Origin of the sequence: Ottowia sp., assembly GCF_047601385.1 — a bacterium.
In the GTDB taxonomy this organism is placed as follows: Bacteria; Pseudomonadota; Gammaproteobacteria; order Burkholderiales; family Burkholderiaceae_C; genus Ottowia.
On the sequence record NZ_JASGJP010000001.1, the window covers coordinates 1066996 to 1121956 of the forward strand.

At 70.8% G+C, this 54961-nt stretch carries 56 protein-coding genes and 1 other RNA gene (2 of these 57 running past the window's edge); 21 read left to right on the top strand and 36 right to left on the bottom strand.

The window, feature by feature from the left end; translation table 11 throughout:
• Nucleotides 1-494, bottom strand: the 5' portion of a protein-coding gene (locus QM772_RS05155) for a DUF937 domain-containing protein (RefSeq protein ID WP_415134380.1). 190 nt of this gene lie to the left of the window's left edge; only the first 494 of its 684 coding nucleotides appear in the window; its start codon is at nucleotides 492-494; its stop codon lies beyond the left edge, outside the window.
• 60 nt (nucleotides 495-554) lie between these two features.
• On the opposite strand from QM772_RS05155, the gene QM772_RS05160 reads away from it, so the two are divergent.
• Nucleotides 555-1316 (top strand): SDR family oxidoreductase, encoded by a 762-nt coding sequence (locus QM772_RS05160; RefSeq protein ID WP_415134381.1) that lies wholly within the window; start codon nucleotides 555-557, stop codon nucleotides 1314-1316.
• Between the two features lie 173 nt (nucleotides 1317-1489).
• On the opposite strand, the gene QM772_RS05165 is transcribed toward QM772_RS05160, so the two are convergent.
• Complete coding sequence (locus tag QM772_RS05165) at nucleotides 1490-2356, bottom strand: EamA family transporter (RefSeq protein ID WP_415134382.1); 867 nt, start codon at nucleotides 2354-2356, stop codon at nucleotides 1490-1492.
• A 75-nt stretch (nucleotides 2357-2431) separates the two neighbouring features.
• On the opposite strand from QM772_RS05165, the gene QM772_RS05170 reads away from it, so the two are divergent.
• The gene (locus QM772_RS05170; RefSeq protein WP_415134383.1) at nucleotides 2432-2956 is read left to right on the top strand and encodes an Lrp/AsnC family transcriptional regulator; all 525 of its coding nucleotides are present in this window, start codon (nucleotides 2432-2434) and stop codon (nucleotides 2954-2956) included.
• Nucleotides 2957-3005: 49 nt separating this feature from the next.
• Here QM772_RS05170 and QM772_RS05175 read toward each other — a convergent pair whose 3' ends face one another.
• From QM772_RS05175 to QM772_RS05195, 5 genes are read right to left on the bottom strand one after another with little or no spacing between them, the layout of a single operon-like run.
• Entirely contained in the window at nucleotides 3006-3914 is a 909-nt protein-coding gene (locus QM772_RS05175; protein ID WP_415134384.1) for a LysR family transcriptional regulator, read from the bottom strand.
• 50 nt (nucleotides 3915-3964) lie between these two features.
• Nucleotides 3965-5194 (bottom strand): CaiB/BaiF CoA transferase family protein, encoded by a 1230-nt coding sequence (locus QM772_RS05180; protein ID WP_415134385.1) that lies wholly within the window; start codon nucleotides 5192-5194, stop codon nucleotides 3965-3967.
• An 11-nt stretch (nucleotides 5195-5205) separates the two neighbouring features.
• A complete protein-coding gene (locus tag QM772_RS05185) occupies nucleotides 5206-6300 on the bottom strand; it encodes an acyl-CoA dehydrogenase family protein (protein WP_415134386.1) in 1095 nt (364 codons plus the stop codon).
• Nucleotides 6297-7439, bottom strand: coding sequence for an acyl-CoA dehydrogenase family protein (locus QM772_RS05190; RefSeq protein ID WP_415134387.1), 1143 nt, complete (start codon nucleotides 7437-7439; stop codon nucleotides 6297-6299). The genes QM772_RS05185 and QM772_RS05190 overlap by 4 nt, the downstream gene beginning before the upstream one ends.
• Nucleotides 7440-7448: 9 nt before the next feature.
• Nucleotides 7449-8249 (bottom strand): crotonase/enoyl-CoA hydratase family protein, encoded by an 801-nt coding sequence (locus tag QM772_RS05195; RefSeq protein WP_415134388.1) that lies wholly within the window; start codon nucleotides 8247-8249, stop codon nucleotides 7449-7451.
• Nucleotides 8250-8450: 201 nt separating this feature from the next.
• Here QM772_RS05195 and QM772_RS05200 point away from each other — a divergent pair, with 201 nt between their 5' ends.
• The 10 genes from QM772_RS05200 to QM772_RS05245 all read left to right on the top strand — a co-directional run bounded on the left by QM772_RS05200 (nucleotide 8451) and on the right by QM772_RS05245 (nucleotide 17610).
• Complete coding sequence (locus tag QM772_RS05200) at nucleotides 8451-9434, top strand: tripartite tricarboxylate transporter substrate binding protein (protein WP_415134389.1); 984 nt, start codon at nucleotides 8451-8453, stop codon at nucleotides 9432-9434.
• Nucleotides 9435-9986: 552 nt separating this feature from the next.
• Entirely contained in the window at nucleotides 9987-11120 is a 1134-nt protein-coding gene (gene moaA / locus QM772_RS05205; RefSeq protein WP_415134390.1) for a GTP 3',8-cyclase MoaA, read from the top strand.
• Between the two features lie 3 nt (nucleotides 11121-11123).
• Entirely contained in the window at nucleotides 11124-11762 is a 639-nt protein-coding gene (gene mobA / locus QM772_RS05210) for a molybdenum cofactor guanylyltransferase MobA (protein ID WP_415134391.1), read from the top strand.
• Nucleotides 11735-12172 carry a GNAT family N-acetyltransferase gene (locus tag QM772_RS05215; protein ID WP_415134392.1) on the top strand — a complete coding sequence of 146 codons (438 nt, stop codon included), beginning with the start codon at nucleotides 11735-11737 and terminating at the stop codon, nucleotides 12170-12172. The genes mobA and QM772_RS05215 overlap by 28 nt, the downstream gene beginning before the upstream one ends.
• Before the next feature lie 39 nt (nucleotides 12173-12211).
• Nucleotides 12212-13543, top strand: a complete 1332-nt coding sequence (gene glp, locus QM772_RS05220; protein ID WP_415134393.1) for a gephyrin-like molybdotransferase Glp — start codon at nucleotides 12212-12214, stop codon at nucleotides 13541-13543.
• Between the two features lie 164 nt (nucleotides 13544-13707).
• Nucleotides 13708-14040 carry a thioredoxin family protein gene (locus QM772_RS05225; protein WP_415134394.1) on the top strand — a complete coding sequence of 111 codons (333 nt, stop codon included), beginning with the start codon at nucleotides 13708-13710 and terminating at the stop codon, nucleotides 14038-14040.
• A 46-nt stretch (nucleotides 14041-14086) separates the two neighbouring features.
• On the top strand, nucleotides 14087-14398 hold the full coding sequence (locus QM772_RS05230; RefSeq protein WP_415134395.1) for a type II toxin-antitoxin system Phd/YefM family antitoxin: 312 nt from the start codon (nucleotides 14087-14089) through the stop codon (nucleotides 14396-14398).
• Nucleotides 14395-14826 (top strand): type II toxin-antitoxin system VapC family toxin, encoded by a 432-nt coding sequence (locus tag QM772_RS05235; RefSeq protein WP_415134396.1) that lies wholly within the window; start codon nucleotides 14395-14397, stop codon nucleotides 14824-14826. Before QM772_RS05230 ends, QM772_RS05235 begins: the two co-directional genes overlap by 4 nt.
• Before the next feature lie 143 nt (nucleotides 14827-14969).
• On the top strand, nucleotides 14970-16184 hold the full coding sequence (locus tag QM772_RS05240) for an MFS transporter (protein ID WP_415134397.1): 1215 nt from the start codon (nucleotides 14970-14972) through the stop codon (nucleotides 16182-16184).
• Nucleotides 16185-16308: 124 nt separating this feature from the next.
• Complete coding sequence (locus QM772_RS05245) at nucleotides 16309-17610, top strand: lipase family protein (protein WP_415134398.1); 1302 nt, start codon at nucleotides 16309-16311, stop codon at nucleotides 17608-17610.
• Between the two features lie 467 nt (nucleotides 17611-18077).
• Here QM772_RS05245 and QM772_RS05250 read toward each other — a convergent pair whose 3' ends face one another.
• The 3 genes from QM772_RS05250 to QM772_RS05260 form a co-directional block, all read right to left on the bottom strand.
• Nucleotides 18078-19478 carry a phenylacetate--CoA ligase family protein gene (locus QM772_RS05250; RefSeq protein ID WP_415134399.1) on the bottom strand — a complete coding sequence of 467 codons (1401 nt, stop codon included), beginning with the start codon at nucleotides 19476-19478 and terminating at the stop codon, nucleotides 18078-18080.
• 309 nt (nucleotides 19479-19787) lie between these two features.
• Nucleotides 19788-22886 (bottom strand): efflux RND transporter permease subunit, encoded by a 3099-nt coding sequence (locus QM772_RS05255; protein WP_415134400.1) that lies wholly within the window; start codon nucleotides 22884-22886, stop codon nucleotides 19788-19790.
• 10 nt (nucleotides 22887-22896) lie between these two features.
• Nucleotides 22897-24153, bottom strand: coding sequence for an efflux RND transporter periplasmic adaptor subunit (locus QM772_RS05260; RefSeq protein WP_415134401.1), 1257 nt, complete (start codon nucleotides 24151-24153; stop codon nucleotides 22897-22899).
• A gap of 264 nt (nucleotides 24154-24417) precedes the next feature.
• Here QM772_RS05260 and QM772_RS05265 point away from each other — a divergent pair, with 264 nt between their 5' ends.
• Nucleotides 24418-24918, top strand: coding sequence for an ASCH domain-containing protein (locus QM772_RS05265; protein WP_415134402.1), 501 nt, complete (start codon nucleotides 24418-24420; stop codon nucleotides 24916-24918).
• A 162-nt stretch (nucleotides 24919-25080) separates the two neighbouring features.
• Here the strand turns inward: QM772_RS05265 and rnhA are convergent, their stop codons facing one another.
• Nucleotides 25081-25503: a ribonuclease HI gene (gene rnhA, locus QM772_RS05270; RefSeq protein ID WP_415139471.1), complete on the bottom strand. Its 423-nt coding sequence runs from the start codon at nucleotides 25501-25503 to the stop codon at nucleotides 25081-25083.
• A 1-nt stretch (nucleotide 25504) separates the two neighbouring features.
• Nucleotides 25505-26305 carry a class I SAM-dependent methyltransferase gene (locus tag QM772_RS05275; protein ID WP_415139473.1) on the bottom strand — a complete coding sequence of 267 codons (801 nt, stop codon included), beginning with the start codon at nucleotides 26303-26305 and terminating at the stop codon, nucleotides 25505-25507.
• A gap of 84 nt (nucleotides 26306-26389) precedes the next feature.
• Between QM772_RS05275 and gloB the strand changes: the two genes are divergently transcribed.
• Together gloB and QM772_RS05285 are read left to right on the top strand one after the other, a co-directional pair.
• The gene (gene gloB / locus QM772_RS05280; RefSeq protein WP_415134403.1) at nucleotides 26390-27160 is read left to right on the top strand and encodes a hydroxyacylglutathione hydrolase; all 771 of its coding nucleotides are present in this window, start codon (nucleotides 26390-26392) and stop codon (nucleotides 27158-27160) included.
• Complete coding sequence (locus QM772_RS05285) at nucleotides 27157-28737, top strand: transglycosylase SLT domain-containing protein (RefSeq protein WP_415134404.1); 1581 nt, start codon at nucleotides 27157-27159, stop codon at nucleotides 28735-28737. The genes gloB and QM772_RS05285 overlap by 4 nt, the downstream gene beginning before the upstream one ends.
• Here QM772_RS05285 and QM772_RS05290 read toward each other — a convergent pair whose 3' ends face one another.
• From QM772_RS05290 to dnaX, 6 genes are all read right to left on the bottom strand, one after another.
• Nucleotides 28738-29802, bottom strand: coding sequence for an ABC transporter substrate-binding protein (locus QM772_RS05290; RefSeq protein ID WP_415134405.1), 1065 nt, complete (start codon nucleotides 29800-29802; stop codon nucleotides 28738-28740).
• A 94-nt stretch (nucleotides 29803-29896) separates the two neighbouring features.
• Nucleotides 29897-30319: an MAPEG family protein gene (locus tag QM772_RS05295; RefSeq protein ID WP_415134406.1), complete on the bottom strand. Its 423-nt coding sequence runs from the start codon at nucleotides 30317-30319 to the stop codon at nucleotides 29897-29899.
• A gap of 81 nt (nucleotides 30320-30400) precedes the next feature.
• Nucleotides 30401-30991 carry a recombination mediator RecR gene (recR, locus tag QM772_RS05300; protein WP_415134407.1) on the bottom strand — a complete coding sequence of 197 codons (591 nt, stop codon included), beginning with the start codon at nucleotides 30989-30991 and terminating at the stop codon, nucleotides 30401-30403.
• Nucleotides 30991-31398: a GNAT family N-acetyltransferase gene (locus tag QM772_RS05305; RefSeq protein WP_415134408.1), complete on the bottom strand. Its 408-nt coding sequence runs from the start codon at nucleotides 31396-31398 to the stop codon at nucleotides 30991-30993. The genes recR and QM772_RS05305 overlap by 1 nt, the downstream gene beginning before the upstream one ends.
• A 12-nt stretch (nucleotides 31399-31410) precedes the next feature.
• Nucleotides 31411-31746: a YbaB/EbfC family nucleoid-associated protein gene (locus tag QM772_RS05310; RefSeq protein ID WP_415134409.1), complete on the bottom strand. Its 336-nt coding sequence runs from the start codon at nucleotides 31744-31746 to the stop codon at nucleotides 31411-31413.
• Between the two features lie 199 nt (nucleotides 31747-31945).
• Nucleotides 31946-33814 carry a DNA polymerase III subunit gamma/tau gene (dnaX, locus tag QM772_RS05315; RefSeq protein ID WP_415134410.1) on the bottom strand — a complete coding sequence of 623 codons (1869 nt, stop codon included), beginning with the start codon at nucleotides 33812-33814 and terminating at the stop codon, nucleotides 31946-31948.
• 139 nt (nucleotides 33815-33953) lie between these two features.
• Here dnaX and QM772_RS05320 point away from each other — a divergent pair, with 139 nt between their 5' ends.
• Together QM772_RS05320 and ffs are read left to right on the top strand one after the other, a co-directional pair.
• Nucleotides 33954-34205: a hypothetical protein gene (locus QM772_RS05320; RefSeq protein WP_415134411.1), complete on the top strand. Its 252-nt coding sequence runs from the start codon at nucleotides 33954-33956 to the stop codon at nucleotides 34203-34205.
• Between the two features lie 5 nt (nucleotides 34206-34210).
• Nucleotides 34211-34307: signal recognition particle sRNA small type (ffs, locus tag QM772_RS05325), an RNA gene on the top strand.
• A gap of 88 nt (nucleotides 34308-34395) precedes the next feature.
• On the opposite strand, the gene QM772_RS05330 is transcribed toward ffs, so the two are convergent.
• The 8 genes from QM772_RS05330 to QM772_RS05365 form a co-directional block, all read right to left on the bottom strand.
• Nucleotides 34396-34674, bottom strand: coding sequence for a nitrogen fixation protein FixH (locus QM772_RS05330; RefSeq protein WP_415134412.1), 279 nt, complete (start codon nucleotides 34672-34674; stop codon nucleotides 34396-34398).
• Between the two features lie 5 nt (nucleotides 34675-34679).
• Complete coding sequence (gene ccoG, locus QM772_RS05335) at nucleotides 34680-36053, bottom strand: cytochrome c oxidase accessory protein CcoG (protein WP_415139475.1); 1374 nt, start codon at nucleotides 36051-36053, stop codon at nucleotides 34680-34682.
• A gap of 178 nt (nucleotides 36054-36231) precedes the next feature.
• Nucleotides 36232-37488, bottom strand: coding sequence for a cytochrome-c oxidase, cbb3-type subunit III (ccoP, locus tag QM772_RS05340; protein WP_415134413.1), 1257 nt, complete (start codon nucleotides 37486-37488; stop codon nucleotides 36232-36234).
• Nucleotides 37489-37504: 16 nt separating this feature from the next.
• Nucleotides 37505-37642, bottom strand: a complete 138-nt coding sequence (locus QM772_RS05345) for a cbb3-type cytochrome oxidase subunit 3 (protein ID WP_415134414.1) — start codon at nucleotides 37640-37642, stop codon at nucleotides 37505-37507.
• Nucleotides 37643-37662: 20 nt separating this feature from the next.
• Complete coding sequence (gene ccoO, locus QM772_RS05350) at nucleotides 37663-38280, bottom strand: cytochrome-c oxidase, cbb3-type subunit II (RefSeq protein WP_415134415.1); 618 nt, start codon at nucleotides 38278-38280, stop codon at nucleotides 37663-37665.
• A 17-nt stretch (nucleotides 38281-38297) separates the two neighbouring features.
• Entirely contained in the window at nucleotides 38298-39734 is a 1437-nt protein-coding gene (gene ccoN / locus QM772_RS05355; protein ID WP_415134416.1) for a cytochrome-c oxidase, cbb3-type subunit I, read from the bottom strand.
• A gap of 65 nt (nucleotides 39735-39799) precedes the next feature.
• Nucleotides 39800-39937: a cbb3-type cytochrome oxidase assembly protein CcoS gene (gene ccoS, locus QM772_RS05360; RefSeq protein WP_415134417.1), complete on the bottom strand. Its 138-nt coding sequence runs from the start codon at nucleotides 39935-39937 to the stop codon at nucleotides 39800-39802.
• 3 nt (nucleotides 39938-39940) lie between these two features.
• Nucleotides 39941-42265 carry a heavy metal translocating P-type ATPase gene (locus QM772_RS05365; protein WP_415134418.1) on the bottom strand — a complete coding sequence of 775 codons (2325 nt, stop codon included), beginning with the start codon at nucleotides 42263-42265 and terminating at the stop codon, nucleotides 39941-39943.
• 147 nt (nucleotides 42266-42412) lie between these two features.
• On the opposite strand from QM772_RS05365, the gene QM772_RS05370 reads away from it, so the two are divergent.
• Nucleotides 42413-42856: a universal stress protein gene (locus QM772_RS05370; protein WP_415134419.1), complete on the top strand. Its 444-nt coding sequence runs from the start codon at nucleotides 42413-42415 to the stop codon at nucleotides 42854-42856.
• Nucleotides 42857-42859: 3 nt separating this feature from the next.
• On the opposite strand, the gene QM772_RS05375 is transcribed toward QM772_RS05370, so the two are convergent.
• The 10 genes from QM772_RS05375 to QM772_RS05420 form a co-directional block, all read right to left on the bottom strand.
• Nucleotides 42860-43471, bottom strand: a complete 612-nt coding sequence (locus QM772_RS05375) for a LapA family protein (RefSeq protein WP_415134420.1) — start codon at nucleotides 43469-43471, stop codon at nucleotides 42860-42862.
• 84 nt (nucleotides 43472-43555) lie between these two features.
• Nucleotides 43556-45118 carry a malonate--CoA ligase gene (locus QM772_RS05380; RefSeq protein WP_415134421.1) on the bottom strand — a complete coding sequence of 521 codons (1563 nt, stop codon included), beginning with the start codon at nucleotides 45116-45118 and terminating at the stop codon, nucleotides 43556-43558.
• A 21-nt stretch (nucleotides 45119-45139) separates the two neighbouring features.
• Nucleotides 45140-45931, bottom strand: a complete 792-nt coding sequence (locus QM772_RS05385) for an enoyl-CoA hydratase/isomerase family protein (RefSeq protein ID WP_415134422.1) — start codon at nucleotides 45929-45931, stop codon at nucleotides 45140-45142.
• Nucleotides 45931-46911 carry a Bug family tripartite tricarboxylate transporter substrate binding protein gene (locus QM772_RS05390; protein ID WP_415134423.1) on the bottom strand — a complete coding sequence of 327 codons (981 nt, stop codon included), beginning with the start codon at nucleotides 46909-46911 and terminating at the stop codon, nucleotides 45931-45933. The genes QM772_RS05385 and QM772_RS05390 overlap by 1 nt, the downstream gene beginning before the upstream one ends.
• Nucleotides 46912-46945: 34 nt before the next feature.
• Nucleotides 46946-48322, bottom strand: a complete 1377-nt coding sequence (locus QM772_RS05395; protein WP_415134424.1) for a malonyl-CoA decarboxylase — start codon at nucleotides 48320-48322, stop codon at nucleotides 46946-46948.
• Between the two features lie 71 nt (nucleotides 48323-48393).
• Complete coding sequence (gene lgt / locus QM772_RS05400) at nucleotides 48394-49206, bottom strand: prolipoprotein diacylglyceryl transferase (RefSeq protein WP_415134425.1); 813 nt, start codon at nucleotides 49204-49206, stop codon at nucleotides 48394-48396.
• A gap of 188 nt (nucleotides 49207-49394) precedes the next feature.
• Nucleotides 49395-49709, bottom strand: a complete 315-nt coding sequence (locus QM772_RS05405) for a type II toxin-antitoxin system RelE/ParE family toxin (RefSeq protein ID WP_415134426.1) — start codon at nucleotides 49707-49709, stop codon at nucleotides 49395-49397.
• Nucleotides 49709-49978, bottom strand: coding sequence for a YlcI/YnfO family protein (locus QM772_RS05410; protein WP_415134427.1), 270 nt, complete (start codon nucleotides 49976-49978; stop codon nucleotides 49709-49711). The genes QM772_RS05405 and QM772_RS05410 overlap by 1 nt, the downstream gene beginning before the upstream one ends.
• Before the next feature lie 386 nt (nucleotides 49979-50364).
• On the bottom strand, nucleotides 50365-51321 hold the full coding sequence (locus QM772_RS05415) for a LysR family transcriptional regulator (RefSeq protein ID WP_415134428.1): 957 nt from the start codon (nucleotides 51319-51321) through the stop codon (nucleotides 50365-50367).
• Between the two features lie 107 nt (nucleotides 51322-51428).
• Nucleotides 51429-52424 carry an isopenicillin N synthase family dioxygenase gene (locus QM772_RS05420; protein WP_415134429.1) on the bottom strand — a complete coding sequence of 332 codons (996 nt, stop codon included), beginning with the start codon at nucleotides 52422-52424 and terminating at the stop codon, nucleotides 51429-51431.
• A gap of 257 nt (nucleotides 52425-52681) precedes the next feature.
• On the opposite strand from QM772_RS05420, the gene QM772_RS05425 reads away from it, so the two are divergent.
• From QM772_RS05425 to QM772_RS05435, 3 genes are all read left to right on the top strand, one after another.
• Complete coding sequence (locus tag QM772_RS05425) at nucleotides 52682-53197, top strand: nucleoside deaminase (RefSeq protein ID WP_415134430.1); 516 nt, start codon at nucleotides 52682-52684, stop codon at nucleotides 53195-53197.
• 183 nt (nucleotides 53198-53380) lie between these two features.
• A complete protein-coding gene (locus QM772_RS05430; RefSeq protein WP_415134431.1) occupies nucleotides 53381-54406 on the top strand; it encodes an ABC transporter substrate-binding protein in 1026 nt (341 codons plus the stop codon).
• Between the two features lie 60 nt (nucleotides 54407-54466).
• Nucleotides 54467-54961, top strand: partial view of an ABC transporter ATP-binding protein gene (locus QM772_RS05435; protein ID WP_415134432.1) — the 5' portion only. The gene runs 342 nt beyond the window's last position; 495 of the gene's 837 nt are visible here — the first part of the coding sequence; its start codon is at nucleotides 54467-54469; the stop codon falls past the right edge of the window.

Sequence of the window (54961 nt, forward strand, 5' to 3'; positions counted from 1 at the left end):
AGAAAGCCCATGACGATGGGCGCCAGCATCATCAGCAGCTTGCTCACCTGGGCGCCGTTCAGGCCGGTGGCCTGGCCCAGCCCGCTTTCGGCGCGCGGCTGCGCGCCGCCGAAGATGTGGCCCAGGATGCCGCCCGCATCCACCTGCCGGCTGGCCGGCGCGCCGCCGCCGAGCACGCTGCCCAGCAGGTCGCCCAGCCCACCCATGCCGGCGCCCGCGCCGCCCGAATTGCCACCGCCAAGCAGGCTGCCCAGCAGCCCGCCCAGGTCCATGCCGCCGGCGGCGCCCAGGTGGTCGCGCTGCAAGGCGCCGAACAGCGCGTCGGCCCCGCCGGGCGCCTGGGCGTTGCGGCCCATGGCGCCGAGCATCATCGGCAGCGCGGCGGCGATGGCGTTCTGCGCCGTCTGCGGGTCGGTGCCCAGCTGGCGGGCGATCTGCCCGGCCGGCGCGCCCTGCAGTTGGCCCAGCAGGCCGGAGATGAGGGAGTCGTTCATGGCAATGTCCTAGTGCGGAGGAAAATGACTGCCAGCATAACCCGAGGAGAACTGCAAAAAATGCGCGTCCGTGCCAAATCCATCATCGTTACCGGCGCCGGCGGCGGCATCGGCGAGGGCATCGCCCGCCGGCTGGCCGCCGAGGGCGCGGCGGTCATCGTGAACGACATCGACGCCGCGCTGGGCGAGCGCGCCACCGCCGCCATCAACGCCGCCGGCGGCCGTGCCCGCTTCGTGGCCGCCGACGTGACGCAAGGCGGCGACTGGGCCCGGCTGGTGCGGGCCGCGCAGGATTTCGGCGGCCGGCTGGACGTGGTGGTCAACAACGCCGGCTGGACGCACCGCAACCGCCCGCTGCTGGAGGTGGGCGAGGCCGAGTTCGACAAGGTCTACGCCGTCAACATGAAGAGCATCTACTGGAGCGCCATCCACGCCGTGCCGGCGCTGCGCGCGGGCGGCGGCGGCAGCTTCATCAACATCGCCTCCACCGCCGGCGTGCGCCCGCGCCCGGGCCTCACCTGGTACAACGGCAGCAAGGCGGCGGTCATCGTCACCAGCAAGTCGATGGCCGCCGAGCTGGGGCCGGACAACATCCGCGTGAACTGCATCAACCCGGTGTTCAACCCCGACACCGGCCTGTCGGCCGAGTTCGCTGGCGGCCCGGTGGACGAGGCGCGGCGCGCCAAGTTCCTGGCCACCATCCCGCTGGGGCGCTTCTCCACCGCGCTGGACGTGGCCAACGCCGCGCTCTACCTGGCCAGCGACGAGGCAGCCTTCGTCAGCGGCGTGTGTATCGAGGTGGACGGGGCGCGCTGCGTATAGGCCCCCCGTGGCTTCACGCGCTGCGCGCTGTCGCGCCTCCCCCCTCGAGGGGGCGCGCCCGCTGGCCGGGGGAACCCCGGCCAGGAGCGCACTGGCGTGGCCTGCTCCGCGGCCATTCCGCCCTCTGGATCGGATAGGCCGCCGGTGGCAAGCAGATATTGATCGGGCTCCAATCAGTCCCGCCGCCGCACCGTGAACGCGCTGCCCATCGACGCCGCCACGATGAGCCCGATGGCCAGCCACTGCGCCGCGCTCAGGCGCTCGTCCAGCAGGCCCAGCGCCAGCACCGCCGCCACGGCGGGCTCCATGCTGATCATGATGCCGAACGCCTGCGGCGGCAGGCGCTTAAGCGCCACCATCTCCAGCGAGATCGGGATGGCGCTGGACAGCGCCGCCACGCCCAGCCCCACCACCAGCACCGCCGGCGACAGCAGCGCGGCGCCCGCGTGCGCCACGCCCACCGGCACCACCACCAGCGCCGCCACCGCCAGGCCCAGCGACACCGAATGCCCCGTGGGCAGATGCCCCACGCGCTGGCCGAACACGATGTAGGCGGCCCAGCACACCGCCGCCAGCAGCGCGTACAGCACGCCCGCCGGGTCGAGCGCGCTCACCGAATGCCCCAGCGGCAGCAGCAGCGCGAGCCCGGCGACGGCCAGCAGCACCCAGACGAAATCCAGCGCCCGGCGCGAAGCCAGAATGGCCACCGCCAGCGGCCCCGAGAACTCGATCGCCACCGCCACACCGAACGGCAGCGTGCGCAGCGACATGTAGAACCCCAGGTTCATCAGCCCCAGCGCCGCGCCGTAGCAGACGATGGCCCGCAGTTCGGCCCGCGTGGTGCGCCGGCGCCAGGGCCGCCACAGCGCCAGCACCAGCAGCGCCGAAAAGCCCACGCGCACGGCCGTCGTCCCCTGAGCGCCCACCAGCGGAAACAGCGCATGCTTGGCCCACGAGGTGCCGAGGCCGAGAAAGGTGACCGAGCCGAACACGGCCAGCAGCGGAATCAGAGCGGGGGCGGAAAGACGCGCGAAAGGCATGGCGGCGAATGTAGTGCGCTACGCTTGCCGTTTCGGCTCGATTTCAGGGCCGTGAACGCAATTTCCGCTCGCCCCATGCCCGCGCTCGACGCCTTCGACCTCGCCATCCTGGACATCCTGCAGCGCGACAACACCGTGCCGCAGCGCGCCATCGCGCAGGCGGTGCACCTGTCCGCGCCCGCCGTGCAGCGGCGCATCCGGCGCCTGCGCGACAGCGGCGTGATCCGCGCCGAGGCCGCCGTGCTCGACGCCGCCCTGCTCGGCCGCCCGCTGACGCTGCTGGTGGAGGTGCACGTGCACGACGAGCACCCACGACGCACCGCCGGCCTGCGCCAGCGCATCGCCGCCGAGCCCGCTGTGCAGCAGTGCTACGCCATCACCGGCGAGGCCGACTACCTGCTGGTGATCACCGCCGCGACCATGGCCGACTACGAGGCGCTGATCGCTCAGCTGCTCGGCGACGACGACAACGTGCGGCGCTTCCGCACCTCGGTGGCGCTGGGCTGCCTCAAGACGGGGCAGCACGTACCCATCGACATCAATAGCCAAATCGGCCTCCAGCGCCCGCCAGTCAAGCGCCAGCAGCTATCGAATAAATAGTATCCAGCGGAAGGCCCTACAGCTGATGCGCCGGTGCCGTGGCGTTTCGTCAAACGCCCCAGAACAGGTTGTCGGCGTCGAAATCCGCCTCCTCCTGCACCAAGGCCACGATGGTTTCGACGACGCGCCGGTCGTCGTCCGCGCGCCAGACGAGGTTGTAGGGCTGGCGCGGCAGGGGCGCGGCGCTCTCCAGCGGCACCAGCAGGCCGCGCTCCAGCAGCGGCTGTACGTAGCGGCGCGGCTGAAAGCTGATGCCAACGCCGGCGATGGTCAATGCGATGATCGCCATGCGACTGTTGCACTGGATCGTCTTGCCGATGCGGATGCGGTGGGTGCTGGCCCAACTCTCGAAAGCCGCTGACAAGCCGGAGTCATGGGGATTGTTGATGACCGGGTGGTTCTCGAAATGCTCCGCCCGCAGCACGGTGCGACGCGGCAGCCGCGCGGGCGAACTGGTCCAGATGAACTCGATGTCGGCCACACCCCGGCCGCGCAGTTCTGGCCGGTTGACCGCCCCTGCGATGATCGCCACGTCGAGCTCGCCCCGAACCACGTCGTTCTCGATCAGGCGCGACAACCCCACCTGCGGCTCCAGCATCAGTAGTGGGAAGTCGCGTTCCACCCGCGCGACCAGGGACGGGAACCACGTGGTCGCGGTCAGCTCGGTGATGCCGACGCGGCAAGCCCCCTGCAATTCGTCGCGGGACTGGCCCGAGTCGGCGCGTATCTCGCGCTCCAGATCGAGCATGATCGCCGCCTTGTGCAGCAGCTTCTCCCCGGCCGCCGTGAGCATGGCGCGCCGCGCCGTGCGGTCGAACAGTTGCTGGCCGAGGTCCGACTCCAGCTCGGCGATGCGCTTGGACAGCGAGGATTGCGTGACGTGCAGGCGCTGCGCGGCGATGGCGAAGGTGCCCAGCTTCGCCGCCCAGTAGAACGCCTCCAACTGCTTCAATGTCATACGGCGTGGCCTCGCGCTGCGGTTTCAACGGCGGGGCGGGCACGGCCCCTTCATTCAGCCGGCGGCGGCGCTGCGCGCACGGCCTTTTTGGCCACGAGGCTGTCGATCTCGGCGTCCGAGTAGCCCGCCTCCCGCATCACGTTGATCGTATCCTGCCCCAATCGCGGCGCATGGTAGCGCAGCCGGAACGGCTCGGCGAACTGCACCGGGCTGCGCACCACGCGGTAGTCGCCTTCGGTCGGGTGCGTGGCGGGCTGAAACATCCCCACGGCCTGCAAATGCTCGTCCTGCAAAACGCCCTCCAGGTCGCGCACGGGCATGCAGGGGATGCTCACGCGGTTGCAGAATGCCTCCCACTCGGCGTTGGCGAAACGCGGGGCCTCCTCCTCCACCACGGCGTAGAGCTCGTCGATGTGCTGAACCCGGTCGGCCAGCACGCGAAAGCGCTCATCACCCAGCAACTCGGTGCGCCCGGTGAAGCGGAAGAAATCGGTCCAGTTGCCGTCGGAGTACGGCAGGATGCACATGAAGCCGTCGCGCGTGCGGTAGGGCTTGCGGAACTTGCTCATGACGCGCTTGAAACCGATCTCCCCAAGGGGCGGCTCGAAGGTGGCGGCATGCAGGTGCTCGACCAGCGCGAATTCCGCCGAGGTTTCCAGCATCGGCACCTCGATCGCCTGCCCGCCGCCGCCCTTGGCCTGTTGCAGCAGCGCCGCGACCACCGCGTAGGCCACCGTGTGGCCGACGATCTTGTCGCACAGCACGGTGGGCGCGAACATGGGCTGGCCATGGACCTGGGCGAACAGCCCGGCGATGCCGGAACCGGCCTGGATGACGTCGTCGTACGCGGCCCGGCCCGAGTACGGCCCAGCCGAGCCGAAGCCCACCGCGGCGCAGTACACGATGTCGGGGTTGACGGCGCGCACCGCCTCGTAGCCCAGGCCCAGGCGGTCCGCCGCCTGCTGCCGCATGTTGTGGATGAAGGCGTTGGCGCCCTTCAGCAGGCGCTTGAGCACCTCCATGCCCTCGGGGGACTTCAGGTCCAGCGAGACGCTGCGCTTGTTGCGGTTCAGGTTGATGAAGTAGCCCGCCATGCCCTCGTGGCGCAGCGGCTTGTAGTGGCGGGTCTGGTCGCCCGACGAAGTTTCGATCTTGATCACCTCGGCGCCCATATCGGCCAGGATCCGGGTCGCGTAGGGCCCCAGGACGACCGTGGTTGCGTCGATGATGCGCACGCCCTGCAAGGGGCCGTTCTTGAAGGAGGAAGGTGCGGTCTTCATGGGATCGGGTGTCAAAGGGCCGTGAGCATGGGCCACAGGCTGTGCCCGTCTGCCGCGCACGCGCGCGCGCCGATCTGGTGGTTCCAGTACGCCTCCGTGCCGAATTCATCGCGCCAGGCCCAGAGGCGGCGCGTGAACTGGTGCAGCACGTGCTCCTGCGTGAACCCCATGGCGCCGTGCACCTGGTGGATGAACGCGGCCACCCTGCCGGCGGCCTCGCCGCAGCGGGACTTGGCCACGGCGGCGGCGAACACGCCGTCGGGCGTCGGCGCCGGCCGCCAATGGTCCACCGCCAGGCTGGCGGCATTGACGGCGGCGGAGACTTCCGCCGCGGCTTCCACCAGCATGTCCTGCACGGGCGTGAAGCGCGAGATCGGCCGGCCGAACTGCACCCGCTCCTGCGCGTATTGCAGCCCCAGCGCCAGGCAGCGCTGCATGGCGCCCACCATCTGCACCGATCGCAGCACGGCACCCACGGCCTGAAGCGCGCGCTGATCGCGCACGTCCCATGGCTGGCAATGGTCTGGCGGGACCGGAACGCTGCCCAGGCTGAATGCGCAGGGCGTCTCGAACGACAGGGCACGCACCGGACGCGGCGCGAGCTTCTGCACGTCCAGCAGCACGAGCGCATGGGCATCGTCGCGCCTATGGGCCTGCACCAGCAGCAGCGCGCCAGGCGCGCCGCCGAAAGCCACGGAACCCGTCTCGCCCGTCAGGGAGGACGTACCGCCATCGAGCCGCAGCGCAGGCGCGCGCACGTGCGCGCCCACACCCAGGAGCACCGGCCGATCCGCCACCAGGCCCGGGTCGCCCCCGGCCGCCGTCCAGAGTCCGCGACCCGCCATGGTTTCGGCCAGCGGCAACGGAACGCCCCGATATCCGCTCAGGCGGACGACGTCGAACGCGGCGCCCGAAGGCAGGCCGACGCCGCCCTGCGCTTCGGCGACCAGGGCCGATGGCCAGCCGGCATCCTCCACCTGCTGCCACAGGGCGGGCAGCCATTCGCCCATGCTGGCGCGCTCGATGGCTTCGGGTGTCATCAGCTCGCGGAACTGGCGCTCCGCCTGCTGGTTCACCATCGCCGTGAGTTCGTCTCGTTCGCTCATCGCAGCCCCATCCCTCGCGCGATCACGCCACGCAGAATTTCGCGCGTGCCGCCGCGCAGGGTGAAGCTGGGCGCGGCCAGCGTCACGTGCCGCAGCGCGTCGGCGAAACGCTGCCCGGCCTCGCCCTGCTGGCCGGTATCCACCAGCAAGCGGGCGATCTCCGGAATCTCGCGTTCGAAGCCCGTGCCCACGTGCTTCACCAGCGCTGCTTCCACCTGGGGGTTGGCGCCCTGCTCCAGCAGGCCGGCGATGCCGGTGGACATCCGCCGCAGCGTTGCCGCGTGGGCCACCAGGCGCCCGATCTGCGCGGCCTGCTGCGCATCGGGCTCATGGCCGACGGCATCCACCAGGGCGACCAGCAGCTGCCACGCGCTCAGGAACCGGTCCGGACCGCTGCGCTCGTAGGCCAGCTCGGCGGTCACCATGCGCCAGCCGGAGCCGGGCTCGCCGATCAGCATGTCGTCAGGGACGAAGTAGTCCTCGAAGTGCACCTCGTTGAATTCGTGATGCCCCGACAGATCCCGGATCGGCCGCACGGTGATGCCGGGCTGGCCGGTGGCCGTGATCATCTGCGTCAGCCCCTCGTGCTTGCCGGCGCCCGGCTCGGCCGTGCGCACCAGGGTGATGAGGTAGTCCACCTGATGGGCATTGGTCGTCCACACCTTGGTGCCGTTGATGCGCCAGCCCCCCTCCACCCGGGTGGCCCTGGTGCGCACCGCGGCCAGGTCGGAGCCCGAGTCGGGCTCGCTCATGCCGATGCCGAAGGCGCACTCGCCGCGCGCGATGCGCGGAAGGATGTCCTGCCTGGCGCGCTCCGACCCGTGCCGGAGGATCTGCGGGCCGGACTGCCGGTCGGCGATCCAGTGCGCCCCGCAGGGCGCGCCGGCGGCCAGCATCTCCTCCACCACCACGTAGCGCTCCAGCGCCGTGGCCTCCTGCCCGCCATAGGCGCGCGGCCAGGTCATGCCGATCAGGCCCGCGGCCCCGGCACGGCGGCTGAAGCCGCGGTCGAAGGTGGTCCACGTCACTTCCCAGGGCTTGAAGCTGCCACGCTCCACTTCGGCGGCGAGAAACGCCCGCACCCGCTGCCGCGTGGGCTCGCAGGCCGAGAGGTCCGGCGGCTGGTTGAACTCGAACATCGCCTCCCCTCACCGGCCCGTGAACACGGGCTTGCGCTTTTCCAGGAACGCCCGCACTGCTTCGTCGTGGTCCGAGGTGTAGTGCGCCAGCGCCTGGTAGGCCGCCGCCATCTCCAGCGACGAGGCCAGCGACACGGAAACGCTTTCGCGCAGCAGCCGCTTGGTGAGGCGCACCGTGCGCGACGGGTTGGCGCTGATGCGCGCCGCCAGATCGAGCGCCTGCGGCATCAGCTCATCCGGCGGCACCACGCGCGAGACCAACCCCAGCGCCAGCGCATGGGCGGCGTCGAAGGTGTCGCCAGTCAGCATCATCTCCATCGCCTTCGGCTGGCCGATGGTGCGCGCCAGCAGCCAGGCCCCGCCATCGCCCGGCACGATGCCCAGCTTGACGAAACTGCTGGCGAAGGTGGCCCGCTCGGACGCGAGGCGGATGTCGCACATGCACGCCAGGTCCAGCCCGGCGCCGATGGCCGGGCCGTTCACCGCGGCGATGGTCGGCACGTCCAGCTCGTACAGCGCCAGCGGGATCTGCTGGATGCCGTTGCGGTAGGCATCGCGGATGTCGGCGGGCGAGCCGGCGGAAAAGCCCTTCTTGTCCCGCATGTTCTTGAGATTGCCGCCGGCGGAAAAGGCCGAGCCCGCGCCGGTCAGCACCAGCGCCGTCACGCCCGGTTCGCGCCGAATCTGCGCGCACAGCTCGACGAATTCGAGCATCTGGTGCTCCTCGGTCAGCGCGTTGCGCTCGTCGGGCCGGTTCATGGTGGCCACCACCACCCCGCCCATCCTGTCGATGCTCAGAAATCCGCTCATTGGCGCTCCTTGTTGTCTCCTGCGGCGCAGTGTAGGAAGCCCCAATCAGTCTGAAAAGCGATATTTATGAATGTTCTCAAAGTCGCTTTTTGAACACCATCGGTGTCCCAAAACGACTGTCTTCTATTGAATAAATATCGCTTTCGCTACTGTGTGGATCGATTCAAGATTCGGCGCCCTTACGACAACTCCGGAGACACCATGACGTTCAGCCCCCCCCTTCATCGCTCGATCCTCGCGGCCGCCGCGGCCCTTCTGGCCGGCGTCGCGGCTGCGCCGGCGCACGCCGCCTGGCCCTCGGATGCGCCGATCAACATCATCGTCGGGTTCGCACCCGGCGGCACCACCGACGTGATGGCGCGCAACCTGGCGCCCTTCATCGCCAAGCACCTCGGCGACAACGCCTCCTTCGTCGTGCAGAACCGGCCGGGGGCCTCGGGCGAGATCGCCATCAACTCGGTGATGCGCGCCAAGCCGGACGGCTATTCCCTGGTGGTGGTCAATCTGCCGGGCTATTTTTTCGTGCCGATGTACCGCAAGTCGTCGTACACCACGAAGGACCTGACTCTGGTCGCGCGCCTCGTCAGCGACCCGACGATCATGGTGACGCGCAAGGACAGCCAGCTGACCGACCTGCGGCAGGTCGTGAGCCACCTGAAAACCGCGCCGTCGTCCTATTCGGCCGGCCACAACGGCCTGGGCACCAACGGGCACCTGGCCATGGCCCAGTTGGAAAACGCCGCCAGCGTGAAGTTCAATGCCATTCCGTTCAACGGCTCGGCGCAGCAGAAGGCCGCCCTCACGACCAGCACCCTCGACATCGCCTTCCTGGCCGCCTCGGAAGTGCCTGACCCCGAGAACGAAGCCACGCCCGTGCGCCTGCTGGCCCAGTTCACCAAGGGCAAGGTGCAGCGCATCGCCAGCACGCCGACCACGTTCGAGCTGGGCTTGCCGGTCGAAATGATGGCCGAGCGCGGCATCGCCGCGCCCAACGGCGTGCCGGCCATCATTCGCGCCCGGCTCGAAAAGGCGATCGAAGCCGCCCTCAAGGACCCGGAGTACGTCAAGACGGCTCGCAACGACGCGCCTTTCCTGTCGTTCCTCGGCGGCGCCGAATGGACCAAGGCCGTCGAACAGGCGCAAAAATCCTACGAGCCGATCGCGCGCGCACTGCCCAAGGAATAAGACGACCTGAACGCGTGTCGCGGCCGTTGCGTGACGCCGGTATCGATGCGCGTGCCGGTCACAGCCAGCGCGCCAGTTCCGCCACGTCCTCGGCGAAGAGCCGCCCCTTCTCGGCCTGCGCCACGCGCCCGTCCTTGCCGCGCACCACGGTGACGGGCAGGCCGTCGGGCTTGCCGTGGATGCCCGCCGGTTCGGCGGCTCATCCACGCGCACGGAAAGGGGCAGCTCTTCTTTTGCAGGTAGGCCGCGGCGATCTCGGGCGTCTTGTCGATCGACGGCACCAGCATCCGCAGGCCCCGGCCCTGCCGCGCCGCCCACAGCTTCCGCATCCCGGGGCTCTGCCGGACGCGGAACGGGCACCAGCTGGCCTACCAGTACAGCACCAGCACGCGGCCCTCGGCCTCGGCCGGCTCGAAGCGGCCGCCGCCCAGCAGCGGTGCCGACGCCAACGGCAGCGGCGGCGGACCTCCACCAGCGGCGGGCAAGGCGCATGGCAGGGGCTCTCGCGGACGAGGAGAACGGTGGCAAGCCCTGGCCGATAATTCCGCGCACATGGCCGAACGCGTCATCCCGCTCGTCGATCACCGCGCCGCCGCGCTGCCGCCGCCCCTCGCGCGCGCGCCCGTCGCCGCGGGCACGCTGCGGGATGCGCGCGGGCGCCCGCTGCGCGACCTGCGCATCAGCGTCACCGACCGCTGCAACTTCCGCTGCAGCTACTGCATGCCCAAGGACGTGTTTGACAGCAGCTACGCCTACCTGCGGCACGCCGACCTGCTCAGCTTCGAGGAGATCGCCCGGCTGGCCGGCCTGTTCGCCGCGCGCGGCGTGACCAAGTTGCGCATCACCGGCGGCGAGCCGCTGCTGCGCAAGGGCATCGAGCACCTGGTCGGGCTGCTGGCCGCGCTGCGCACGCCCGGCGGCCGCAAGCTGGACCTCACCCTCACCACCAACGGCTCGCTGCTGGCACGCAAGGCGCGGGCGCTCAAAAGCGCGGGACTGGACCGCGTGACCGTGAGCCTGGACGGCCTCGACGACGCCGTGTTCCGCACCATGAACGACGTGGACTACCCCGTGGCCGAAGTGCTGGCCGGCATCGACGCCGCGCAGGCGGCGGGGCTGGCGCCGATCAAGGTCAACATGGTGGTCAAGCGCGGCGCCAACGACGGCCAGATCCTGCCCATGGCGCGGCACTTCCGCGGCAGCGGCGTGGTACTGCGCTTCATCGAATACATGGACGTGGGCGCCACCAACGGCTGGCGCATGGACCAGGTGCTGCCCTCGGCCGAGGTGCTGCGCCGCCTGCAAACCGAGTACGCCCTGGTGCCGCTCGCCGCCAGCGCCCCCGGCGAGACCGCCGGGCGCTGGGGCTACGCCGGCGCCGACGGCCGGCACGACCCGGCGCTGGGCGAGGTCGGTTTCATCAGCAGCGTCACGCATGCCTTCTGCGGCGACTGCAACCGCGCCCGCCTGTCGATGGACGGCAAGCTGTTCCTGTGCCTGTTCGCCAGCCAGGGCTACGACCTGCGCGCCCTGCTGCGCAGCGGCACCCCCGACGAGCTGATCGACGCCGCCCTGGCCGCCATCTGGCAGGGCCGCGCCGACCGCTACAGCGAGCTGCGCGCCAGCCTGCCGCCCGAGGCCGCGCACGCGCTGCGCCGCGTCGAGATGAGCTACATCGGAGGCTAGAGCTTGCCGGCTGCCATCACCGCCCTCCTGCTGGCCGGTGGCCGCGGTACGCGCATGGGCGGGGTGGACAAGGGACTTCAAGCCTTCAACGGCACGCCGCTGGCGCTGCACGCGCTGCGGCGGCTGCGCCAGCAAACGCTGCCGCCCGCCGAGCTGGCGATCAACGCCAACCGCCAACGGGACGACTACCGCGCCTTCGGCGTGCCCGTGTGGCCCGACAGCCTGCCGGGCTTCCCCGGCCCGCTGGCCGGCTTCCTGACCGGGCTCGCGCACTGCCGCACGCCGCTGCTGCTGACGCTGCCGTGCGACGTGCCGCGTTTTCCGCTATCGCTTTGCGAGCGGCTGGCGCAGGCGCTGCAAGCGCCGGGGGCCGATATCGCCGTGGCATCCACCGAGCGCGCGCAGCCGGTGTTCTGCCTGATGCGCGCGGGCACCGGCCTGCACGATGACCTAACGACCTATCTGGCCGAAGGCGGCCGGCAGGTCGAGGCGTGGACGGCGCGGCACCGGCGCGTCGTCGTGCCGTTCGACGACCCGCGCGCCTTCGCCAACGCCAACACGCTGCCAGAATTGCGCGCGCTCGAACGACAGACACCGACCGGCGGAGACAACCCATGCCCCCACCCACCATCCGCCTGCTGACCGACGCCGACCTGCCCGCCGCCACCTACGCCACGCGCCTGGGCCAGCCACCCGACGACCACTTCATCCTCGGCGCCTTCGCGCCCGACGGCAGCATGCTCGGTGCCGTGGTGTGCGAACGCGAAGCCAAGCTCAAGAAGCGTCATGAGGCCGCGCTGGTCGGCATGATCATCGCCCCGCCCGCGCGCCGCCAGGGCATCGGCAAGGCGCTGCTGGCGGCGTTCGACCAGCTCGTGCGCAAGCTGCCGGGGCTGGAGCAGATCGTACTGAGCGTCACCGCCAGCAACGCCCAGGCCATCCGCCTGTACGAAGGCGCAGGCTTCGTGCGCTACGGCTTGCAGCCACGCGCCCTCAAGGTCGATGGCCGCTACCACGACAAAGTGCCGATGATCAGGATGCTCACCGATTGATAGCTGCTTGCGCTTGACTGGCAAGCGCTGGAGCCCGATTTGACTCATAAGCCCACCTTCGACCTGCAAGGCCACGACCCGCACGCGCTGCCCGCCGACGTGGCCACCGCGCTGCTGGCGCGCCTGGCCGAGCCGGTGGCCGGCGTCGAGCGCGTCGGCCTGTTCGACGCGCTGGGCCGCGTGCTGGCCGAGAACGTGGTCTCGCCCGTCAGCGTGCCGCCGCACGACAACGCCGCCATGGACGGCTATGCCTTCGACGGCGCGCAGCTGCGGCCCGGCCAGCCGCTGGCGCTGCGCGTGGCCGGCGCCGCGCTGGCCGGCGCGCCCTGGCACGGCCGCGCCGCGCCCGGCGAGTGCGTGAAGATCATGACCGGCGCCGTCATGCCCGCCGGGCTGGACACCGTGGTGCCTCAGGAACTGGTACGCATCGACGGCGACACCGTCACCGTGCCCGCCGGCGCCGCCCGCCCCGGCGACAACTGCCGCCGTGCCGGCGAAGACCTGCGCGCCGGCCAGCCCGCGCTGCCGAAGGGCGAGCGCCTGGCGCCCTCCGCGCTGGGCCTGCTGGCCAGCCTGGGCCTCGCCGAAGTGGCCGTGGTGCGGCGCCTGCGCGTGGCCCTGTTCTCCACCGGCGACGAAATCCTGGCGCCCGGCCAGCCGCCGCGCGAAGGCGCCGTGTACGACAGCAACCGCTTCGCCCTGTTCGGCCTGCTCACGCGGCTGGGCGTGCAGGTCATCGACCTCGGCGTGGTGCGCGACGACCCGGCCGCGCTGGAAGCCGCCTTCGTCCGCGCCGCCGCCGAGGCCGACGCCGTCATCACCAGCGGCGGCGTCAGCGTGGGCGAGGCCGACCACGCCAAGGCCCTGATGCGCCGGCTGGGCGACATCGCCTTCTGGGGCATCGCCCTGCGGCCCGGCCGGCCGATGGCGGTGGGGCGCATCGGCGGATTGCAAGCCGAATCGGCCTCCAGCGCCCGCCAGTCAAGCGCCAGCAGCTATCAACAGAATAGCAACCAAGGCGCCCTGCTGTTCGGCCTGCCCGGCAACCCGGTGGCGGCGATGGTCGCCTTCATCGCCTTCGTGCGCCCCGCCCTGCTGCGCATGATGGGCGCGCGCGCCGAGCCGCCCGTGCTGCTGCGCGCCGCCAGCGAGGCGCCGCTGCGCAAGCGGCCCGGCCGCACCGAGTACCAGCGCGGCATCGTCACCCAGCACGCGGACGGGCGCCTGACGGTGCGCACCACCGGCCCGCAGGGCTCCGGCGTGCTCTCGTCCATGGTGCAGGCCAACGGCCTGATCGTGCTCGGGCACGGGCAAGGCCCCGTGGCGGCGGGCGACGAAGTGCAGGTAATGATGTTCGAAGGCATCATCTAAGAAGCTGTGAACGAACCCGCCACGCCCGCTCATCCCGCGCAGACGCACGCCCTCCGCGTTGCAAATGCTGGCCATAGCCCAAGCTATGGCTGTGCTTTGCGCCTTGATGGCGCACGCCTGTGCGGTCGGCTCGGACGCGGCGAATTCATTCACAGCTTCTACCCATGCCCTACGCCCCCACCTTCACCCCCGAGACGATGACCCGCGCCGACGTGGACGCCACGCGCGGCCCGCTGGTGCTGGAGTTCGGCACCAACTGGTGCGGCTGGTGCCGCGGCGCGCAGCCGCACGTGCGCGCCGCGTTCGAGCAGGCCGGCGCCGGCGTGCCCCACGTCAAGGTCGAGGACGGCTCCGGCCGCCGGCTGGGGCGCAGCTTCGGCGTCAAGCTGTGGCCGACGCTGGTGTTCCTGAAGGACGGCGCCGAGGTGGCGCGGCTGGTGCGGCCGCAGGGCGCGGCCGAGGTGGCCGATGCGCTGGCGCGCATCGCCGCCGCATAAACCAGTCGGCTTGCCTCATCAGGGAACACCTGATATTCTGGTCACTATGACCAGAATTACAGAGTCCCATCCCTCCCCGTCCAAGCGCCCGGCGCGTCCGCCCGGGCACTGGCCGTTGCAGGACGCCAAGGCGCGTTTCAGCGAGCTGGTGCGGCGCGTGCATAGCGACGGGCCGCAGCACGTGACCGTGCATGGGCGCGACGAGGTGGTGGTCATCACGGCCGAGGACTTCAGGCGCCTGCAGGGGCGGCAGACCGGCCAGGCCCTGGTGGAAGCGCTGCGGGCATCGCCGCATCGGGACGTCGAACTGGCTCTCGCGCCTTCGCAGGACTCGCCGGTGCGGGACGTGCGCTTGTGAAGGGCTGGCTGCTCGACACCAACGTCCTGTCCGAACTGCGGCGGCCGCGCCCGGCACGCAGGGTGGTGGCTTTCGTCGGCGCGCAGCCGCTGGAAGGCCTGTTCGTCAGCGCCGTCACCTTCGCCGAGATCCGCTTCGGCATCGAACTGATCGACGACGTGGGCAAGCGGGCCGATCTGCACGACTGGCTCCAGCTCCAGTTGCGCCCGATGTTCGAGAACCGCGTCCTCCCCGTCAGCGAGGACGTGATGTTCAAGTGGCGGCTGCTGGTGGAAACGGGCCGCAAGATCGGGCATACGTTTGCCCAGCCCGACCTCATCATCGCCGCCACGGCGCTGCACCACGGCCTGACGGTGGTGACGCGCGACGTGGGCGGCTACGAAAAAGCGGGCGTGCCGCTCGTCAATCCGTGGCGCGCCGAGGATTGACCGCCGTCTCGCCGGGTACGCACGGAGCGGCCCGGGCGTAGGCCGCCAGCACCTTCAAACCCACGCCAGCACGGACCGGCGCCGCTCACTATCATCGCCGCATCCGCCTGCCCCTGCGGCGCGCCCGCACAGCCCGATACCCCATGTTCAACACCCTCCGAAGCGCCGGCGCCCTGGCCGTCACGCTGGCGGCCGCCGGCATCCTGATGATCACCATGGGGGTGCGCCAGTCGGTGGGCCTGTTCGTGGGGCCGATCAACACTTCCACGGGCCTGGGCATCGCCACCATCAGCTTCGCCTTCGCGGTGGCGCAGTTCACCTGGGGCGCGATCCAGCCGATCGCCGGCGCGGCGGCCGACCGCTGGGGCGCCCGCGCGGTGCTGGCCGCCGGCGTCCTGCTGCTGGCGCTGGGCATGGCGCTGACGCCGCTGGTGGGCACGGGCGCCGGACTGGTGTTCACGCAGGGCCTGCTGATGGCCATGGGCGCGGGAGCGGGCGCCTTCTCGGTGCTGATCGGCGCGGCGGCCCGGCGGCTGCCGGCCGAGGCGCGCGGCCCGGCCGCGGGGGTGATCAACGCCGGTGGCTCGCTGGGGCAGTTCGTGTTCGCGCCGGTGGCGCAGAAGCTGATTCAATGGTTCGGCTGGATGGGCGCGATGGGCGCGCTGGCCGCGATCTCGCTGGCGGCGCTGCCGCTGGTGGGCCAGGTGTCCAAAGGCGGGCCGGCCGCGCCGGCACCGGCGGCGGGCGAGCAAGGCCTGCGCGCGGCGGTGCGCGGCGCCCTGGGCGACCGCAGCTACCTGCTGCTGCACGCGGGCTTCTTCACCTGCGGCTTCCATATCGCCTTTCTGGTCACGCACCTGCCGACCGAGGTGGACCTGTGCGGTCTGCCGGCCTCGGTGGCGAGCTGGTCGCTGGCGCTGATCGGGCTGGCCAACATCGTGGGCAGCCTGTGGGTGGGGCACCTGATGGGCCAGTGCCGAAGCAAGACGATCCTGGCCGTGATGTACGCCAGCCGCGCGCTGCTGATCGCGTGGTACCTGCTGATGCCGCGCGAGCCCTGGGTGTTCTACGTGTTCGCCGTCGGCCTGGGCCTGAGCTGGCTGGCCACGGTGCCGCCCACGGCGGGCATCGTGGGCAAGCTGTTCGGCGTGCGCTACCTCGGCACGCTGTTCGGGCTGACGCTGCTCAGCCACCAGACCGGCGGCTTCCTGGGCGCCTGGCTGGGCGGCCTGGCGGTCACGCGCTTCGGCGACTACACGTGGATGTGGTGGGCCGACATCGCCCTCGCGGCGCTGGCGGCGGTGCTGAACCTGCCGATCCGCGAGGCGCCGGTGAAGCCCGCGCCGGCCGCCGCCTGAGCGGCCGGGCGGGCGCGCCCTGTCGCGCGCAGGCCAGCGGCGCGCGTATTCCCCAATGGCTGCGGCGCGCGCGATTCCGCAGGATGGCGTGCCTTTCCACGAACATCAACCAAGGAGATTCGCCATGTCCCCAATGCGCCTCACTGTCATCGCCTCGGCCGCCGCCCTGCTGGCCGCCTGCGGCGGCTCCGACGACCCAGGGCGCGGCGAGTTGCTGGAGCCCGCCGCCACCGTCGCCACGCTGACGGCGGCGCAGATCGACGCCGCCACGGCGCAAAGCGGCCTGCAGGCCGTCAGCGGCGCGGCCAAGTGCGACGTGAAGGTGGTGGCGCTGAACTACGCCACCATCGGCGCCAAGGGCGAGGACGGCGCCAATGCCTCCGGCGTGATGCTGGTGCCCGCCGGCGCCGACGCCGCGTGCAACAGCGCGGCGCCGCTGGTGGCCTACGCGCGCGGCACCAACGCGCTGAAGACGCGCACGCTGGCCAACCCGCAGGACAGCGAGACCTTCTCGCTGATCGCCTTCTTCGCCTCGCAGGGCTACGCCGTGGTGGCGACCGATTACCTGGGCTACGCCAAGTCCACCTACACCTACCACCCCTACCTGGACGCGGCCTCCGAGGGCAGCTCCGTCATCGACTCCGTGCGCGCGGCCGCCAACGCCGCCTCGGCGGTGGGCGCCAAGCTGTCGGGCAAGGTGATGTTCACCGGCTACTCGCAGGGCGGCCATTCGTCCATGGCGGCGCAGCGCGCGGCCGAGGACAAGGACACCCTCAAAGACTTCAGCGTGGTCGGCGGCGCCCACCTGGCCGGCCCCTACAACCTGGGCGAGGCGCTCGCCCTGCCGACGCCGACGGCGGGCGCGCAACTGTTCCTGCCCTTCATCGTCACCGCCTGGCAGCACGCCTACGGCAACATCTACGGCAAAGCATCGGACGCCTTCCAGGCGTCCTACGCCGGCGACATCGAGAACTGGTTCCCCTCGACCGATGTCGCCAGCCTCTATGCCAATCTGCGCCTGGATCTGCCGGCCGCCAGCGCGCTGGACCTCATCTTCCAGCCGGACTACCTGGCCAGCGTGCGCGCCAAGGGCAGCAACGCGCTGTACCAGGCCGGCGTGAAGAACAGCTTCATCGGCTGGACGCCCAAGGCCCCGGTGCTGCTGTGCGGCGGCAAGGGCGACCCGGTGGTGCCGCCGGCGCTCCACCAGGACGTGCTGATGGCCGACTTCACGGCGCGCAACGTCACCAACGTCACCTCGGTGGACGTGGACGCGCAGGTGCAGGCCGCGTTCGCCCCCGGCGGCGTGGCACCCACCGACCCGACGACACCCGAGTTCGCCACCTACTACGGCAGCTACCACTCGCCCTACGAGCCGATGTTCTGCTACGCGGCGGCGCGGCAGTTGTTCGACACCGTGAAATAAAAGCCCCCACGCTCCCCCGCTGCGCGTGGTCCGCTGCCCCCCGAGGGGGCTCCGCCCGCCTTGGGAGCGGCCCGGCGGCGGCCGGGGTGGCCCCCACGCTCCCCCGCTGCGCGTGGTCCGCTGCCCCCCGAGGGGGCTCCGCCCGCCTTGGGAGCGGCCCGGCGGCGGCCGGGGTGGCCCCCACGCTCCCCCGCTGCGCGTGGTCCGCTGCCCCCCGAGGGGGCTCCGCCCGCCTTGGGAGCGGCCCGGCGGCGGCCGGGGTGGCCCCCACGCTCCCCCGCTGCGCGTGGTCCGCTGCCCCCCGAGGGGGCTCCGCCCGCCTTGGGAGCGGCCCGGCGGCGGCCGGGGTGGCCCCCACGCTCCCCCGCTGCGCGTGGTCCGCTGCCCCCAGAGGGGGCTCCGGCCGCCTTGGGAGCGGCCCGGCGGCGGCCGGGTGGCCCCCACGCTCCCCCGCTGCGCGGAGCGCGCTATCCCACCCGGCACGCCTTGCCGCTGCGCCCGCGCGGCACGGCGCAGCCGGACTCGCCCAGCACGCGGATCGGCCGAGCGCCCTGCGCCAGGGCGAAGTGCTGCAAGGCGTCTCGGCAGCGGGCGATGGCCAAGTCCGCGTCCTCGCCCTGCATGGGCACGCGCAGCACCAGCGTGTGCGGCCCGCGCTGCCGCAGCTGGAAGTCGAACACGCCGCCCTCCTCCTCGACCACGGTGCACAGCGCCAGCGGCAGCAGGCTGACGGTCTCGCCCTGGCGCTGCGCGGGCACGTGCAGCACGTCGTCGCGGCGGCCCTCGACCTCGATGCGCGACATGGCCGAGCCGCAGGCGCAGCGCCCGGGCAGCACGGTGACCTGATCGCCCAGGTCGTAGCGGATCAGCGGCTGCACCAGGTTCGCCAGGTTGGTGAGCAGCACGGTGTGCGCGGGCTGGCCGGGCGGCACCGGGCGGTGGTGGCGGTCCACCGGCTCCAGCAGCACCCAGTCCTCGTTGACGTGCAGGTGGCCGTGGGCGCATTCCCAGGCGATGGGCAGGAACTCCGACGCGCCGTAGCTGCTCCGTACCGGCGCGCCCAGCGCCTCGGCCACGCGCGCGCGCACGGCGGCGCCCAGGCGTTCGCCGCCGGTCAGCACGCAGCGCGGCGCGATGCGCAGGCGCCCGGCGGCGGCCTCCTCGGCCAGCAGGGCGGCGGCGGTCGGGTAGGTGGCCAGCAGGGTGGGCTGGAAGTCGTTCAGCGCCGCCACCAGCTCGTGAACGGGGCTGAGCACGCTGAAGCCCCGCGCCCGCGACCCCAGCCACGGGTTGAGGCGGCGCAGCCGCTCGAACGCCACCACGCTGGCGAAGTGGCCGCCGGTGGCGGCGACCAGCGCCGGGCGGTCGGCCACGCCCAGCGCGTCGATGGCGCCGAAGGCGTTGAACAGCCCGCCGGCGCCGCGCGCGGGCGGGCGGTGGCGCACGGCCTCCAGCGCGTCGTACACCGCCATGGCCCGGTCGTCCTGCACGAAGACGCCCGGCATGCCGCTGGTGCCGGAGCTTTCCCAGACCACGTAGCGGCCCTGCCAGGCTTCGCCCACGCGCGACGGGTCGGCGGTGAAGGCGCGCAGTTCGCCCAGCTCCAGCCCGGGGTCGGTCACCCAGTCGCCCCAGCGCGCCATCAGTTCGGCGCGCGTCACGGGCACGATGCGCGCGAAGTCGGCCCAGCCCAGGCGCGCCGTGCCGAGCCGCTCGCGGTACAGCGCGGAGCCTTCGCGCGCGGCCTCCAGCAGCCGATGCAGGCGCTGCTGCTGGCGCTGCGCGAGGAGCGCTGGCGTGGCGTGGGTGCCGGCGACCACGTCGAGCATGGCGGCCTGCATGTGCAGCGGGTTGAACACGGCGCTCATCGAGCGCCTCCGTCATGGCGCAGCGGCCGGGTGGTGCGCGGGGTCATGCTTGTCTCCTGTCGTTCGCAGGTGGCGCCCCGCCGAGGGGCTTGTCCGCCTGCCGTGGCTGGCTCGGCTCCCCCGTGTCATGTTGTGTCGTCGCGGCCATCTTGCCCGCGCGGCGAAGTCCGGGTCTTGCGCTGGCGCAAGAAACCATGGATTGCGCAGGGCGTTGCAGCCCGGGACACCTGGCAAGAATATGAACGAAAACAGGCTCCAGCGCCCGTCCGGCAAGCGCCAGCAGCTATTGAATCATGAGCAGCCGGCGATTCAGGCCGGCTCTTGCGCGTGGCCGCGCGCGCCCTCGGTGGCGGCTTCCACCGGCTTGGTGATGGCGCCGGGCACGCCCCGTCGCGCCAGCAGCGCGTACATGGTCGGCACGACGAAGACGGTGAGCAGCGTGCCCACGCTCATGCCGCCGACGATGACCCAGCCGATCTGCCGCCGGCTCTCGGCGCCGGCCCCCGTGGCCAGCGCCAGCGGCAGCGCGCCCAGCACCATGGCGCCGGTGGTCATCAGGATGGGGCGCAGGCGCTGCGCGCTGGCGTGCACCAGGGCGTCCAGCATGGGCTCGCCGCGCTGGCGCAGCTGGTTGGTGAACTCGACGATCAGGATGCCGTGCTTGGTGACGAGCCCCACCAGCGTGATGAGGCCGATCTGCGAATAGACGTTGAGCGAGCCGCCGCTGAGCCTGAGCGCCGCCAGCGCGCCGACCATCGACAGCGGCACCGAGAACATGATGACCAGCGGATCGACGAAGCTTTCGAACTGCGCCGCCAGCACCAGGAAGATGAACAGCAGCGCCAGCGCGAACACCGCCATCAGCGCGCCCTGCGAGGAGCGGAACTCGCGCGAGATGCCGTTGAGATCGGTCGCATAGCCGGGCTTGAGCACCTGGGCCGCCGTCTGGTCGAGGAAGGCCAGCGCCTCGCCCAGCGAGTAGTCGGGCGCCAGGTTGGCGGTGAGCGTGGCCGAGCGGCGCTGGCCGAAGTGGTTCAGCTCGCGCGGCGACACGCCTTCGCGCACCCGGACCAGCGCCGACAGCGGCACCATGGCGTCGCCGCGCGCGCGCAGCTGGATGCGGTCGATGTCCTCGGGCGTGGTGCGGCCGGTGGGCGCGGTCTGCACGATGACGTCGTACTGCTCGGCGTCGCGCTTGTAGCGGGTGACGGTGCGCCCGCCCAGCATGGTCTCGATGGCGCGCGCCACCGCCTCCACGCTGACGCCCAGGTCGGCGGCGCGCTCGCGGTCGACCTCGATGCGCAGCTCGGGCTTGGACAGGCGCAGGTCGAGCTCGGGCGACACGAAGCCAGGATTGGCGGCCACCGCGGCCATGAACTGGCGCATGACCTCGTCGAGGTGCTGATAGCTGTCGGAGGTCTGCACCACGAAGTTGACCGGCCGCTCGCGGAAGCCCTGGCCCAGCGAGGGCGGCGTGACGGCGAACACGGTGACGCCGGCCAACTGGCGGAACTTGCGCTCCATCTCGCGCGCGACGTCCAGCGTGGAGCGCTGGCGCTCGTCCCAGTCCACCGCGCGGAACACCACGCTGCCCTGCGCCACCGTGGGGTTGCCGATGTTGGCGAAAGTGCGGTCGAACTCGGGGTAGTCCTGGCCGATGCGCTCGATCCGGCGCGCGTAGCGGTCGGTGTAGTCCAGCGTGGCGCCGTCGGGCGCGCTGATGTTGGCCAGCACCACGCCGCGGTCCTCCAGCGGCGACATCTCCTGCCGCATGCTGGGGTACAGCAGGGCGATGGCGACGCCGCAGCCGGCCATCACCAGCAGCACCAGCCAGCGCCAGCCCGTCAGCACGCGGCGCAGCAGGCGGCCGTAGGCATTGGAGAGCGCGGTCAGCCCGCGCTCCATGCCGCGGTCGAACCGATTGGGCCTGGGGTTGTGGCGCAGCAGCAGCGAACACAGCATGGGCGAGAGCGTCAGCGCGACGAAGCCCGACACCACCACCGCCCCCGCCAGCGCCAACGCGAACTCGACGAACAGCCGCCCGGTGCGCCCGGGCGTGAAGGCCAGCGGCGTGTACACCGCCACCAGCGTGAGCGTCATGGCGACGATGGCGAAGCCGATCTCGCGCGCGCCGTGGATGGCGGCGGCGAACGGCGTCATGCCTTCCTCGATGTGGCGGAAGATGTTCTCCAGCATCACGATCGAGTCGTCCACCACCAGGCCGATGGCCAGCACCAGCGCCAGCAGCGTCAGCGTGTTGATGGAAAAGCCCGCCAGCAGCATCAGCGCGAAGGTGCCGATCAGCGCCACCGGGATGGTGACGATGGGAATGATGGACGCGCGCACCGTGCGCAGGAACACGAAGATCACCAGCGCCACCAGCAGGATGGCCTCGGCGATGGTGTGGTACACGCTCTTGACCGCGCGGTCGATGAACACCGAGTTGTCGTTGGCGACGTCGATGCGCACGTCGGGCGGCATCTCGGCCTGCAGCTGCGGCAGCATGGCGCGCACGCCTTCGGACAGCTCCAGCGGGTTGGCCGTGGCCTGGCGGATGATGCCGGCGGAAATGGCCGAACGGCCGTTGATGCGCACCGCGCTGCGCTCGTCGGCCGGGCCTTCCTCCACGCGCGCCACGTCGCGCATGCGCACCGGGAAGCCGTTCACCGTCTTGATGACGATGGACTCGAACTGCGCCGGCCGCACCAGGTCGGTCTGCGAGGTGACGGAGAACTCGCGCTGGCGCGACTCGATGCGGCCGGCCGGCAGCTCCAGGTTGTTGCGGCTGATGGCGCTCTCCACGTCCTGCGTGCTCAGCTTGTAGGCGGCCAGCCGGTCGGCGTCCAGCCAGATGCGCATGGCGTACTTGCGCTCGCCGTAGATGCGCACGTCGGCCACGCCGGTCACCGTCTGCAGGCGCGCCTTGGCGATGCGGTTGATCAGGTCGTTGATTTCCAGCCGCGAGCGCGTCTCGCTGGAGAAGGCCAGCCACATCACGGGGAAGGCGTCGGCCTCGACCTTGGCGATGACCGGCTCGTCGATGCTCTGCGGCAGCCGGTTGCGGATGCGCGAGACGCGGTCGCGCACCTCGGCGGCGGCGGTGTCGGCGTCTTTCTCCAGCCGGAAGCGCACGCTGATCTGCGCCTGCTCGGGGCGGCTGTTGGAGGTGAGCACGTCCACCGCGTCGATGCCGGCGATGGAGTCCTCCAGCGGCTTGGCGACCTGCGTCTCGATCACCTCGGCCGAGGCGCCGGCGTAGCGCACGCTCACCGTCACCACGGGCTCGTCGATCTTGGGGTACTCGCGCACCTGCAAGCGCGTGAAGCTCACCGCGCCGAGCAGCACGATCAGCAGCGAGAGCACGGTGGCGAAGACCGGGCGGCGGATGGAGACTTCGGCCAGCTGCACGGCGGCGCCTTCAGCGGCGGGCGGTGTCGGCCGCCAGGGTGCAGGGGCCGGGGCCGGGCGCGGTCTGCGCCCAAGGCACCGCCGCCGAGGCGCGCGCGGCGGCGGGCGCCGCGGACGCCACGCCGTCGGGCGCGCCGCCCGCGGCCGGGGCCGGGGCCTCCGGCAGGTCCACGCGCAGCGGCATGCCGTCGCGCTGGATGCGATGCTGCCCCGCCACCACCACGCGGTCGCCGGCGGCCAGGCCCTTCACGATCTCCACCTGTCCGCCAAGGCGCGCACCGGTCTCCACGCTGGCGCGCGCGCTGGCCCAGGCCGGCTTGCCGCCGGCGGACTCGGTTGGCACCGCGCGCACCACCACCTGCGCGCCGCCCTGGGCGACCACCGCCTCCTCGGGAATCATCAGCGCCTGGCGGTCGTCGCCCAGCCGCGTCAGCACGCGCGCGAACATGCCGGGGCGCAGTTGCAGCAGCCGGTTGTCGATGCAGCCGCGCACGCTCAGACTGCGGCCGTCGGCGTCGATCAGCGGGTCCACCGCCTGCACCACGGCGGCGAAGGCGCGGTCCGGCAGGGCATCGACCTGCACGCGCGCCGCCTGGCCGGGGCGCACGCGGGCCTGCAGGCGCTCGGGCAGGCGGAAGTCCACGTACATCGCGCTCATGTCCTCCAGGTTGACGATGTCGGCGCCCTCCCTCAGGTAGTCGCCGACACTGATGTTGCGCAGGCCGGCCACGCCGTCGAACGGCGCCAGCACGCGCAGGCGGGCGGCGGCGGCGCGCGCCAGCTCGGCCTTGGCCTGCGCCACTTTCACCGCCGCGGCGCTCTCATCCACGCCGCGCTGGCTGATGAAGCCCTGCGCCACCAGCTCGGTGTTGCGGCGGTGGTTGGCCTCGGCGATCGACAGCTCGGCCACGGCCTGCTGCACCTGCGCGCGCGGCAGGCGGTCGTCCAGCTGCACCAGCAGCTGACCCTGGCGCACGCGCTGGCCGTCGCGGAAGGCGATCTGCGTCACGCGCCCGCCCGCCTCGGCCCGCACCATGGTGCCCTGGCGCGAGCGCAGCGAGCCGACCGCCTCCACGTCTTCCGACAGGGCGCGCGTGCGCACCAGGGTGGTTTCGACCACCGCCGCGCCCCCACCCGTGGTGGCGGCGCTCGCGGCGCCGGCCGGGCCGGCATCGGCCTTGCCGGACGCCGGGCGTTGGAGCCACCAGGCCGCACCCAGGGCGCCGGCCAGCGCCAGCACCGCGACGAAGAAAGTGGAGGATTTCAAGAGGTCAACCGTACTGCCAGAACCCAGGCGCAAGCGCTGCGCCAAACGTCGCAAAATGTAGCATCGCCATGTAAATCCGGCATGAAGGGTTTGCCCGCCGCGCGCTGGTGCAGGCGCCGGCGGCGCGCGGCGCCAGACGCCCCGGCGGTCGCGGAAGCACCAGCGGATTGCTCCTTATTCGATAGCTTCCAGCGCTTGACTGGCGCCCGATGGAGGCATATTTTTCCAAATAATTCAAGATGGTCATGGTTTCCCCAACCCCAGATGCCTCCCAAGCAAGTCAAGTGCCAAGCGTATTGGGCCGCGTTCGTTGATTCGCTCCGTGGCAGCGATCCCCGCAGGACGGCCAGGCCCGACGCCTTCGGCTTCGGTGGCCAGGGCGAAATCGCCGACAAGCTCGCGGCGCTCGTGCTGGCGGGCAGGAAAAGAGCCACCGCCAGCCTCCCGGCCGAATACACGGCGCTGGGCGAGGCGCTGCCGAAGGCGGGCGACCTGAGCATCATCCTGGACGGCGCCGGCGACCCGGTGGCCATCATCGAGCGCACCGCCGTCGAGCTGGTGCCGTTCGGCGCGGTCAGCGCCGAATTCGCAGCCCGCGAGGGCGAAGGCGACGGCAGCCTCCGGTACTGGCGAGCAGCCCACGCCTGGTACTTCGGCCAGGTCTGCGAGCGGCTGGGCGGCACGCTGGACGACACAACACCCGTCCTGTGCCAGTCCTTCAAACTGGTTTGGCCCCCGGCCGCCAGCGACGCGCCTGAAACCTAGGAGTCCGCGCGGCAGAACCTGCGCCGGCTGCAACGCGCGAGAAAACGGTCCATCGCGGCGCTACCGCCTGCGCCCAGGGGGCCTACCCTGGGCTTGTCGGTATCACCACGCTGTCCTCGTTTTTCGCGCGTTTCGCTTCGGCGGCTTCTGCCGCGCAGACTCCTAGCCCTTGGGCACGCCGCGGTTGGCCAGCGCATCGGCCCGCTCGTTGCCCTCGTGGCCGGCGTGGCCTTTGACCCAGTGCCACTCGATCCGGTGCCCCGCGCCGCCGACCAGCGCATCCAGCTTCTGCCACAGGTCCACGTTCTTCACCGGCTGGCCGCCGGCGGTGCGCCAGCCCTTCTTCTTCCAGCCGTGGATCCACGCGGTGATGCCTTGCCGGACGTACTGGCTGTCCAGGTACAGATCGACCGCGCACGGGCGCTTGAGCGCCGACAGGCCCTCGATGACCGCCGTCAGCTCCATGCGGTTGTTGGTGGTCGCCGCCTCGCCGCCGAACAGCTCTTTCTCTTGCGCGCCGGCGCGCAGCAGCACGCCCCAGCCGCCAGGGCCGGGGTTGCCCTTGCAGGCGCCGTCGGTGTACATCTCAATGCGATCCAAGGTTCTTTTCCGTGTTGGCCGGCGCCGGGGTGGCGCGGTTGGCTATCGATGCAGGCGCCCCCACGACGGCGGGCGCCCTCTTCCAGATCTGCCCCACCAGCCTGGCGCCCTGGGTGCGCTTGACCGCCACCATGAAGTACGCCGCGCCGAAGATCGGCCACCAGCGCGCGCCGGCGCGGTCCATCCAGCCGAAGCGCGCCAGCGCGCCCTCGCTGCGCACCGCCGGCCGGTAGCAGCCATAGGCGATGGATTCCAGCTCCAGCTCCAGCAGCCGCAGCCAGTCGCGCAGCCGCCGCGGGCCGATGAACTCGCCGGCGTCCGGCAGGAACAGCCGCCCCCGGCCGAAGCGCCGCCACTGGCGGGCGCGCCACTGGCGCAGCCCCCACAGGCTGGTCGGGTTGAGGCCGGCGATGGCCACCCGGCCCTCGTGCACCAGCACGCGCTGCACCTCGCGCAGCGTGGCGTGCGGGTCGGGGCTGAGCTCCAGCGTGTGCGGCAGCACCACCAGATCGAGGCTGCCCTCGGAAAACGGCAGGGACGTGCTGTCGGTGACCAGCATGGCCCGCGCGCCGGCCTGGGGCGCGGGCGCCGCATCGAGGTCCGGCAGCGGCGGCGCCACCAGGGCCAGCCAGCGGTGCGGCATGCGGTTGGCGGCCAGCGCGTCGATGTCGGACAGGCCGACCTGCAGCGCGTGGTAGCCGAACACGTCGGCCAGCGCGGTATCGAAGCGGGCGCGCTCCCAGTCCAGCACGTACTGGCCCGGCGGCGTCTGGAACCAGTCGTGCAGGCCCGTCATGCGCGCAGCGTCGCAGGTGTAAAGATGGGCATCGGGGCCGGCCGGGCAGTCATGGCTTTTTATAATCCGCGCTTCATGGAGTTGATCGCACTGCCCGCCTTCGAGGACAACTACCTCTGGTTGTTGCACGACGGCCACCAGGCCCTCGTGGTGGATCCGGGCGACGCGGCGCCGGTGGCCGGCGCGCTGCGCCGGCTCGGGCTGCGGCTGGCAGCCATTCTAGTCACGCACCACCACGGCGATCACACCGGCGGCGTGGCCGCGCTGCGCGAGTCCACCGGCGCGCAGGTGTTCGGCCCGGCGCGCGAGCGCATTCCCGAGCCCTTCACGCCGCTGGCCGGCGGCGACCTCATCGAGGTGCTGGGCATCGCCTTCCGCGTGATCGACGTGCCGGGCCACACGGCCGGCCACGTCGCCTACTTCGCGGGCGACGTCGATGGCGCGCCGCTGCTGTTCTGCGGCGACACGCTGTTCTCCGGCGGCTGCGGGCGCCTGTTCGAGGGCACGCCGGCGCAGATGCTGGCCTCGCTCGACGCGCTGGCGGCGCTGCCCGCAGCCACCCGCGTGTGCTGCGCGCACGAGTACACGCTGGGCAACCTGCGCTTCGCGCGCGCGGTCGAGCCGGCCAACGCGGCGCTGGCCGACCACGAGCGCGCGTGCCAGGCCTTGCGCGCGCGGGGCGTGCCCACGCTGCCCTCCAGCATCGGGCTGGAGCGCGCGATCAACCCATTCCTCCGCAGCCGCGAAGCCGCCGTCACGCGATCGGTGCAGGCGCACGCGGCCTCCGCAAACGACGAGGTGGCGGTGTTCGCCGCCCTTCGTCACTGGAAGAACGAGTTCAGATGAAATGGTTTCATGGGGCGGCGCTGGCCGCCAGCATCGTCCTGGCCGGCTGTGCCGCGCCCGGCCCCGGCAAGACCGGCGACGACGGCGCGGCCGCCACGGCAGCCGCCGGCCCACGCGTCGTGCCGCAGCCCCACGCCGGCGAGATGTCCACGGTGGCGATGACCGAGCTACGCTCCATCCCGGTCGCGCCGCTGGACGCGCCGGCCGACATCTGGGACCGGGTGCGCCGCGGCTTCTCGATGCCCGACCTCGACAGCGATCTGGTGCGCCAGCACGAGCAGTGGTATGCCGGCCGGCCCGACTACATCGAGCGCATGGTCGAGCGCTCGCGCATGTACATCTTCCACGTCGTCGAGGAACTGGAGCTGCGCGGCATGCCGACCGAGCTGGCGCTGCTGCCCTACATCGAGTCGGCCTTCAACCCGCAGGCCGTCTCCAGCGCCAAGGCGGCGGGCATGTGGCAGTTCATGCCCGGCACGGGGCGCGACTTCCAGCTGACGCAGAACATCCTGCGCGACGACCGCCGCGACGTGCTCGACTCCACCCGCGCGGCGCTGGACTACCTGCAGAAGCTCCACGGCATGTTCGGCGACTGGCACCTGGCGCTGGCGGCCTACAACTGGGGCCAGGGCAACGTCAAGCGCGCCATCGAGCGCAACCAGGCCGCGGGCCTGGGCACCGGCTACCTCGACATCAACATGCCGGCCGAGACGCGCAACTACGTGCCCAAGCTGCAGGCGGTGAAGAACATCATCGCCAACCCGCAGGCCCACGGCGCGGTGCTGCCGCTGATCGAGAACCACCCGTTCTTCGACACCGTGGAGATCACGCACGACATCGACGTCGAGCTGGCGGCGCGGCTGGCCGAAGTGCGGGTGGAGGACTTCAAGGCGCTCAACCCCTCGCAGCGCAAGCCGGTGATCTTCGCCGCCGGCACACCGCAAGTGCTGCTGCCCTGGAACAACGCCGCCGTCTTCAAGCAGAACCTGGCCCGGGCCAGGCCGGATGCGCTGGCCTCCTGGACGGCCTGGGTGGCGCCGGCCACCCTGCCCTCGCGCGAGGTCGCCAGCCGCTTCGGCATGGACGAGGCCGAGTTCCGCGAAATGAACAGCCTGCCGCGCGGCGTGCTCATCAAGTCCGGCTCCACCGTGCTGGTGCGGCGGGGCAACGGCGCGTCCACCGCGGTGGACGGCCATGTGGTCAACAACGCCCAGCTGTCCTACGCGCCCGAGGTGGTGCTGCGCCGCACCACGGTGCGCGCGCGCCAGGGCGATTCGATCGCCACCCTCGCGGCGCGCTACGACCTGCCGGCGGGCACGGTGGCGGGCTGGAACAGGAGCCGGCCGGGCGCCGCGCTCAAGCGCGGCCAGGCGGTGGCGCTGTTCCTGCCGGTGCGCGCCGCCGCCGCGGCCGCGCGCGACGGCGTGGCCGCCGGTGGGCGCGCCGCGGCGCGCTCGGCGAAGGCGTCATCGAAAGCAGCGCCTCGCAAAGGCGCCAGCGCCAAAAGCGCGGCACCGGCGCGGGCGGCCGCGAAGAGCACGGGCAAAAGCGCGAGCAAAGGCAAGCCCCGGCGCTGATCAAGCCAGAAAGCGCTGCTTGGCCCGGCGCGCGAAGTCGTTGGTATAGGTCGAACCGGCCGCGACCGGCGGCAGCGGGCCTTTCAGCGCGCCGTAGCGGGCGCTCACGCGCAGCGCCGTGAGCGCGGCCTCCTCCGCCATCAGCCCGTCGGGCGAGAACGCCTCGCGCGCTTTCTCCAGAGCCGCCAGGTAGATGGCACGATCGCCGTGCATGTAGGCCTCGGGAATGGCGCGCACGATGTCGCGCGGCCCGGCGGTCTGCAGCCACTTGAGCGCGCGCACCACCGCGTGGGCCAGGGCCTGCGCCGTGCGCGGGTAGCGGACGACGAAATCCTGCGGCCCGTAGACGCAACCGCCCGGCATCGGCCCGCCGAAGGCTTCCTGCGTGCCGCGCAGCGAACGCGCGTCCCACAGCACCCGCAGCTCGCCGCGGAGCTCCAGCATGCTGATGGCCGGATCGACGCCGCACAGCGCGTCGATGCGCGCCTCCCGCAAGGCGTCGGCCGCCGCCGTGGTGGTGCCGAGGCTGACGAACTCGACGTCGCCCGGCGCCATGCCGCCGCGCGCCAGCACCATGGTGGCGAACCAGTGCGTGGTGGAGCCGGGCGAGGAGATGCCGATGCGCCGCCCCTTCAGCTGCGAGACGTGGCGGTAGTCCGGCATCGCGCGCGTGCCGACCCCGAACACGGTTTGCGGCGCCCGCCCGAAGCTGACGAAGGCGCGGCAGTTCACCCCGCGCTCGCGCAGGAACAAGACGTGCTCGAAGCCGCCCGCGACGATATCGGCCCTGCCCTGCATGAATGCCTGCTCGGCCAGGCCGCCGCCGGCATGGTCCTGCAGCTCGACCTCCAGCCCCTCGGCCTTGAAGTAGTCCATCTGCTCGGCCAGGGCCAGCGGCAGGTGGTAGAGCGTGGTCTTGCCCCCCACGGCGAGCCGCAGCGCGCGCAGCTCGGGCAACTCCTGCGCGCGAGCCAGGCTGGCGGCGCAGATCAGCGCGGGCGCGCCGAGCAGCAGGCGGCGGCGCGAAGGAGCAGAGAGGTCGGAGCGGCGGGGCAATGGAGACACGGGCACGTGGGCAGCCATGCGCGCCACGGTAGTGCAAATGGCCTCATGCCGGCATCGGGACGTGCCCGCATCGGGTTTGTCATTAGGCCCGGGCTCAGCGCCAGCCCAGCAGGAAGATCGCCACGTTGACCAGGAAGCCCAGCCCCCACACCGCGCTGCGCGCCGTGGGCATGTGGCCCACGTAGGCAACGATGTAGCCCAGCCGCAGCAGCACGTACAGCACCGCCAGCAGATCCAGCCGGCCCTGCGGCGCGCCGAGCATGCCGGCCAGCAGCACGGCGCCGATGAAGAACGGCAGCCCCTCGAAGCTGTTGGCCTGGGCGGCGTTGGCGCGGGCGCGCCAGTCGCCCTGCCGCGCCAGCCAGCCGCGCGGATCGGCGTTGTCGAAGCCGCCTTTGCCGCGCGGCGTGCGCAGCAGGCCCCACTTGGCGATGTAGGCGCACAGCAGCGGCAGCAGCGCGGCGGCCAGGATGCACCAGTGGGCAACGGTGAGGCCGTGAGGCAGAGTGGGGTTCATGGTGTAGAGAATATGATCGAAAAATGCCTCCAGCGCCCGCCCATCAAGCGCCAGCAGCTATCAAAAACAAAGCAAAACCGGTCAGCGCCGGTCCACCAGGGCATGGGCGATGGTGCCCAGGTCGACGTATTCCAGCTCGCTGCCGGCGGGCACGCCGCGCGCCAGCCGCGTCACCGTGAGGCCGCGGCTCTTCAGGGCCTGGCCGATGACGTGCGCCGTGGCCTCGCCCTCGGCGGTGAAGTTGGTGGCGAGGATCACCTCCTGCACCACGCCGTCGCTGGCGCGCTCGATCAGCTTGTGCACGCCGATGTCGCGCGGACCCACGCCGTCGAGCGGGCTCAAGCGGCCCATCAGCACGAAATAGCGTCCCTTGAACGCGCCGGTGCGCTCCAGCGCGGCCTGGTCGGCCGGCGTCTCGACCACGCACAGCTTGGTGACGTCGCGCCGCGCGTCGAGGCAGACGGCGCACACCTCGCTTTCGGTGAAGGTGTGGCACAGCGCGCAGTGGCGCACGCGCGCCACGGCCTCCTGCAGCGAGCGCGCCAGCACCTCGGCGCCCTCGCGGTCGTGCTGCAGCAGGTGGAAGGCCATGCGCTGCGCCGAGCGCACGCCGACGCCGGGCAGGCGGCGCAGCGCCTGCACCAGCGTATCCAGGCTATGGGTATCCGCCATCAGTGGTCGTGGCCGGCATAGATCCACATGGGCTCGGTCCTGCCGGCACGCGCGAACCCAAGGCGCTCATAGAAGCGCACGGCATCGCCATCCGCCACCAGCATGAGTTGATGAAACCCCTGGTAGCGGCCGAGCAAGGCCTGCATCATCTGGCGCCCGATGCCCTGCCCATGAAAATCCGGGTGCACCAGCATGTGCGGGAAATAAGCCACCAGATGGCCATCGGACAACGCATTGCCCAACCCAACCAGGTGGCCGTCTATACGCGCGGTCACCAGCGCATGCGAGTTGCGCAAAGCCGCCAGCAAGGCATCCGGCTTTTCTGCCGAAGACCACTCATTGGCGCGATAGAGCGCAATGACCTCATCGCGCTCGACAGGCCCGTCCAGCGCCACCTGCGCAAGCATGTCCGTGTGCGCTCAGAACGGAAACTTCATCCCGCCCGGCAGCCCCGGCATGCCGGCGGGCATCAGCTTGCCCATCTTCTCGGCCGAGACTTCCTCGGCCTTGCGCACGGCGGCGTTGAAGGCGGCGGCCACCAGGTCTTCCAGCATGTCCTTGTCGTCGGCCAGCAGGCTGGGGTCGATGGTGACGCGCTTGACGTCGTGCTTGGCGGTCATCACCACCTTGACCAGGCCGGCGCCGGATTCGCCCTCGACCTCCAGCAGCGCCAGCTCGTCCTGCGCCTTCTTCAGGTTGTCCTGCATGGCCTGGGCCTGCTTCATGAGGCCGGCGAGTTGTCCTTTGTTGAACATCGGTTGGGTTCCTTGGTTGATCGGTGAAGTGATGCCGTCAGAAGGTGTGAATGAATCCCGCGTGCCCGAAAGGAGTGTCCAAAGCCGTCCGATCAAGGCGCAAAGCACAGCCATAGCTCGGGCTATGGCGAGCATTTGCAACGCGGAGCGGGCGGGTTTGGGCGCTCAAGGCGGGCATGTGGGGTTCGTTCGCACCTTCTCAGAGTGGCTTGATGCTTCCGGGCACGATTTTGGCGCCAAAGTCGCGCACCATCTCCTGCACGAAGGGGTCGGCCATCAGCAGCGACTCGGCCGCCTTCATGCGCTGCGCGGCGGCGATGGCGTTGCGGCGCGACGGGCTGTCGGCCACCGCCCCCACCTCCACCCGCAGCCGCACGGCGTGGCCGGCCTCGGCCAGCGCGGCCTGCAGGCGCTCGCGCACGCCGGGGTTGCCGAGCGACTCGCGCTCGATGCGCAGCGTCCATTCGTCGCCTGCGCGCGCCACCAGTTGCGCTTGCAAGGCCAGCTCGCGCACCAGGGCGGTGATGGCCTCGCGCGCGACCAGCGCCTGCACCAGTGCGTGCCAGAAGTCGCCCTCGCCCGTGGCCGACACGGGGCGCGGCTCGGGCGCGGGGGCGGCGCGCAGTGGCGCGGGTTCGTCGGCCGCCTCGCGCACCTTGACTGCTACGGTATCGGTAGCTGCTGGCGCTGTACTGGCGGGCGCTGGAGCCCGATTTGACTCATAGCCCTGCGGGGCCGCCGGCTCCCGCACGGGCACCGGCCGCAAGGGTGGGTGCGTGGGCGCGGTGGGCGCGGTGGGCGCGGTGGGCTCGGCGGGCTCGCCCCAGTCGTCGGGCGGCTGGTCGGCAGGGCCGGCGCCTGGCGGGGCGAAATCGCCGCCGTCCGCGTCAGGGACAGGGACAGGCTCAGACTCGGGCGGCGGCGCCTCAGCGCGCTTCAGAGTTTTTTTTTCAGCCGTGGCCGCCGCGGGCTGCTTGAACGGCAGCAGGCGCAGCAGCACCATGGTCAGGCCGGCGTATTCGTCGGGCGCCAAGCCCAGCTCGGCGCGGCCGTGGATGCACAGGCTGTAGAGCAGCTGCGTCTCGTCGGCGGGGAGCTGCGCGGCCAGGCGGGCGATTTCCTGCGCATCGGGGTCGGTGTCGCCCTGGGCCATGCCGGGCACCGCCTGCAGCACGGCCATGCGCTGCAGCACAGCGGCCATGTCCTCCAGCGTGGTGGCGGCCGACAGGCCGTCGGCGCGCAACCGCTCCGACTGCTCGACCACCGCCTTGCCGTCGCCCGCGGCCAGCGCGGCGATCAGGCCGAAGACGACGCCGCGGTCCACGCTGCCCAGCATCTGGCGCACCGTGGCCTCCAGCACCTGACCGGCGCCGAAGGCGATGGCCTGGTCGGTCAGGCTGAGCGCGTCGCGCATGGAGCCGCGCGCGGCGCGCGCCAGCAGGCGCAGCGCCTGCGGCTCGGCAGGCACCTGCTCGGCGCCCAGCACACGCGCGAGCTGCTCGACCACCGTTTCGGGCGCCATCGGCCGCAGGTTGAATTGCAGGCAGCGCGAGAGCACCGTCACCGGCACCTTCTGCGGGTCGGTGGTGGCGAGCACGAACTTGAGGTACTCGGGCGGCTCCTCCAGCGTCTTCAGCATGGCGTTGAAGGCGGTGTTGGTGAGCATGTGCACTTCGTCGATCATGAAGACCTTGAAGCGGCCCTGCACCGGCTTGTAGACGGCCTGCTCCAGCAAGCCCTGCACCTCGTCCACGCCGCGGTTGCTGGCGGCGTCGAGTTCGGTGTAGTCGACGAAGCGGCCGGCCTCGATCTCGGTGCAGGCCGGGCACACGCCGCAGGGCGTGGCGGTGATGCCGCCCTGGCCGTCGGGGCCGGTGCAGTTGAGCGACTTGGCCAGGATGCGCGACACCGTGGTCTTGCCCACGCCGCGCGTGCCGGTGAACAGGTAGGCGTGGTGCAGCCGCTGCTGCGTGAGCGCGTTGGTCAGGGCCTGCACCACGTGCTCCTGGCCCACCATTTCGGAGAAGTTCCGCGGCCGGGTCTTGCGGGCCAGCACCATGTACGACATGGGGCGATTTTACGGGGCGAAAGGGCGGCCCCCGGCTTTAGGGGCGCGCCTCTGAAACTGATGCGCGGGCGAGACAGTGGCCTTGCAGCCGGCCCGATCAGGAGTATGCTGCGCCGCAACACAAATCCGACGCATCCCAATGTTCTACGACACTGAAGGCACGGACCACGCTTGCGCCACCCTCGAAGCCCCCGAGCCCAACCCGGCGGCACGCGCCCTGGCCGAAGCACTGGCCGGCTGCTGCCACCCGCGCGCCGAACGGCTGGCGGCACGCCTGCTGGCCTGCGACCAACCCGAACAACTGCCGCTGCTTCGCGGCGAGGTGCTGAACCTGCTGGCGCTCAGCTTCGGCACCGCGGAAGCCCAGCGCCGCCTGCGCGCACTACAATAGACCTCGACGGGCCTTCCCGCATGGTGAAGGAGCCAACCGGGTCAGGTGGGGAACCAAGCAGCCCTAACTTTGGAGTCAGTGCCGGGGTCAAGGCTCGTCACCCCTTCTTCCGCAAGCCGCTACTATTTACATAGCTGCCAGCGCTTGCCAGACGTGCGTCAGAGCACGTTTTTCTTCTGAATCCCAGCCCTCAGGGGCGCGCCGCCGCAGCGCCGGACGCGGCCGCCGCCTTCGGCGCCACGCCGCCGGTGGCGGCATGGTTGCGCGCCTGCATGGCGGGCGTCAGGTCGGCCTCGTCGGCGGGCCGGGCGCGCGCGGCGTCGGCGTACACCGGGTCGGGCGTGCGGATGGCCAGGTACAGCGTGACGAACGAGGCCACGACCACGATCAGCGGGCCGCCGACCACCAGCCACATGTGGCCGTACCTCCACCAGGGCTGCGGCGCGGGAGGGGCGGACGTTGGGCTCATGCGGGTTACCTCGGAATCATGAAAACGGATTTCTCCCTGACCTGGCCGCTGGGCGACTGGACGAGGAAGTGGACTTCGTGCGAGCCGGGCTGGCCCGCATCATAGGGCGCCTGCAGGCGCACCGGCACCCACAATGATTGCGCGGCATCGACGGTGACCCGGGGCTCGGGCGTGTCGGCGAGCAGCGCCAGGCCGGGCAGGCCGTCGGCCGAGAGGGTGTAGGTCCGAGGCTGCTCCTCGGCATTCATGATCTGCAGGCGGTAGACGTTCTCGATCTTGCCGCCCTGCACGATGCGCGCCAGCGTGGCGCGGTCGCGCACGATGTCCACCTTGAAGGGCGTGCGCAGCAGCAGGCTGGCGACCAGCGCAACCGTGAGGCCGGCCAGGATGGCGGCGTAGATCAGCACCCGCGGGCGCAGCACGCGGCGCAGAATCCGCCGACGGTCCCAGCCGCCCGCCAGCGCGTTCTCGGTGGAATAGCGGATCAGCCCGCGCGGGTAGCCCACCTTGTCCATCACGTCGTCGCAGACGTCGATGCACGCGGCGCAGCTGATGCATTCGTGCTGCAAGCCCTTGCGGATGTCGATGCCGGTCGGGCAGACCTGCACGCACAGCGTGCAGTTCACGCAGTCGCCCAGGCCCAGCGCCCTGGGGTCGGCCTTCTTGGAGCGCGCGCCGCGCGGCTCGCCGCGCCCGGCGTCGTAGGTGACGATGAGCGTGTCGCGGTCGAACATCGCGCTCTGGAAGCGCGCGTAGGGGCACATGTACTTGCACACCTGCTCGCGCATGAAACCGGCGTTGCCGTAGGTGGCGAAACCGTAGAAGAAGACCCAGAACGTCTCCCACGGGCCGAGCGACAGGTTCAGCACGTGCATCGCCAGTTCGCGGATCGGCGTGAAATAGCCGACGAAGGTGAAGCCGGTCCACAGCCCGAAGGCGATCCAGGCCACCTGCTTGCCCGCCTTGCGCGCGAACTTGGACGGAGACATCGGCGCCGCGTCGAGCCGCATGCGGGCGGTGCGGTCGCCTTCGATCCTGCGCTCGATCCAGAGGTAGATCTCGGTATAGACGGTCTGCGGACACGCATAGCCGCACCACTGGCGCCCCGCCACGGCCGTGAACAGGAACAGCAGCAGGGCCGAGATGATGAGCAGCCCCGCCAGGTAGATCACGTCCTGCGGGTAGAGCACCAGCCCGAAGATGTAGAACCGGCGCGACTCCAGGTCGAACAGCATCGCCTGCCGGCCGCCCCAATACAGCCACGGCATGCCGTAGAAGAAGATCTGGGTGGCGAAGACGAAGAACCAGCGCCAGCGCGCGAACAGTCCCGCCACGCTGCGCGGGTAGACCTTCTTGTGCGCCTCGTAGAGCGACACCATCACGTCTTCGCCGGCGGCGGCGCCCGCGGCAGCGGGCTTCTTCGTGGGTTCTTTCTGTGTCACGGCAAACTGACCCTGAGCGGTGGTCGATGTGCCCGTCCGCTACAGCCTTCGCCCCCACTCGCAGGCGATGCTGGCAGACGAAGACGCGCGGCGTGCAAGGCCGCGCACCCGCATATCAGACCAGGCTGACTTCCACGCGGCGCGCCTGGGCATCGGCGCCGGCGTCGATGTTGCCTGGCTTCTGGAGTTCGATCCTGTCCTCGGCAACGCCCAGGGCCTTGAGCTGGTCGCGCACGGCCAGCGCGCGCTGCTTGGCCAGCTCTTCGTTCTGCGCCGCGTTGCCGCTGCTGTCCACGAAGCCGCTGACCACCGCCTTCTTGCCCGCCTGCACGCCGGCGACGATGTCGGCCAGCGCCTGGCCAGCGCCGCCGGCGATGTCGGCCTTGCCAGTGGCGAAGTAGAACTTGACCACGCCGTTCTCGACCGCCACCGACGCGGCATCGGCGGCAGGCGCGGGCGCCGCGGCGGCCACGCCGCCGCCCTTGCCCCACACGTAGGCCGCCAGCACCTTGAGCTGGTCCGGCGAGAACTTGCCGTCCCAGGCCGGCATGACGCCCGTCTTGCCGTTGTTGATCATGTTGACGATGTGCGACTCCACGCCAGGGCCGTGCGTGAAGATACCGGTCGTCAGGTTGGGCGCGCCCAGGGCCTGGTTGCCCTTGCCGTCCTGGCCGTGGCAGGCGGCGCAGGCCACGAACTTGGCGCGGCCCAGGTTGGCGCGCACGGAATCGTGCGGCGAACTGGACAGGCTCAGCACGTAGTTGGCGACGTTGCGCACGTCGTCCGACGTGCCCACCGCGGCGCCCATCGGCGCCATGATGCCGGTGCGCCCCTTGCTGATGGATTCCAGGATGGCGTCAGGCGCGCCGCCCCAGTTCCATTGCGCGTCGGTCAGGTTGGGGAAGCCCCGGCTGCCGCGCGCGTCGGAACCGTGGCACTGGGCGCAGTTGTTCAGGAACAGGCGGTCGCCGATGGCCATGGCCTGCGGATCCTTGGCCAGGTCCTCGGTGCGCTTGCCGGCGAAGGCGGCATAGATCGGCGCCACCTGCTCGTTGCCGCGCGCCACCTCGCGGTCGAACTGGCCGGCCTGAGACCACTTCAGCGAGCCGGCGTAGGTGCCGAGCCCAGGGTAGAGAAAAAGGTACGCGAAGCCGAACAGGCAGGTGATGATGAACAGCCCCACCCACCAGCGCGGCAGCGGGTTGTTCATCTCGCGCAGGTCGCCGTCCCAGACGTGGCCGGTGGTGTTGTCGGCGGCCGTCATGGCCTTGGTCTTGCCGCTGATCCAGAGCAGCGCCAGGCAGGCCAGGATGCCGACGATGGTGACGCCCGCCACGAAGACGGACCAGAAATTGCTCGTGAAGTCGCTCATGTTCGTTCCTTGCCGGTCAGTCCTGCTCGAACGGCAGGCGGGCCGCCTCCTCGAAGCGCGCCTGGTTGCGGCGCGACCAAGCCCAGATCACGATGCCGATGAAGACGGCGAACGCCGCCACGGTCACGATGCTGCGCAACAGGTTGATGTCCATGATGTGCATCCTCCTCAGGTCTATTTGCGGTGGATGCCCAGCACTTGCAGGTAGGCGATGACGGCGTCCAGCTCCGTCTTGCCCTTGATCTCCCCGGGCGCCTGGGCGATTTCCTCGTCGGTATAGGGCGCGCCCAGCGTGCGCAGGCCGCGCATGCGGGCCTGCACCGAATCGGCGTCGGCCGCATCGCGGTCCAGCCACGGGTAGGCCGGCATGTTCGACTCGGGCACCACGTCGCGCGGGTTGATCAGGTGCGCGCGGTGCCAGTCGTCGCTGTAGCGGCCGCCGACGCGGGCCAGGTCCGGGCCGGTGCGCTTGCTGCCCCACTGGAACGGGTGGTCGTACACGAATTCGCCGGCCACCGAATACGGCCCGTAGCGCAGCGCCTCGGCGCGGAAGGGGCGGATCATCTGCGAGTGGCAGTTGTAGCAGCCCTCGCGGATGTAGACGTCGCGCCCCACCACCTGGAGGGCGGTGTAGGGCTTCAGCCCTTCGATGGGCTGGGTGGTGGATTTCTGGAAGAACAGCGGCACGATCTCGACCAGGCCGCCGATGGACACCACGATCAGGATCAGCACCACCATCAGGAAGTTGCTGGTTTCGACCTTCGCGTGGCCGGTGATTTTTTCTTGCGCCATGACGATCCTCTCTTGCTTCAGGCGTGGGCCACGGCCGCGGGAATCTGCACCGGCACGGCACGCCCGGCGGCGGCCGTCTTGAGGGTGTTCCACAGCATGATCACCATGCCGCCCAGGTACAGCAGGCCGCCCAGCAGGCGCAGCACGTAGAACGGATAGGTGGCCTTGACCGATTCCACGAAGGTGTAGGTCAGCGTGCCGTCCGGGTTCACCGCGCGCCACATCAGGCCCTGCATCACGCCGGCGATCCACATCGCGGCGATGTAGACCACGATGCCGATGGTGGCCACCCAGAAGTGCACCTCGACCGCCTTGGTGCTGTACATCTGCTTCTGGCCGAACAGGCGCGGGATCAGGTAGTACATCGAGCCCATGGTGATCAGGCCGACCCAGCCCAGGGCGCCGGAGTGCACGTGACCCACGGTCCAGTCGGTGTAGTGCGACAGCGCGTTCACCGTCTTGATGGACATCATCGGCCCCTCGAAGGTGGACATGCCGTAGAACGACAGCGACACGATCAGGAAACGCAGGATCGGGTCGTCGCGCAGCTTGTGCCAGGCGCCCGACAGCGTCATGATGCCGTTGATCATGCCGCCCCAGCTCGGCGCCAGCAGGATCAGCGAGAACACCATGCCCACCGACTGCGTCCAGTCGGGCAGGGCCGTGTAGTGCAGGTGGTGCGGGCCGGCCCACATGTAGGTGAAGATCAGCGCCCAGAAGTGCACGATGGACAGGCGGTAGCTGTACACCGGGCGCTCGGCCTGCTTGGGGATGAAGTAGTACATCATGCCCAGGAAGCCCGCCGTCAGGAAGAAGCCCACGGCGTTGTGGCCGTACCACCATTGCACCATCGCGTCCTGCACGCCGGCGTAGGCCGAGTAGGACTTCATCAAGCCGACCGGCAGCGCGGCGCTGTTCACCACGTGCAGCAGCGCGACCGCCAGGATGAAGCCGCCGTAGAACCAGTTGGCGACGTAGATGTGCTTGACCTTGCGCGTGCCCACGGTGCCGAAGAACACCACCGCGTAGGCCACCCAGACCAGGGTGATCAGGATGTCGATCGGCCACTCCAGCTCGGCGTATTCCTTGCCGCTGGTGTAGCCCAGCGGCAGCGAGAGCGCGGCGGCCACGATCACCGCCTGCCAGCCCCAGAAGGTGAAGGCCGCCAGCTTGTCGGAAAAGAGCCGCACCTGGCAGGTGCGCTGCACCACGTAATAGGAGGTGCCGATCAGCCCGCAGCCGCCGAAGGCGAAGATCACCGCATTGGTGTGCAGCGGCCGCAAGCGGCCATAGCTGAGCCAGGGAATCCCCAGATTCAACTCCGGCCAGGCCAGTTGGGCGGCGATGATCACCCCGACCAGCATGCCGACCACGCCCCAGACCACCGTCATGATGGCGAACTGCCGGACCACCTTGTCGTTGTACACCGTGGCTTTTGTATTGGCGAACGTCATTTCCACCTCTTCCTGGTTGACGTCGGCAGTATCCCGGAGCCTGTCGTGGTCAAACTTGATTTGAATCAATCATTTTCGAGAATGCGCTCCCCCTCGCGGTCCACGTCGTCGAACTGTCCCCGGTGGATGGCCCACCACAGCGCCCCGAGGATGAAGAAGACCAGCACCACCGAGAGCGGGATCAGCAGGTAGAGGATGTCCATGTCTCAGGCGCCTTCCCGTGTCCGGGCCAGGCGCAGGGCATTGAGCACCACCAGCAGCGAGCTGGCCGCCATGCCCAGCCCGGCGGCCCAGGCCGGCATCCAGCCGACCATGGCCAGCGGCACGCCGACGGCGTTGTACGCGGCCGCCCAGCCCAGGTTCTGCCGCACGATCCGCATCGTGCGGCGCGCCTGGCGGTGGGTGCGGGCGATCGTGGCCAGGTGCTCGGCCAGAACGACGAAATCCGCCTGCCCGCGCGCCAGCGGCACGGCGCGGCCGAACGCGAACGACACGTCGGCGCCCGCCAGCACGGGGCCGTCGTTGAGCCCGTCGCCCACCATGGCCACGCCGGCGCCGGCCTGCTGGGCCTGCCGCAGGGCGGCCAGTTTCTCGGCCGGCGAACAGCCCCCCTGCACCTCCTCGATGCCCACGAGCCGCCCCACCCGTGCCGCTGCCTCGGGGCGGTCGCCGGACAGCAGCCGCACCCGCACGCCGGCGGCTTGCAGCGCGTGCACGGCGGCGCGCGCGTCTTCGCGCAAATCCTCGCGCAGGTGGAAGGCCGCCACCCAGCCCTGCTCGTCACACAAGTGGCTCACAGGCCCGTCGGCAGTCCCGGCCGCCCGCCCGCAAAACGCCGCCGAGCCCAGCCGAAGCACGCGCCCGTCGGTCGTGCGTGCTTCGACGCCCTGTCCTGCCTCCTCCCTCAGGTCGGTCACCTGAACCGGCGAGGCGGCCTCGCCGCCTTCCTCGCGCGCGGCCCGCGCAATGGCGCGAGACACCGGGTGCAGGCTGTCCCGCGCCAGCGCGGCAGCCAGACGCAGCGCCAGCGCGCGCGGCGTGCCCTCGCGCAGTTCGATGCGCTCCAGCACGAAGGCGTCGCGCGTCAGCGTGCCGGTCTTGTCGAACACCACTTCGTTCACGCCGGCCAGCGTCTCCAGCGCCTGGAGGCGCCGCACCAGGATGCCGCCCTTGGCCAGGGCACCGGCACTGGCCAACATGGCCGCGGGCGTGGCCAGCGACAGCGCGCAGGGGCAGGTCACGACCAGGATGGCGACGGCGATCATCAGCGCGCGCCCCGGATCGGCCGGCCACCACCAGGCGCAGGCCAACCCGGCAGCCAGCAGCACGCAGACGAGGAAAGGCTTGGCCAGCCGGTCGGCCAGTTGCGCGATGCGCGGCTTGCTGGTGGATGCCTGCGCCATCAGCGCCACGATCTGCGCATAGCGCGTGTCGGCCCCGACCTGGTCCACCCGCAACTCGACCGGCGCCGTCAGGTTGTGGCTGCCGGCGATCACCGCCTCGCCCACCCCGCGCGCGAGCGGCGTCGATTCGCCGGTGAGCAGCGCCTCGTCCACCGAGGTGCCGCCCGCGAGGATCGTGCCGTCCGCCGGGAATGCCTCGCCCGGCAGCACGCGCACGACGTCGCCCACGCGCAGGCGCCGGATCGACACGCGCCGCCAGCCGCCCGCCGCTTCGCGCCGCAGCACGCTCTCCGGCAGCCGGTGCATCAATGCCTCCAGCGCGCCAGCGGTGCGGTCGCGCAGGCGCAACTCCAGCCAGCGGCCGGCCAGCAGGAAGAACACGAACATCGTCAGCGAGTCGAAGTACACCTCGTGACCGAACAGGCCGTCCGGCTCGAAGGTGCCCAGGCTGCTGACCACGAAGGTGATCAGCATGCCCAGCGCCACCGGCAGGTCCATGCTGACGCGCCGCAGCCGCAGGTCGTGCAGCGCGTTGCGGAAAAACGGCTGGCACGAGAACAGCACCACCGGGATCGACAGCACCCACTGCGCCCAGCGCAGCAGGTGCACGATGTCGGGCCCGATCTCGCCGGGCGCGGTGAAGTAGGCCGGCGCGGCGTACATCATCACCTGCATCATGCACAGACCCGCCACGCCCAGGCGCCACAGCATCTTGCGCGTCTCGGCCTGCCGCTGGGCGCTGGCCAGCGCGCCGTGCGCCGGCAGCGGCCGGTAGCCGGCGCGCAGCACCGCGCGCATCCAGGCCGACGGCCTCGTCGCGCCCTCGTCCCATACCACCCGGCCGCGGTGGCTGGCGGCGCTCACGTCGGCCTCGGCCACCCCCGGGGTGCCGCGCAGGGCCTGCTCGATGGTCGCGGCGCAGGCGGCGCAGTGCATGCCCCCGAAGACCACCGTCGATTCCCAGCGCGCGGGCGCGCCGCCCGGCGGCGCATCGAGCGGCCGGCTGAACTCCAGCCACTCGTCGCGTTCGTCCAGCAGCTCGAAGTCCGCGGCGCACCCGGCCAGCGGCGCGCGCGCCGCCGCCCCGGTCCGGAGAGGCTGGTGCGAAAGCGCGCTGGCGGCCTGCATATATGCGTGCGCACTGTACCGGCCTGATCTGGATTGGACTTGACTTGCATCAAGCCTTGAGGCCGCCGCCTCGATACGCTATGGCGTGAACGATCGCGCTTGCACGGTGCCGGCCGCGTTCAGACGTTTCGCGAGGAGAACTCCACCATGTACCAACGCATTCTCGTGGCCACCGATGGTTCCAAACTTTCCAAGAAAGCCGTGGACAACGCCATCGCGCTGGCGGCCAGCCTGGGGGCCGAGCTGATCGCCCTGAAGGTGGTGCCGCGCTATCCGCAAAGCTATTTCGAGGGATCGATTCCACTGTCGGCGGAAGACGTGGCCCGGGTCGAACAGCACTGGGCCGACGACGGGCACGAGGTGGTCGAGGCGGTCAAGCGCGCCGGTGCCGCCAAGGGCGTCAAGGTCAAGCCCATCATCGCCCGCGCCGACGTGGTGTCCGACGCGCTGATCGCCGCCGCCAAGAAGCACAAGGCCGACCTGATCGTCATGGCCTCGCACGGCCGCAAGGGCGTCAAGCGCCTGCTGCTGGGCAGCGAGACCCAGCAGGTGCTGACCCACTCCGAGATTCCGGTGCTGGTGCTGCGCTGACGGTCAGCCCGCTCGGCCCGGGGTGGCGCTGCCCACCGGGTCGGTGCTGCTGCTGACAGGCGGCAGGCTGGCCGGCCGCACCGTGGCCGGCGCCGGGATGTAGCCCGCCAGGCCTTCGCGCAGGCCCATTTCCAGCCGGTCCACGCGGGAATGCAGGTCGCGGTTGTGGTTCTCCACGGCCTGCACCAGGCGGGCGATCTCGGAATCCACCGGTCGGTCGCGCAGGCCCATCTCGGCGCGGTCGACGCGCGCCAGCGTCTCGCGCGTGTGGTTCTCGATCGCCCCGGACAGGCGGGCCACCTCCTGGTCGAGGTGCGCGCGCAGGTCGGTGAAGCGCGAGGCTTCGGCCTTGTCGGCCAGCTCGCGCTGGATGGCCAGCTCCTTGGCGTGGCGCCGCGTCTCGACCAGCACGGTGCCCTGCTGGTAGGCCACCAGCGCGACGAACACCGCCGACAGCAAAGCCATCAGGCCAATCAGCACCAGCCCCAGCGGCGCCCTGATCTCCATGAAGATCAGAGACAGGTCGGTCGGCCGCGTCATCTCGGCCCAGTTGACGCCGATGAAGGTGACGATGGCAGCGCCCACCAGCAGCAGGAAAAGCGATCGCAGGGACACGCGGGGCTCCTTTCGGGTTCTGTAGTCAAGCCATCGCGAGTTTAGCCGCGCCGTCCGCAAGGCCCTGTAAGTGAATGCCGCCTGTCAGGCCGGCTGGAACAGGCCCTTGTACCGCTCGCGCAGCAGGTTCTTCTGCACCTTGCCCATGGTGTTGCGCGGCAGTTCGGCGGCGATGAAGCAGCGCTTGGGGATCTTGAAGTTGGCCAGTTTGGCCTTGAGGTCGGCGATCAGCCGCTCCGGGTCGAGGCTGGCCCCCGGCCGGGCGATCACCACCGCCACGCCGACCTCGCCGAAGTCCGGGTGCGGCACGCCGACGAGGGCGCTCTCGGCCACGCCGGGCAGCTCGTTCAGGTAGCCCTCGATCTCGGCCGGATACACGTTGTAGCCGCCGCTGATGATCAGGTCCTTGCTGCGGCCGACGATGGTGACGTAGCCGCGCTCGTCCTGCCGGCCGACGTCGCCGGTCCTGAAGAAGCCGTCGTCGGTGAACTCCTCGGCCGTCTTCTCGGGCATCTGCCAGTAGCCAGCGAACACGTTGGGCCCCTTGACCTGGATGTCGCCGATCTCGCCGACCGGCATGTCCACCCCGCTTTCACCCCGCACCCGCAGGCTGACGCCGGGCAGCGGAAAGCCCACGGTGCCGCCGCGCCGCTCGCTCTGGTTGCCGTGGCGCGGGTCGGCGCGATAGGGGTTGGAGGTGAGCATGATGGTCTCGCTCATGCCGTAGCGCTCCAGGATGGTGTGGCCGGTGCGCGCCTGCCAGTCGTTGAAGGTCTCGATCAGCAGCGGCGCCGAGCCGCTGATGAACAGGCGCATGGACGCCGCCTGCTCGCGCGTCAGCGCCGGCTCGGCCAGCATGCGCACGTACAGCGTGGGCACGCCCATGAACACGGTGGCGCGCGGCAGGTCGGCGATGACCTTCTTCGGGTCGAACCTGCCGTGCCACAGCATCCTGCTGCCGTTCAGCAGCGCACCGTGGATGGCCACGAACAAGCCGTGCACGTGGAAGATGGGCAGCGCGTGGATCAGCACGTCCCCAGGCTGCCAGCCCCAGTAGTCCTTCAGCATGGCGGCGTTCGACAGCAGGTTGCCGTGCGACAGCATCGCCCCCTTGCTGCGCCCGGTGGTGCCGCTGGTGTAGAGGATGGCGGCCAGGTCGTCGGCTCCGCGCTCGGCCGGCACCTGCTGGTCGCTGCAATGCGCGGCGCGCTCCAGCAGGCTGCCGCCGCGGTCGTCGTCCAGCGTGAAGACGTGGCGCGTGCCGGCCTTGAAGGCGATCTTGCTGACCCAGTTGAAGTTCTGGCCGCTGCACACCACCACCGCCGGCGCGGCGTTGCCGATGAAGTATTCGATCTCGGCGCTCTGGTAGGCCGTGTTCAGCGGCAGGAACACGAAGCCGGCGCGCAGCGTGGCGAGGTACAGCACCATGGCCTCGACGGACTTCTCCACCTGCACCGCCACGCGCGGCGGCACGCCGTCGGCGGCGCGCGGGATGTCCAGCGACTGCAGCAGGTTGGCCACCATGGCGGTGGCGCGGTCGAGGTCGCGCCACGAATAGGCCAGGCCGCCGTCGGTCTCGACGGCGACGGCGTCCAGGTCGGCCGGGAAGGCGGCGCGCAGGGCGGTGAAGAGGTTCTGGTTGGGCATGGTCGAGGGGTCGGAAAAAGCCTAGAACCGCGCCGGGCGCTTGCCCAGGAAGGCGGCGATGCCTTCTCGGTGCTCGGCGCTGTCGGCGTAGTCGTAGGCGGTTTTTACTATTCTTTCAATAGCTGCTGGCGCTTGTTCAGCAAGCGCTGGAGGCTGATTCAATGCTCGAAGCGTGCGCTTGTTCAGGCGCGCCGCCTGGGGTGCCAGGGCGGCGATGCGCGCCGCCGTTTCGCGCGCCCGGCCCTCCACCTGCACCGCAGGCGCCAGGTGCTGGAGAAAGCCGCGCGCCTTCATCTCGGCGGCTTCGAGCACGGCCGCCTCCAGCAGCATCTGGCGCGCCGTCGCCTCGCCGGCGGCGCGCGCCACCAGCGCGGCCTCGCGCGGCGCCATCGGGAAGCCCAGGCGGGCGATGGGCGCGCCGAACTTGGCATCGTCGGCGGCCACGCGGATGTCGCAGCAGCTGGCGATCTCCATGCCGGCGCCCATGCAGTTGCCTTCGATGGCGGCGACGATGGGCACGTCGCAGGCCAGCATGGCCGACAGGCCGCCCCACACGTCGCCCTCGTGGAAGTCGCGCAGGCTGGCGGCGTCGAAGCGGAAGTCCGGGTACTCGGCGATGTCGCCGCCGGCGCAGAAGTGGCCGCCCTCGCCGCGCACCAGCACGCAGCGCCACGCCGCGCCGGCCTGCACGCGCGTGAACACCCCGGCCAGCTCGCGCCACATGGCGCGCGTCATGGCGTTGAACTTGCGCGGGTTGGAGAGCGTGACGACGGCGACCGCGCCGTCGCCCGTGCACGCCACGTGAGCGGTCATCAGTCCAGCTTCACGCCCGACACTTTGACCACCTGCGCCCAGCGCTGGATCTCGCTGTGGATCAGCGCCGCGAAGCGCTCGCCCGCGAGGTCGGGGAACTCCGCGCCCTGCCCGGCCCAGACGGCCTTGGCCTCGGGTTCGAGGCAGGCGCGGCGGACGTCCTCGGTGGCGCGCGCCACCGCCTCGGCGGGCGTGCCCCTGGGCGCCCAGATGCCGTACCAGGACTGCACGTTGTAGTCGGGCAGGCCGACCTCGGCGGCGCAGGGCACGTCGGGGATGGCGGGGTTGCGCTTGCTGCCGGCCACCATCAGCGCCTTGATGCGCCCGGCCTTGATGTGGCCGGCCGACGAGCCCAGGCCGTCGAAGTCCATGTCCACGTTGCCGGCGATCAGGTCGGCCAGCGCCGGGCCGGCGCCGCGGTAGGGAATGTGGGTGATGAAGGTCTTGGTCTGAATCTTGAACAGCTCGCCCGCCAGGTGATGCACCGAGCCGGCGCCGGCCGAGGCGTAGTTCAGCTTGCCGGGGTTCTTGCGGATCAGGTCCAGGAACTCCTGGTAGCTGCCCGTGTTGGCGCGTTTGGCGTTGACCACCAGCACCTGCGGCGCGGCGGCGACCTGGATCAGGGGAATGAAATCCTTTTCGAGGTCGTAGTCCAGCCTGGGGTAGATCGACGGCGCGATCGTGTGGTGCCCGCCGCCCATGAACAGCGTGTAGCCGTCGGGCGGCGCCTTGGCCGCGGCCGAGGCGCCCACGGTGCCGCCGGCACCGCCCCGGTTGTCGATGACCAGGCTCTTGCCGGTCAGCTTGGCGAACTGCACCGCCATCGGCCGCGCGAAGGCGTCGGTGCCGCCGCCGGCGGGGAACGGCACGATCAGCGTCACCGGCCGGGCGGGCCAGGCTTGCGCTCGCGCCAGGCCGGGCAGCGCGGCGATGGCGGCGGTGCCGAACAGGGCCTGGCGGCGGGTCAGGGGGGTGTTCATCCGTTGTCTCCTGGTTGTGCGGGTGCGAAGCCGGTCAATCTAGCAGGCTTTGCACCGCGCCCGATACCGGGATTTGCCCCTGCGCCAGCAGCGCGCGGTGCTTGTCCAGGCGCTTGAGGTCGTAGAGGTAGTTCACCATCAGCCCGCAGGACTGCTTCAGGCCCTTGGGCGAAGGGTCGGCCAGCCAGTTCAGCCGCTCGATGCGCGCGCCGTTGCCCAGGTGGAAGCGCGCCACGCCGTCGCGCGGCTTGCCGTCGTCCGCCAGCTCCCGGCCCAGGTAGCGCGCGGCAGCAGTCAGCAGCCAGCGGCGGCGCGCGCTCTTGTCGTCCAGTGCGGCCACGTCGTCGAGGGACTTCAGCAGCTCGGCGGCGGTCGGCTCCGGCTGGCCGAGTTCGCGCGCCAGCGCCTGGCGGGCGCGTTCGGGCGTGGCGGCCAGCAGGTCGCCCACCTGCTTGCCCAGCCAGGCGCGCAGGCCGGGGATGGGCGAGAGCGTGGCGAACACCTTGAGCTGCGGGAACTCCGCGCGCAGCGTCTCCACCACGCGCTTGATGAGCGAGTCGCCGAAGCTCACCCCCTTCAGGCCCGGCTGCGTGCTGCTGATGGAGTAGAAGATCGCCGTCGTCGCCTTGTCCAGGTCGGCCGGCGCGCCCTCCACGTCCAGCAGCGGCTCGATGCCGGCCGCCAGGTCGCGCAGCAGCGCCACCTCGACGAAGATCAGCGGCTCGCCCGGCAGCCGGGGGTGGAAGAAGCCGTAGCAGCGGCGGTCCTCGTCGAGCCGGTTCTTGGCGTCGAGCCAACTGCGGATGTCGTGCACGGCCTCGTACTTGATGAGCTTCTCGATCAGCGCGGCGGGCGAGTGCCAGCTGATGCGCTCCAGTTGCAGGAAGCCGACGTCGAACCAGGTGGAGAACAAGTCCTCCAGCTCGGCGTCCAGCGCGGCCAGGCGCTTGTCGCGCCTGAGGTGCGGCAGCAGTTCAGCGCGCATCTCGACCAGGAAGCGCACGCCCTCGGGGAACGCCGCGAAGCGTTGCAGCAGCCGCGTGCGCGGCGCGGCGGCGGCCTTGCGCAGGCGCACCTCGGCGCGCGCCTCCTCGTCGGTGCCGATGGCGGCCTCGTAGGCGTCGCGCGCGGCCTGGATGGCGGCGGCGTCGGGCGTGAACTGCTCGCTCATCAGCCGCCAGCAGTCGCGCCGCTGCTCGGGCGTGGCGCGCGCGTACCAGCCGGCCACGCCGGCGGCGCGGCGGCCGCCCTCCACCTCGCTCACCGCCGGGTCCACCACGTGTTGCAGCTCGCGCAGCGTGCGGCGCAGCACCCGGGGCGACAGCGCCTCCTCGCGCCGCCCCAGCAGCGCGCCCAGGCGCTCGCGCGTGCTGCGGGCGGGGGTGTCGTCGGGCAGGTCGGCGTCGGTCATGGCAAACATCCTCTACTACTTAATTAATAGCTGCTGGCGCTTGACTGGCGGGCGCTGGAGGCCTATTTGGCTTAAATTTTTGCGCCCTGCCGGCTGGCCCAGGCCCACAGCGCCACGCCGGCCACGATCATCGGCACGCACAGCCACTGGCCCATGCTCATGCCCAGCGCCAGCAGGCCCAGGTGCGCGTCGGGCTCGCGGAAGTATTCGGCGATGAAGCGGAACAGCCCGTAGCCCAGCAGGAACGCGCCGCTCACCTGCCCCATCTTGCGCGGCTTGCGGGCGTACAGCCACAGCAGCACGAACAGCAGCACGCCCTCCAGCAGGAACTGGTAGACCTGCGACGGATGGCGCGGCGCGTCGCCCGCGCCGCGGAACACCATCGCCCACGGCAGCGACGGGTCGGCCACGCGGCCCCACAGCTCGCCATTGATGAAGTTGCCCACGCGGCCCGAGGCCAGGCCCAGCGGCACGCAGGGCGCCACCAGGTCGGTCACCTGCAGCCAGGGCCGGCCGCGCCGGCGCGCCCACAGCATCATGGCCACGATCACGCCCAGCATGCCGCCGTGAAAGCTCATGCCGCCCTGCCAGATGGCGAAGATCTCCAGCGGGTGCGCCGCGTAGTACGCCGGCTTGTAGAACAGGCAGTAGCCCAGCCGGCCGCCGGCGATCACGCCCAGCACGCCCCAGAACAGCATGTCCTCGATGTCGCGCCGCGTCCACGGCGCGGGCCGGGTGATGGAGGCGTAGGGCTCGTGCCGCAGCCGCCGCGTGGCCAGCCAGAAGAACAGCGCGAAGGCGACCAGGTAGGTGATGCCGTACCAGTGCACGGCCAGCGGGCCGAGTCGGACGGCGATGGGGTCGATCTGAGGGTGAACCAGCATGCGCGCATTGTGCCGCGCGAAGCCGCTGCCCCCGCTCGCGCGGAACTCGGCGAAGGCTTGGGCACGCGCACGGGGTCTGCCCGGCTTCCAGCGCGGCATCGCCGGCGATGCTCAGGCCGTTAGCGTCGGCGCCGCGCCGCGCCGCCGCAGCGGCCGAGCACCTGCTCACCCACGACCAACCGGCGCTGCTAGTGGTAGTCCTCTCCGCGCTGGTGCCGAACCGCCAGCACGATCACGCTCGTGGCGCTGTCGATCTCGTAGAGCGCGACATACCCCGTTGCGCCGAACGGAATGATGAGTTCGCGCCGCGTCGGACTTCTTCCCGCCTTGCGGAAGCTGAACGGCGTCACGGCCAGTTGCTTCTGCGCGGCGACCCGCACGGCATCGATCGCTGCCTGGGCCAGTTCGAGGTCTTCGAGTGTCCGAGCGCGGTCAAGCAAAAAGTCTAAAAGCCGATCCAGATCCTCTTCAGCCTCCGCACTGAAACGAACGCTGAAGCGCATCAGGACATTTGCCTGCGCTTGGCATCCAGTTTCGCTTGCAGCTTCGAGAGCACGTCATCGGCCGAGGACGACTCCCCCGTGGCCTGGAAACGTTCCCAGGCTGCCTGGCCACGCGCATGGAAGCGGCTTTGCATGTGCCGAAACTCCACGGCGCTGCGCACGGCAGATTCGACGAACGCCGAGATCGTCTCGCCTTCTTGCAACACGGCTTCCAGATTGCCGCGGAACTCTGGTTCGACGCGCACCTGCGGAATGACAGCGGTTTTCATGGCAACCAGTGTATTTCATTTGCGTTGCAAGCGAAAGGATCGGCCATTGTGGAGGAGAGCCACTACAGCGGCAGCGCTCACCCGACCGGCAGCGTCCCATTGGCAACTGGCAATGCCGTTACTCGTGACCTGCCCGGCGGTGTTGCACGTGCGGCTGTGGGTGACGCTGGCCGGGTCGTAGGTAATGGTGAGGGCCAGGCGCTGGCTGCCGGCGCTGGCGCTGGCGCTGGCGCTGACGGCGGTGGACCGGCTGATGATGTACCTGCGAAAGGGGCAGGTTGAGAGCCCAATCAGGCTCTGGCGCTTGACTGGCAAGCGCTGTCAGCTATGGAATATGGAGCATGCAGAGGGTTGGATTTTTCACTGCACTGCAATCATAAGCACCGCTACGCCGTCGCCCGAAGCTGCTCGCGCACGAACTCGACGAAGCGGTGCAGCGCGGGGTTGTCGGCCTGCGGCGGCCAGACCAGGCTGGTCTCGCACGCGGGCAGCGCCACGCCGGCCGCGCGGCGCGAACGGCCGGCGGGGGCCAGTTCGCCGGCAGCGCGATAGACCACGCCGGCACGGCGGAACTGCTGCACGCTGGCCGGCACCCAGGCCACGCCCAGGCCGCCCCACACCAGGTTGACGATGGTCTGCATCTGGATCGCCTCCTGCGCCACCTGCGGGGGCAGCCCGGCGGCCTGGTACAGGCCCATGACAGCATCGTGCAGCGAGGGCACCAGGCGGCGCGGGAAGATCACCAGCGGCTCGGCCAGCACGCGCGCCAGCGGCAGCGGGCGGGCCTGGGCCAGCGGATGGGCTTCGGGCAGCGCCAGCACCAGCGGCTCGCGCGCCACCGCCAGGCACGACAGGCCCGGCGGCGCGGCACCGGGCGAGTGCAGCAGCAGGCCGGCGTCGATGTCGCCGCGCGCCAGCGCCTGCAACTGCACGTCGCCGGTGGCCTCGGCCAGTTCCAGCACCACGTCGGGGCAGCGGGTGCGGAAGTCGCGCACCCAGCGCGGCAGCTGCTCGAAGCCGATGGTGGAGACGAAGGCCAGGCGCACGCGGCCCAGCTCGCCCGCCGCCGCCGCGCGCGCCCGGCGCGGCAGGGCCTGCGCGCGCGCCAGCAGCTCGCGCGCTTCGGGCAGCAGCGCTTCGCCGGCGGGCGTGAGCGCCACGCGGCGGCGCGTGCGGTCGAACAGGCGCACGCCCAGCGCGCGCTCCAGCTGCGCGATGGCCTGCGTGACGGGCGGCTGCGTCAGGTGCAGCCGCTGCGCCGCGCGGCCGAAGTGCAGCTCCTCCGCCACGGCGACGAACTGGCGCCAGGCGCGCAGCTCGATCGGGGGGCCTTCGAGGGTCATGCGCGCAGCATAGCAAGCGGTCTGCCGCGTGCTCGCCGCCTCAAGCGCATGCTTCGATAAAGATAGCTGCCAGCGCTTATCCAGCAAGCGCCGGAGGCCGATTCGGCTCAGTATTTATTCGAGAAATTGGCGCTGATGCGCTGCCTCAGGTACTCGGCCCCGGTGATGGGCGGGTACTTCCGGCCGGGGCCTTCGATCACCGCGTCCTCGTTGGCCTGCGCGAAGAAGGCCAGGCTGTAGCGCGGGCCCTGGTATTCGTGCGGCAGCGGGTTGCGCACGCGGTGGAAGTTGCTGGGTAGCTGGTCGTCGCTCCAGCGCGTGAGCATGTCGCCGATGTTGCAGGTGATCACGCCCGGCACCGGCTCCACCGGCGTCCACTGCTGCGTGTCCATCTCCTTGCCGGGCAGCACTTGCAGGCCGCCCTGCCCGGCGCGCTGGAACAGCAGGGTGAGGCAGTCGAAGTCGGTGTGCGCGCCGGCGCGCCACAGGCCCAGTTCGTCCTTCAGCGCCGGATCGACGGCGAAGTAGTGCAGCATGCGCAGCGTGCTCTGGTAGCTGGGCACGCCGGGCGCGTGCGCGCGGGTGAAGAAGCCGTCGTCGAAGCCCAGCTTGTAGGCGAAGCACGAGAGCAGTTGCATCGCCACCTCCCAGCACTGGCGCTCGAACGCCAGCGTGGCGGCCTGAAAGCCGGGCAGCTCCGCCTCGGTCGGCCACAGACCCGCCATGCGCGGGCGCGTGACCTGGTAGGACTCCTTCTGGTCGGGCGTCTGGGTGGAGGGGCGGATCTGCGCCTTGTGCTCCCAGCCGGCGTTGCGCGCCAGCGGCCACTGCGCCTTGACCTCGCGCGGCAGCGCGAACAACTGCTCGGCGCGCGCGAAGGCGGCGTCGATGTCCTGCTGCGGAATGCCGTGGCCGGCCACCTGGAAGAAGCCGATCTCGACCGAGGCGGCCCAGATCTGCTCGGCGATCTCGGCCTTGCGCCGAGCGAAGTCGGTGATGTCGATGAGGCGCACCTCGCGCGCATGGGTTTCCTCGCCCATCCCGCCCATGCGGGATTCCTTGTCGAGTTCGCCCAGCGCGTAGCCGGTGGATGGCGTGGTCATGGTGGGGTTCCTTTCCTGAAGATCGAGTTCAGGAGCAATGACCCGCGAAGCCGGCGCCGTGTCGCGGAACCGCGCGCTGAACGCTTCTACTCCTGCGCGAACAGGTTGCAAGTTGCGCGCCAGCTCGGCAAAGCGGCAGACCGCAAGGAACGCGCCATACCGGTGCGCGAGGCGCCCGGCCGCACCAGCGTGATGCACCGGAATGCGCCGCCCGGCCCCGCCAACCCGCAGGCACGCCTATTGCTTGCATGGCCCGCATGACAGCCCTTGCTGCCTCTCCCCCCGCCGAAGTCCCGCTGGACGAGCGCGACGGCCGCTACCTGCGCCAGGCCATCGACATGGCCCGCAAGGCGCGCGAGCGCGGCAACCGGCCGTTCGGCGCCGTCATCGTCGCGCCCGACGGCCGGGTGCTGGCCCAGGCCTGGAACGCCAACGATGAGACCGGCGACTGCACCGCGCACGCCGAGGTCTCTGCCATCCGCATCGCCAGCCCGCGCTGCACGCGCGAGCAGTTGGCGGCGGCCACGCTGTACTCGTCGGGCGAGCCCTGCGTGATGTGCGCCGGCGCGATCTTCTGGTCGGCCATCGGCCGCGTGGTGTACGGCATCGACGCCGTGCGCCTGCGCGTGTTCCGTGGCGAGCGGCTGGACCAGAAGGACGCCGAGCTGTCCTGCCGCGACGTGTTCGCCGCCGCCTCGCACCGCATCGAATGCATCGGCCCGGCGCTGATCGACGAAGCATCCGCCTCGCACATCGGCGCCTGGAAAACATGACCACCCCCGTTGCTCCACTCGCTGCGCGATGTTGCGGCATCCCCCCTCCAGGGGGCGCACCCACTGGCCGGGGGAACCCCGGCCACGGGTGCGCTGGCGTGGCCTGCTCCGCGGCCGCTCGGCCCTTGGGACTCCCTGCGCCGCTCGCCAATAACCGACTCCACCATCCCTAGAAAGCCCGCCATGAAGAAACGACTGTTCCTGCACACCGCGCTGGCCCTGGCCGCCGCGGCCGGCGTCGCGCCGGCCCACGCGGCCACGCCCATCAAGTTTCAGCTCGACTGGCGCTTCGAGGGGCCGGCCGCGTTCTTCCTGCTGCCGGCCGCCAAGGGCTACTTCAAGGAGGCGGGGCTCGACGTCGCCATCGACGCCGGCAACGGCTCCGGCGGCACGGTGCAGCGCGTGGCCTCGGGCGCCTACGACATGGGCTTCGCCGACATGGCGGCGCTGATGGAGTTCCAGGCCAACAACCCCGACGTGCCCAACCAGCCGGTGGCGGTGATGATGGTCTACAACAACACGCCCGCCTCCGTGATGGCGCTCAAAAAAGCCGGCATCGCCAAGCCCGCCGACCTCACCGGCAAGAAGCTGGGCGCCCCGGTGTTCGACTCCGGCCGCCGCGCCTTCCCGATCTTCGCCAAGGCCAACCAGGTGGGCGCGGTGCAGTGGACGGCCATGGACCCGCCGCTGCGCGAGACCATGCTGATGCGCGGCGACGTGGACGCCATCACCGGCTTCACCTTCACCAGCCTGCTCAACCTGGAGGCGCGCGGCGCCAAGGCCAGCGACGTGGTGGTGATGCAATACCCGGACTACGGCGTCAAGCTGTACGGCAACGCCATCATCGTCAGCCCCAAGCTGCTCAAGGACAACCCGGACGCGGTCAAGGGCTTCCTCAGGGCCTTCACCAAGGGCGCGAAGGAGGTCATCGCCAACCCCACGGCCGCCATCGCCCACGTGAAGGAGCGCGACGGCATCGTCAACACCGCGCTGGAGACGCGGCGCCTGAAGCTGGCCATCGACACCGTGGTCAACAGCCCCGACGCGCGCGCCGAGGGCTTCGGCCAGGTCGTGCCCGGCCGCCTGTCGCTGATGGCCTCGCAGGTATCGGACGCCTTCGGCACCAAGACGCGCATCGACCCCGCCAAGGTGTGGAACGGCAGCCTGATGCCCGGCGCGGCCGAGCGCGACATCCTGCCGAAGAAGTGATTAGCTATCGTTTGAATAGCTGCCTGCGCTTTCTGCACGGGCGCTAGAGCCCTATTTCGCATGTCATCCACCGCATTGGCCCCGGAACCGCCGTTCGTCGATTTCAGCGACGTCTGGCTCGCCTACAACGAGGAGCTGCTGCGCGCCAGCCACTTCGCGGTGGAGGCGATCGATTTGCAGGTGCGGCGCGGTGAGTTCATCGCCATCGTCGGGCCGTCGGGCTGCGGCAAGTCCACCTTCATGAAGCTGACCACCGGCCTGCGCATGCCCTCGGCCGGCCGCATCCTGGTCGACGGCGAGCGCGTGACCGGGCCGCTGAAGATCTCGGGCATGGCGTTCCAGGCGCCCTCGCTGCTGCCCTGGCGCAGCACGGTGGACAACGTGCTGCTGCCGCTGGAGATCGTCGAGCCGCACCGCAGCCAGTTCAAGGCCCGCCGCAAGGAGTACGAGGCGCGCGCCCGTGGCCTGCTGCAGAAGGTGGGGCTGGGCGGCTACGAGGACAAGTTCCCCTGGCAGCTCTCCGGCGGCATGCAGCAGCGCGCCAGCATCTGCCGC

Bases quoted from the DNA above. Each gene is read 5' to 3' on its own strand.
- moaA (WP_415134390.1), top strand. From the start codon at position 9,987: ATGGCCGAACGCGTCATCCCGCTCGTCGATCACCGCGCCGCCGCGCTG.
- QM772_RS05215 (WP_415134392.1), top strand. From the start codon at position 11,735: ATGCCCCCACCCACCATCCGCCTGCTGACCGACGCCGACCTGCCCGCC.
- QM772_RS05415 (WP_415134428.1), bottom strand. From the start codon at position 51,321: ATGACCCTCGAAGGCCCCCCGATCGAGCTGCGCGCCTGGCGCCAGTTC.
- QM772_RS05195 (WP_415134388.1), bottom strand. From the start codon at position 8,249: ATGAGCGGATTTCTGAGCATCGACAGGATGGGCGGGGTGGTGGTGGCC.
- gloB (WP_415134403.1), top strand. From the start codon at position 26,390: ATGGAGTTGATCGCACTGCCCGCCTTCGAGGACAACTACCTCTGGTTG.
- QM772_RS05295 (WP_415134406.1), bottom strand. From the start codon at position 30,319: ATGAACCCCACTCTGCCTCACGGCCTCACCGTTGCCCACTGGTGCATC.
- QM772_RS05245 (WP_415134398.1), top strand. From the start codon at position 16,309: ATGTCCCCAATGCGCCTCACTGTCATCGCCTCGGCCGCCGCCCTGCTG.
- QM772_RS05330 (WP_415134412.1), bottom strand. From the start codon at position 34,674: ATGAGCCCAACGTCCGCCCCTCCCGCGCCGCAGCCCTGGTGGAGGTAC.
- QM772_RS05265 (WP_415134402.1), top strand. From the start codon at position 24,418: ATGCCTCCCAAGCAAGTCAAGTGCCAAGCGTATTGGGCCGCGTTCGTT.
- ccoP (WP_415134413.1), bottom strand. From the start codon at position 37,488: ATGAGCGACTTCACGAGCAATTTCTGGTCCGTCTTCGTGGCGGGCGTC.
- QM772_RS05185 (WP_415134386.1), bottom strand. From the start codon at position 6,300: ATGAGCGAACGAGACGAACTCACGGCGATGGTGAACCAGCAGGCGGAG.
- QM772_RS05230 (WP_415134395.1), top strand. From the start codon at position 14,087: ATGACCAGAATTACAGAGTCCCATCCCTCCCCGTCCAAGCGCCCGGCG.
- ccoS (WP_415134417.1), bottom strand. From the start codon at position 39,937: ATGGACATCCTCTACCTGCTGATCCCGCTCTCGGTGGTGCTGGTCTTC.
- QM772_RS05175 (WP_415134384.1), bottom strand. From the start codon at position 3,914: ATGACATTGAAGCAGTTGGAGGCGTTCTACTGGGCGGCGAAGCTGGGC.
- QM772_RS05165 (WP_415134382.1), bottom strand. From the start codon at position 2,356: ATGCCTTTCGCGCGTCTTTCCGCCCCCGCTCTGATTCCGCTGCTGGCC.
- lgt (WP_415134425.1), bottom strand. From the start codon at position 49,206: ATGCTGGTTCACCCTCAGATCGACCCCATCGCCGTCCGACTCGGCCCG.
- QM772_RS05365 (WP_415134418.1), bottom strand. From the start codon at position 42,265: ATGCAGGCCGCCAGCGCGCTTTCGCACCAGCCTCTCCGGACCGGGGCG.
- QM772_RS05385 (WP_415134422.1), bottom strand. From the start codon at position 45,931: ATGACCGCTCACGTGGCGTGCACGGGCGACGGCGCGGTCGCCGTCGTC.
- ccoO (WP_415134415.1), bottom strand. From the start codon at position 38,280: ATGGCGCAAGAAAAAATCACCGGCCACGCGAAGGTCGAAACCAGCAAC.
- QM772_RS05180 (WP_415134385.1), bottom strand. From the start codon at position 5,194: ATGAAGACCGCACCTTCCTCCTTCAAGAACGGCCCCTTGCAGGGCGTG.
- QM772_RS05285 (WP_415134404.1), top strand. From the start codon at position 27,157: ATGAAATGGTTTCATGGGGCGGCGCTGGCCGCCAGCATCGTCCTGGCC.
- recR (WP_415134407.1), bottom strand. From the start codon at position 30,991: ATGGCGGATACCCATAGCCTGGATACGCTGGTGCAGGCGCTGCGCCGC.
- QM772_RS05405 (WP_415134426.1), bottom strand. From the start codon at position 49,709: ATGCGCTTCAGCGTTCGTTTCAGTGCGGAGGCTGAAGAGGATCTGGAT.
- ccoG (WP_415139475.1), bottom strand. From the start codon at position 36,053: ATGGTGTCGCTCTACGAGGCGCACAAGAAGGTCTACCCGCGCAGCGTG.
- QM772_RS05425 (WP_415134430.1), top strand. From the start codon at position 52,682: ATGACAGCCCTTGCTGCCTCTCCCCCCGCCGAAGTCCCGCTGGACGAG.
- dnaX (WP_415134410.1), bottom strand. From the start codon at position 33,814: ATGTCGTACATGGTGCTGGCCCGCAAGACCCGGCCGCGGAACTTCTCC.
- QM772_RS05225 (WP_415134394.1), top strand. From the start codon at position 13,708: ATGCCCTACGCCCCCACCTTCACCCCCGAGACGATGACCCGCGCCGAC.
- QM772_RS05390 (WP_415134423.1), bottom strand. From the start codon at position 46,911: ATGAACACCCCCCTGACCCGCCGCCAGGCCCTGTTCGGCACCGCCGCC.
- QM772_RS05320 (WP_415134411.1), top strand. From the start codon at position 33,954: ATGTTCTACGACACTGAAGGCACGGACCACGCTTGCGCCACCCTCGAA.
- QM772_RS05200 (WP_415134389.1), top strand. From the start codon at position 8,451: ATGACGTTCAGCCCCCCCCTTCATCGCTCGATCCTCGCGGCCGCCGCG.
- QM772_RS05305 (WP_415134408.1), bottom strand. From the start codon at position 31,398: ATGCTTGCGCAGGTGGCGCTGGACGGGCCTGTCGAGCGCGATGAGGTC.
- QM772_RS05410 (WP_415134427.1), bottom strand. From the start codon at position 49,978: ATGAAAACCGCTGTCATTCCGCAGGTGCGCGTCGAACCAGAGTTCCGC.
- QM772_RS05170 (WP_415134383.1), top strand. From the start codon at position 2,432: ATGCCCGCGCTCGACGCCTTCGACCTCGCCATCCTGGACATCCTGCAG.
- QM772_RS05160 (WP_415134381.1), top strand. From the start codon at position 555: ATGCGCGTCCGTGCCAAATCCATCATCGTTACCGGCGCCGGCGGCGGC.
- ccoN (WP_415134416.1), bottom strand. From the start codon at position 39,734: ATGACGTTCGCCAATACAAAAGCCACGGTGTACAACGACAAGGTGGTC.
- rnhA (WP_415139471.1), bottom strand. From the start codon at position 25,503: ATGTACACCGACGGCGCCTGCAAGGGCAACCCCGGCCCTGGCGGCTGG.
- QM772_RS05240 (WP_415134397.1), top strand. From the start codon at position 14,970: ATGTTCAACACCCTCCGAAGCGCCGGCGCCCTGGCCGTCACGCTGGCG.
- QM772_RS05430 (WP_415134431.1), top strand. From the start codon at position 53,381: ATGAAGAAACGACTGTTCCTGCACACCGCGCTGGCCCTGGCCGCCGCG.
- QM772_RS05345 (WP_415134414.1), bottom strand. From the start codon at position 37,642: ATGGACATCAACCTGTTGCGCAGCATCGTGACCGTGGCGGCGTTCGCC.
- QM772_RS05250 (WP_415134399.1), bottom strand. From the start codon at position 19,478: ATGAGCGCCGTGTTCAACCCGCTGCACATGCAGGCCGCCATGCTCGAC.
- QM772_RS05310 (WP_415134409.1), bottom strand. From the start codon at position 31,746: ATGTTCAACAAAGGACAACTCGCCGGCCTCATGAAGCAGGCCCAGGCC.
- QM772_RS05190 (WP_415134387.1), bottom strand. From the start codon at position 7,439: ATGTTCGAGTTCAACCAGCCGCCGGACCTCTCGGCCTGCGAGCCCACG.
- QM772_RS05380 (WP_415134421.1), bottom strand. From the start codon at position 45,118: ATGCCCAACCAGAACCTCTTCACCGCCCTGCGCGCCGCCTTCCCGGCC.
- QM772_RS05420 (WP_415134429.1), bottom strand. From the start codon at position 52,424: ATGACCACGCCATCCACCGGCTACGCGCTGGGCGAACTCGACAAGGAA.
- QM772_RS05370 (WP_415134419.1), top strand. From the start codon at position 42,413: ATGTACCAACGCATTCTCGTGGCCACCGATGGTTCCAAACTTTCCAAG.
- QM772_RS05395 (WP_415134424.1), bottom strand. From the start codon at position 48,322: ATGACCGACGCCGACCTGCCCGACGACACCCCCGCCCGCAGCACGCGC.